Source organism: Lutibacter aestuarii (assembly GCF_042676885.1).
GTDB lineage: Bacteria > Bacteroidota > Bacteroidia > Flavobacteriales > Flavobacteriaceae > Lutibacter > Lutibacter aestuarii.
The window spans coordinates 1-57,671 of the sequence record NZ_JBHTIC010000007.1; the positions used below are offsets into that span (position 1 = coordinate 1).

General features: G+C 30.0%; 47 protein-coding genes and 1 tRNA gene (1 of these 48 running past the window's edge). 12 read left to right on the top strand and 36 right to left on the bottom strand.

Annotation, left to right across the window (positions count from 1 at the left end; genetic code table 11):
* Positions 1–57 precede the first annotated feature (57 nt).
* Positions 58–131, bottom strand: a tRNA-Asn gene (locus tag ACFQZW_RS07160).
* Positions 132–464: 333 nt separating this feature from the next.
* Between ACFQZW_RS07160 and ACFQZW_RS07165 the strand changes: the two genes are divergently transcribed.
* The 4 genes from ACFQZW_RS07165 to ACFQZW_RS07180 all read left to right on the top strand — a co-directional run bounded on the left by ACFQZW_RS07165 (position 465) and on the right by ACFQZW_RS07180 (position 6,227).
* A complete protein-coding gene (locus ACFQZW_RS07165) occupies positions 465–3,197 on the top strand; it encodes a 2-oxoglutarate dehydrogenase E1 component (protein ID WP_298287899.1) in 2,733 nt (910 codons plus the stop codon).
* 58 nt (positions 3,198–3,255) lie between these two features.
* A complete protein-coding gene (gene odhB, locus ACFQZW_RS07170) occupies positions 3,256–4,467 on the top strand; it encodes a 2-oxoglutarate dehydrogenase complex dihydrolipoyllysine-residue succinyltransferase (protein ID WP_386782052.1) in 1,212 nt (403 codons plus the stop codon).
* A gap of 131 nt (positions 4,468–4,598) precedes the next feature.
* A complete protein-coding gene (locus ACFQZW_RS07175) occupies positions 4,599–5,330 on the top strand; it encodes a transporter (protein WP_386782053.1) in 732 nt (243 codons plus the stop codon).
* Between the two features lie 159 nt (positions 5,331–5,489).
* Positions 5,490–6,227 (top strand): transporter, encoded by a 738-nt coding sequence (locus ACFQZW_RS07180; RefSeq protein WP_386782054.1) that lies wholly within the window; start codon positions 5,490–5,492, stop codon positions 6,225–6,227.
* Here ACFQZW_RS07180 and ACFQZW_RS07185 read toward each other — a convergent pair whose 3' ends face one another.
* From ACFQZW_RS07185 to nrfD, 12 genes are all read right to left on the bottom strand, one after another.
* Positions 6,228–6,680 (bottom strand): retropepsin-like aspartic protease, encoded by a 453-nt coding sequence (locus tag ACFQZW_RS07185; protein WP_298265840.1) that lies wholly within the window; start codon positions 6,678–6,680, stop codon positions 6,228–6,230.
* A gap of 7 nt (positions 6,681–6,687) precedes the next feature.
* Positions 6,688–9,372: a CHAT domain-containing protein gene (locus ACFQZW_RS07190; RefSeq protein WP_372801817.1), complete on the bottom strand. Its 2,685-nt coding sequence runs from the start codon at positions 9,370–9,372 to the stop codon at positions 6,688–6,690.
* 9 nt (positions 9,373–9,381) lie between these two features.
* Entirely contained in the window at positions 9,382–11,370 is a 1,989-nt protein-coding gene (locus ACFQZW_RS07195; RefSeq protein ID WP_386782058.1) for a PKD domain-containing protein, read from the bottom strand.
* Positions 11,371–11,500: 130 nt separating this feature from the next.
* A complete protein-coding gene (locus ACFQZW_RS07200; RefSeq protein WP_298265834.1) occupies positions 11,501–12,220 on the bottom strand; it encodes an energy transducer TonB in 720 nt (239 codons plus the stop codon).
* 331 nt (positions 12,221–12,551) lie between these two features.
* Positions 12,552–12,932, bottom strand: coding sequence for a glycine cleavage system protein GcvH (gene gcvH / locus ACFQZW_RS07205; protein WP_298265832.1), 381 nt, complete (start codon positions 12,930–12,932; stop codon positions 12,552–12,554).
* A gap of 30 nt (positions 12,933–12,962) precedes the next feature.
* A complete protein-coding gene (gene sov / locus ACFQZW_RS07210) occupies positions 12,963–20,006 on the bottom strand; it encodes a T9SS outer membrane translocon Sov/SprA (RefSeq protein WP_386782061.1) in 7,044 nt (2,347 codons plus the stop codon).
* Positions 20,007–20,009: 3 nt separating this feature from the next.
* A complete protein-coding gene (gene ruvA / locus ACFQZW_RS07215; protein WP_386782063.1) occupies positions 20,010–20,591 on the bottom strand; it encodes a Holliday junction branch migration protein RuvA in 582 nt (193 codons plus the stop codon).
* A 39-nt stretch (positions 20,592–20,630) separates the two neighbouring features.
* Positions 20,631–22,907 carry an NADP-dependent malic enzyme gene (locus ACFQZW_RS07220; RefSeq protein ID WP_298265826.1) on the bottom strand — a complete coding sequence of 759 codons (2,277 nt, stop codon included), beginning with the start codon at positions 22,905–22,907 and terminating at the stop codon, positions 20,631–20,633.
* Positions 22,908–23,036: 129 nt separating this feature from the next.
* On the bottom strand, positions 23,037–23,969 hold the full coding sequence (queG, locus tag ACFQZW_RS07225; RefSeq protein ID WP_386782066.1) for a tRNA epoxyqueuosine(34) reductase QueG: 933 nt from the start codon (positions 23,967–23,969) through the stop codon (positions 23,037–23,039).
* Positions 23,970–24,003: 34 nt separating this feature from the next.
* Positions 24,004–24,975 carry a YitT family protein gene (locus ACFQZW_RS07230; RefSeq protein WP_298265822.1) on the bottom strand — a complete coding sequence of 324 codons (972 nt, stop codon included), beginning with the start codon at positions 24,973–24,975 and terminating at the stop codon, positions 24,004–24,006.
* A 135-nt stretch (positions 24,976–25,110) separates the two neighbouring features.
* Positions 25,111–28,002: a molybdopterin-dependent oxidoreductase gene (locus ACFQZW_RS07235; protein WP_298265821.1), complete on the bottom strand. Its 2,892-nt coding sequence runs from the start codon at positions 28,000–28,002 to the stop codon at positions 25,111–25,113.
* A gap of 19 nt (positions 28,003–28,021) precedes the next feature.
* Positions 28,022–29,638, bottom strand: coding sequence for an NrfD/PsrC family molybdoenzyme membrane anchor subunit (nrfD, locus tag ACFQZW_RS07240; RefSeq protein WP_386782068.1), 1,617 nt, complete (start codon positions 29,636–29,638; stop codon positions 28,022–28,024).
* A gap of 156 nt (positions 29,639–29,794) precedes the next feature.
* On the opposite strand from nrfD, the gene ACFQZW_RS07245 reads away from it, so the two are divergent.
* Together ACFQZW_RS07245 and ACFQZW_RS07250 are read left to right on the top strand one after the other, a co-directional pair.
* Entirely contained in the window at positions 29,795–30,037 is a 243-nt protein-coding gene (locus tag ACFQZW_RS07245) for a MoaD/ThiS family protein (RefSeq protein WP_372801547.1), read from the top strand.
* Between the two features lie 21 nt (positions 30,038–30,058).
* Positions 30,059–30,481 (top strand): molybdenum cofactor biosynthesis protein MoaE, encoded by a 423-nt coding sequence (locus ACFQZW_RS07250; RefSeq protein ID WP_386782071.1) that lies wholly within the window; start codon positions 30,059–30,061, stop codon positions 30,479–30,481.
* A gap of 4 nt (positions 30,482–30,485) precedes the next feature.
* On the opposite strand, the gene ACFQZW_RS07255 is transcribed toward ACFQZW_RS07250, so the two are convergent.
* The 15 genes from ACFQZW_RS07255 to rplU all read right to left on the bottom strand — a co-directional run bounded on the left by ACFQZW_RS07255 (position 30,486) and on the right by rplU (position 42,616).
* Positions 30,486–32,255, bottom strand: coding sequence for a MutS-related protein (locus ACFQZW_RS07255; protein WP_386782073.1), 1,770 nt, complete (start codon positions 32,253–32,255; stop codon positions 30,486–30,488).
* A complete protein-coding gene (locus ACFQZW_RS07260; RefSeq protein WP_386782075.1) occupies positions 32,256–33,335 on the bottom strand; it encodes a HesA/MoeB/ThiF family protein in 1,080 nt (359 codons plus the stop codon). It lies immediately after the preceding gene.
* The gene (locus tag ACFQZW_RS07265) at positions 33,335–34,171 is read right to left on the bottom strand and encodes a DUF1835 domain-containing protein (protein ID WP_298287868.1); all 837 of its coding nucleotides are present in this window, start codon (positions 34,169–34,171) and stop codon (positions 33,335–33,337) included. The genes ACFQZW_RS07260 and ACFQZW_RS07265 overlap by 1 nt, the downstream gene beginning before the upstream one ends.
* Positions 34,164–35,276 (bottom strand): NTP transferase domain-containing protein, encoded by a 1,113-nt coding sequence (locus tag ACFQZW_RS07270; protein ID WP_386782078.1) that lies wholly within the window; start codon positions 35,274–35,276, stop codon positions 34,164–34,166. Before ACFQZW_RS07270 ends, ACFQZW_RS07265 begins: the two co-directional genes overlap by 8 nt.
* Complete coding sequence (gene moaC, locus ACFQZW_RS07275; protein WP_298265805.1) at positions 35,269–35,748, bottom strand: cyclic pyranopterin monophosphate synthase MoaC; 480 nt, start codon at positions 35,746–35,748, stop codon at positions 35,269–35,271. The genes ACFQZW_RS07270 and moaC overlap by 8 nt, the downstream gene beginning before the upstream one ends.
* Positions 35,749–35,784: 36 nt before the next feature.
* Positions 35,785–36,981 carry a molybdopterin molybdotransferase MoeA gene (locus ACFQZW_RS07280; RefSeq protein WP_298287864.1) on the bottom strand — a complete coding sequence of 399 codons (1,197 nt, stop codon included), beginning with the start codon at positions 36,979–36,981 and terminating at the stop codon, positions 35,785–35,787.
* 4 nt (positions 36,982–36,985) lie between these two features.
* The gene (gene trpF / locus ACFQZW_RS07285; RefSeq protein WP_372802281.1) at positions 36,986–37,156 is read right to left on the bottom strand and encodes a phosphoribosylanthranilate isomerase; all 171 of its coding nucleotides are present in this window, start codon (positions 37,154–37,156) and stop codon (positions 36,986–36,988) included.
* 40 nt (positions 37,157–37,196) lie between these two features.
* Positions 37,197–38,183: a GTP 3',8-cyclase MoaA gene (gene moaA, locus ACFQZW_RS07290; RefSeq protein ID WP_298265799.1), complete on the bottom strand. Its 987-nt coding sequence runs from the start codon at positions 38,181–38,183 to the stop codon at positions 37,197–37,199.
* Positions 38,183–38,815 (bottom strand): Crp/Fnr family transcriptional regulator, encoded by a 633-nt coding sequence (locus ACFQZW_RS07295; RefSeq protein WP_298265797.1) that lies wholly within the window; start codon positions 38,813–38,815, stop codon positions 38,183–38,185. Before ACFQZW_RS07295 ends, moaA begins: the two co-directional genes overlap by 1 nt.
* A 12-nt stretch (positions 38,816–38,827) precedes the next feature.
* A complete protein-coding gene (locus ACFQZW_RS07300; RefSeq protein ID WP_298265795.1) occupies positions 38,828–39,241 on the bottom strand; it encodes a DUF6691 family protein in 414 nt (137 codons plus the stop codon).
* A 3-nt stretch (positions 39,242–39,244) separates the two neighbouring features.
* Entirely contained in the window at positions 39,245–39,802 is a 558-nt protein-coding gene (locus tag ACFQZW_RS07305) for a YeeE/YedE family protein (protein WP_298265793.1), read from the bottom strand.
* A 72-nt stretch (positions 39,803–39,874) separates the two neighbouring features.
* A complete protein-coding gene (locus tag ACFQZW_RS07310) occupies positions 39,875–40,510 on the bottom strand; it encodes a Crp/Fnr family transcriptional regulator (protein WP_298265791.1) in 636 nt (211 codons plus the stop codon).
* Positions 40,507–41,739 carry a 3-deoxy-D-manno-octulosonic acid transferase gene (locus ACFQZW_RS07315; RefSeq protein ID WP_298265789.1) on the bottom strand — a complete coding sequence of 411 codons (1,233 nt, stop codon included), beginning with the start codon at positions 41,737–41,739 and terminating at the stop codon, positions 40,507–40,509. Before ACFQZW_RS07315 ends, ACFQZW_RS07310 begins: the two co-directional genes overlap by 4 nt.
* A gap of 85 nt (positions 41,740–41,824) precedes the next feature.
* Complete coding sequence (rpmA, locus tag ACFQZW_RS07320) at positions 41,825–42,085, bottom strand: 50S ribosomal protein L27 (RefSeq protein WP_298265787.1); 261 nt, start codon at positions 42,083–42,085, stop codon at positions 41,825–41,827.
* 27 nt (positions 42,086–42,112) lie between these two features.
* A complete protein-coding gene (gene rplU / locus ACFQZW_RS07325; RefSeq protein WP_298265785.1) occupies positions 42,113–42,616 on the bottom strand; it encodes a 50S ribosomal protein L21 in 504 nt (167 codons plus the stop codon).
* A 329-nt stretch (positions 42,617–42,945) separates the two neighbouring features.
* Between rplU and ACFQZW_RS07330 the strand changes: the two genes are divergently transcribed.
* Both ACFQZW_RS07330 and ACFQZW_RS07335 read left to right on the top strand, forming a co-directional pair.
* The gene (locus tag ACFQZW_RS07330) at positions 42,946–44,268 is read left to right on the top strand and encodes a M16 family metallopeptidase (RefSeq protein ID WP_386782086.1); all 1,323 of its coding nucleotides are present in this window, start codon (positions 42,946–42,948) and stop codon (positions 44,266–44,268) included.
* 15 nt (positions 44,269–44,283) lie between these two features.
* Positions 44,284–46,338 carry a M16 family metallopeptidase gene (locus ACFQZW_RS07335; RefSeq protein ID WP_386782088.1) on the top strand — a complete coding sequence of 685 codons (2,055 nt, stop codon included), beginning with the start codon at positions 44,284–44,286 and terminating at the stop codon, positions 46,336–46,338.
* 57 nt (positions 46,339–46,395) lie between these two features.
* On the opposite strand, the gene ACFQZW_RS07340 is transcribed toward ACFQZW_RS07335, so the two are convergent.
* Complete coding sequence (locus ACFQZW_RS07340; protein ID WP_298265778.1) at positions 46,396–47,268, bottom strand: DMT family transporter; 873 nt, start codon at positions 47,266–47,268, stop codon at positions 46,396–46,398.
* A gap of 91 nt (positions 47,269–47,359) precedes the next feature.
* Here ACFQZW_RS07340 and ACFQZW_RS07345 point away from each other — a divergent pair, with 91 nt between their 5' ends.
* Together ACFQZW_RS07345 and ACFQZW_RS07350 are read left to right on the top strand one after the other, a co-directional pair.
* Positions 47,360–47,734 (top strand): cation transporter, encoded by a 375-nt coding sequence (locus tag ACFQZW_RS07345; RefSeq protein WP_298265776.1) that lies wholly within the window; start codon positions 47,360–47,362, stop codon positions 47,732–47,734.
* A gap of 62 nt (positions 47,735–47,796) precedes the next feature.
* Positions 47,797–48,075 (top strand): hypothetical protein, encoded by a 279-nt coding sequence (locus ACFQZW_RS07350; RefSeq protein ID WP_386782092.1) that lies wholly within the window; start codon positions 47,797–47,799, stop codon positions 48,073–48,075.
* A 49-nt stretch (positions 48,076–48,124) separates the two neighbouring features.
* On the opposite strand, the gene ACFQZW_RS07355 is transcribed toward ACFQZW_RS07350, so the two are convergent.
* The 5 genes from ACFQZW_RS07355 to mutY are packed head-to-tail and all read right to left on the bottom strand — an operon-like array spanning position 48,125 to position 52,600.
* Positions 48,125–49,180, bottom strand: a complete 1,056-nt coding sequence (locus tag ACFQZW_RS07355) for a COX15/CtaA family protein (protein ID WP_298265772.1) — start codon at positions 49,178–49,180, stop codon at positions 48,125–48,127.
* A complete protein-coding gene (gldD, locus tag ACFQZW_RS07360; protein ID WP_298287834.1) occupies positions 49,170–49,736 on the bottom strand; it encodes a gliding motility lipoprotein GldD in 567 nt (188 codons plus the stop codon). The genes ACFQZW_RS07355 and gldD overlap by 11 nt, the downstream gene beginning before the upstream one ends.
* A gap of 3 nt (positions 49,737–49,739) precedes the next feature.
* Positions 49,740–51,056, bottom strand: a complete 1,317-nt coding sequence (gldE, locus tag ACFQZW_RS07365) for a gliding motility-associated protein GldE (RefSeq protein WP_298265768.1) — start codon at positions 51,054–51,056, stop codon at positions 49,740–49,742.
* 21 nt (positions 51,057–51,077) lie between these two features.
* Entirely contained in the window at positions 51,078–51,521 is a 444-nt protein-coding gene (locus ACFQZW_RS07370; protein ID WP_298265766.1) for a single-stranded DNA-binding protein, read from the bottom strand.
* Positions 51,522–51,559: 38 nt separating this feature from the next.
* Positions 51,560–52,600 (bottom strand): A/G-specific adenine glycosylase, encoded by a 1,041-nt coding sequence (mutY, locus tag ACFQZW_RS07375; protein ID WP_372801211.1) that lies wholly within the window; start codon positions 52,598–52,600, stop codon positions 51,560–51,562.
* Between the two features lie 132 nt (positions 52,601–52,732).
* On the opposite strand from mutY, the gene ACFQZW_RS07380 reads away from it, so the two are divergent.
* Both ACFQZW_RS07380 and ACFQZW_RS07385 read left to right on the top strand, forming a co-directional pair.
* Entirely contained in the window at positions 52,733–53,023 is a 291-nt protein-coding gene (locus ACFQZW_RS07380) for an HU family DNA-binding protein (RefSeq protein ID WP_298265762.1), read from the top strand.
* 272 nt (positions 53,024–53,295) lie between these two features.
* Entirely contained in the window at positions 53,296–54,846 is a 1,551-nt protein-coding gene (locus ACFQZW_RS07385) for a ribonuclease E/G (RefSeq protein WP_298265760.1), read from the top strand.
* Positions 54,847–54,900: 54 nt separating this feature from the next.
* On the opposite strand, the gene ACFQZW_RS07390 is transcribed toward ACFQZW_RS07385, so the two are convergent.
* Both ACFQZW_RS07390 and uvrC read right to left on the bottom strand, forming a co-directional pair.
* The gene (locus ACFQZW_RS07390; RefSeq protein WP_386782098.1) at positions 54,901–57,120 is read right to left on the bottom strand and encodes a patatin-like phospholipase family protein; all 2,220 of its coding nucleotides are present in this window, start codon (positions 57,118–57,120) and stop codon (positions 54,901–54,903) included.
* Positions 57,117–57,671 carry the 3' portion of an excinuclease ABC subunit UvrC gene (gene uvrC / locus ACFQZW_RS07395; protein WP_386782100.1) on the bottom strand. The gene runs 1,239 nt beyond the window's last position, so only the last 555 of its 1,794 coding nucleotides appear in the window; the start codon falls outside the window, past its right edge; the stop codon is at positions 57,117–57,119. Before uvrC ends, ACFQZW_RS07390 begins: the two co-directional genes overlap by 4 nt.

Consider the following 57,671-nt stretch of genomic DNA (forward strand, 5'->3'; position numbering starts at 1 on the left):
CATAAATATGTTTAAACCATAAAAAAAGACCTACATTTTGTAGGTCTTTCTGTGTTGCTCCTCCTCTTGGGCTCGAACCAAGGACCCTCTGATTAACAGTCAGATGCTCTAACCAACTGAGCTAAGGAGGAATTTATTCTCTTTTGCGAGTGCAAATATACAAGCTTTTCTTCTTTTTGCAAGAAATTTTAAAAAAAATTACACTTTTTTTTAAGCTATTTTTTTACACCAATATAACTCCTTGAAAATAACTTATTTATTAAACACCACAAAGCATTAAAATTTTTACAAAGTTCTCATATAAACACTTAAAAAATGCTTACTTAAAACTACTTTAACAACAACTTTAGTTAAAATTTACAAATAATATAATTATTGCAAAATTAGCTTAATTAAAATGGTTGTTTTGGTAAAAGTTGTATTTTTGTTGCATTATAATAAAACATTGACTACTAACTAACAATATGGATAAATTTTCATTTTTAAATGCTGTTCATTCAGGGCATATTGCTGATGTATATGACCAGTATTTGATTAATCCTGATTCGGTTGAACCCAGCTGGCGAAGTTTTTTTCAAGGATACGACTTTGCCAACGAAAAATATACATTAAAAGACACTGAAAAAGAATTTGAAGTTCCTGAAAATGTATTAAAAGAATTTAAAGTAATAGACCTTATTAATGGCTATAGAACCCGAGGCCACCTATTCACCAAAACAAATCCTGTTCGTGAAAGAAGGAAATACACTCCTACACTAGCTATTGAAAACTTCGGTTTATCTGAAAAAGATTTGGATACTGTTTTTGATGCTGGGAATATTGTAGGTTCAGGTAAAAACACGCTTAAAGAAATTATTAAGCATTTAGAAACTATTTATTGTGATTCAATTGGAGTTGAATATATGTACATTCGAAATCCTAAAGAAATTAAATGGTTTCAAAAACAATTAAACCCAAATTCTAATCATCCTAATTATTCAGCAGAAGCAAAAAAATACATTCTTCAAAAATTAAATCAGGCCGTTACTTTCGAAAACTTTCTACAAACTAAATATGTTGGCCAAAAACGATTTTCTTTAGAAGGTGGTGAAGCCTTAATACCGGCTATTGGTGCAATTATTAGAAATGCTGCTGAAATCTACGATGTAGATGAATTTGTGCTTGGAATGGCTCATAGAGGGCGTTTAAATACTTTGACAAATATTTTCAGAAAACCTATTCGTGAATTATTTAGTGAATTTGAAGGGAAAGATTTTGAAGATGAAACTATTGATGGCGATGTAAAATACCATTTAGGATTAACCACCACTAAAACACTTAAAAATAATAAGGAACTTAAAATGAATTTAGTTCCTAACCCATCACATTTAGAAACTGTAGGCCCTTTAGTTGAAGGAATTTCTAGAGCAAAAATTGACAAAACCTACAACGGAAATAACTCCAAACTACTTCCTCTTATTGTTCATGGAGATGCCGCCATTTCAGGACAAGGATTGGTGTATGAAGTTACTCAAATGAGCCAATTAAATGGTTATACTACAGGAGGTACAATTCATATTGTTGTAAACAATCAAATTGGTTTTACCACTAATTATTTAGACGGTCGTTCAAGCACCTATTGTACAGATGTTGCAAAAGTAACACTATCACCCGTACTACATGTAAATGCTGATGATGTAGAAGCTGTTGTGCATGCTATAGAAATTGCATTAGCATTTAGAATGCAATTTAAACGTGATATTTTTATTGATTTATTAGGGTATAGAAAATATGGACATAACGAAGGTGACGAACCTCGTTTTACACAACCAAACTTATACAAAGCCATTTCTAAACATAGCAACCCTAGAGATATTTATGCCAAAAAATTAATCGCTGAAGGAGTTATAGATGCTAATTATTTAAACGAATCTATTGCCGAATTTAAAGATTTATTAGAAAAAGAATACCAACTTTCTAAAAAAGCTGAAACTTCTAAAGTACGAGAGTTTATGGAAGATACTTGGCAAGAATTTGCCAGAAAAGGTATTGAAGCCATGCTGATTTCAGAAAATACTTCGTATTCTAAAACAAAACTAAAAGAAATTGCTAAAGTTGTTTCAACGGTTCCAAATGGAGTTAAGTTTTTAAGAAAAGCAGAACGAATTTTACGCGATCGTAATAAAATGGTTTTTGAAACCGATCAAATTGATTGGGGAATGGGAGAAACCTTAGCTTACGGAAGTTTACTGCAAGAAGGTTTTGATGTTCGTATTTCTGGTCAAGATGTTGAACGTGGCACCTTTAGTCATCGACATGCTATTTTAAGAGATGAAATTTCAGAAGAACGCATCAATCTTTTAAACACCATTGATGATAAACAAGGACAAATGTATATCTACAATTCATTACTTTCAGAATACGGTGTTCTTGGTTTTGATTATGGGTATGCAATGGCAAACCCAAACACTTTAACTATTTGGGAAGCTCAATTTGGAGATTTTAGTAATGGTGCTCAAATTATATTTGATCAATATTTATCTGCTGCAGAAGATAAATGGAAACTTCAAAATGGAATTGTAGTTTTACTACCTCATGGGTATGAAGGTCAAGGCTCTGAACATTCATCGGCAAGAATGGAGCGTTTTTTACAATTATGCGCCATCGATAATATGATTGTTGCAGATTGTACAACTCCAGCCAATTTTTATCATTTGCTACGCCGTCAAATGAAACGTACGTACAGAAAACCTTTAATTGTTTTTACACCCAAAAGTTTATTACGTCATCCATTAGCGGTTTCTACTTTAGATGAATTTGCTAATGGTTCATTTCAAGAAGTTATTGACGATACCATAAATCCAGAAAGCGTAACAAAGTTAGTTTTTTGTACAGGAAAATTTTATTATGATTTGTTAGCTGAAAGAACTAATTTAGATAGAAAAGATATAGCCTTGGTTAGAATTGAGCAATTATTCCCATTGCACTTAGAAAAATTACAGCAAATAATTGACCAGTACCCTAATGTTAAAAACTACGTTTGGGCTCAAGAAGAACCAGAAAATATGGGAGCTTGGAGTTATATGTTACAACGTTTTAGATTGGTTCATTTAGAAGTTGCATCACAGCCTTTTTATGCAGTACCAGCTGCAGGCTCATCAGCAAGATTTAAAAGAAGACACCAACGTATTATTGACAAAGTATTTGAAACTAACTAATAAAATAATTTAAATTCTTTTCTTTTTGAAAAGATAAAAAAATCAAAATTACAGAAAGATGATTTTAGAAATGAAAGTTCCCTCTCCAGGAGAATCTATAACAGAAGTAGAAATTGCAACTTGGCTAGTTGAAGATGGAGATTATGTTGAAAAAGACCAACCAATTGCAGAAGTAGATTCTGATAAAGCAACACTCGAATTACCAGCTGAAGAAAGTGGAGTTATTACTTTAAAAGCTGAAGAAGGCGATGCCGTTGCAGTTGGCGCCATTGTGTGTTTAATTGATATGGATGCTAAAAAACCCGAAGGTAAATCAGAAGCTACTACCGAAGCATCAACACCTATACAAACTTCTAAAACAGAAGAAAAACCTACTGAACATCAACAAACTTATGCTAGTGGAAGCGCATCTCCTGCTGCCAAAAAAATATTGGCTGAAAAAGGGATTTCTGCTTCTGAAATAACTGGAACTGGAAAAGATGGTAGAATTACCAAGGATGATGCTGTAAAAGCAACTCCAAGCATGGGAACTCCAGCAGGAGGAACACGTGGTAGTGAACGTAAAAAATTATCAATGCTTCGTAGAAAAGTTGCAGAACGCCTAGTTTCAGTTAAAAATGATACTGCCATGCTTACTACTTTTAATGAAGTAGACATGAAACCTATTTTTGATTTACGTAAAGAATTTAAAGACGATTTTAAAGCAAAACACGGTGTAAGTTTAGGTTTTATGAGTTTCTTTACCCTTGCTGTTGTAAGAGCTTTAAAAATGTATCCTGATGTAAATTCTATGATTGATGGAGATTACAAAATAACTCATGATTTTCAAGATATTTCTATTGCCGTTTCAGGTCCTAAAGGGTTGATGGTTCCTGTGATAAGAAATGCTGAAAATTTAAGTTTTAGAGGCGTAGAAAGCGAAGTAAAACGTTTAGCTATTAGAGCTAGAGATGGACAAATTACTGTTGATGAAATGACAGGCGGAACTTTTACAATTACTAATGGTGGGGTTTTTGGTTCTATGTTATCAACCCCAATTATTAACCCTCCTCAAAGTGGTATTTTAGGAATGCACAATATTGTTGAAAGACCCGTTGCTGTAGATGGAGAAGTAGTTATAAGACCAATTATGTACGTTGCCCTATCTTACGACCATAGAATTATTGACGGTAGAGAATCTGTAGGTTTTTTAGTTGCTGTTAAAGAAGCCCTAGAAAACCCTATTGAAATTTTAATGGAGAACAATCCTAAAAAAGCTTTAGAGCTTTAAACCAATAATAAAAAACTTTTTTAAAGCCTAAGGAAAATTCCTTAGGCTTTTTTTATGAAGTGTGATAAAAATCATTTTTATTTAGACTTAATAAAAATAAATTTGTCTTGATTTTTTAACGTCCACTAAAAATGTATAAATTTATACTAAGCTTCATTATAAGTGTTTTATTTATAAATAGTTTAATTGCTCAAACAGTAGAACCCTCTTCCTCAATAGCAAAAAATTTATTGCAAATTGAATTAGAATCTCTATATACCATACAAAAAGAAAAATCTATTAAATTGGAATCAATAAGCATTCCAAGCGCATTATTTAGATTTGGTATTACGCGTCAATTAGAACTGCAATTAAATACTCCAATTATTAAAGAAAGGTTATGGGAAAATGACCACTTAATACACTCTTTAAATAAGTTTGATGATATTCAGGTTGGTTTTTCAATAAACTTATGGCAAGAAAAAAATTGGATTCCAGAAGCATCTTTAATGATTAGAGCAATACTTCCTACTGATTCAAAATTTGAAATACATAAAGTTGGCAAATTGTGCTCATTTAATTTAAGTAACACACTAACAAATAAACTTACTTTCAATTCTAATATTGGCTATGCTGAAAATACTGACAACTCAAAATCAGGTTTTTATATCGCAAATTTTACTTTTGAAGCCAGTTCTAAAATACATTTTTTTATCGAAAACTTTGGCGATTTTAATCATCAAAAATTAATTTCTCACAACTTAAATTTAGGAGGTGGATACAACTTTAATCAAAATTTTGTGGTAGATATATCTATCGCCAATGGAATTAACCATCATATGTTTTATGTTGGCGGAATTATTACATATGCTTTTGAGCTTTAATATTATTTTCAATATGATTTTACTATTTTTATAATATTTTTATTATATATATAATAATTTAAAAGCTGTGTATGATTTATTTTTTACATTATTGATAATTGTCATTCTTTTTAAAATTAGTTAAAATTAGCTTTGTCCTACAGTTATAATTACAATTTAATGAGAACATTTTCTTTTAATTTACTAATTATTACATCCTTATTTTTCCTGAAAACTAATGCGCAAACAATAATATATTCTAATATTGTTAATAAGGATATTTTTCAAGTTGAATTAGCTTCATTTCAAACTATTCAAAAAAATGAGTTAGAAAAATCAACATCATGGTCGTTGCCTAGCGCATTGTTTAGATATGGGTTTAATGAACGTGTTGAACTACAAATGGTTACTCCTTTCAACAGTGAATCTTCTTATTATAATAATGAATTAATTTCCTCCAATTTCCATATCAAAAAAATTCAATTAGGGACTGTGGTAAATATATTGGAAAGAAATAAAATTATTCCTGAAACTTCTTTCACATATAGGTCAATAATTCCTTTTAACGAAAATGATATCATTAAAAGAATGGCTCACTTGTTTTCAATAAACATGTCTAATAAGCTTTCTGAAAAAATTATTCTAAATTATAATTTTAGGTATTTTATTGGTTCAGATAAATCTAAGTCAACTCAATATGTTTCTAACCTTGGTTATAACTTAACTAACAAATTTCAACTATTTATAGAAAATAATGGTGTGATTGCCGAAAAAGAGTTAACTTCTAACTTAGTTGTGGGAGGTCTAAGTTATATTTTGTCAAATAACTTATTTATTAATATGCATTATGGTAAATGCCTAAAAAGAGACACACTTATGGTAGGCGGAATTCTTACTTGGAGATTTAAAACTGCTTAACTAGTATTTATAAACTAGCTTTTTTAAATATAAACTTTTTGTTTCATAATCAATTATAGCACTGCCTTTTTCTAAAATGTCGGCGCCAATTATACCATCTACGGCATCAGCATTATGTTCAGTTAAGGCTGTATTTACATGCGATAAATCAATCAATACTAAATTAAAACTATTGTAATTCCATTCTTTCAATTCAAGTTTATTTTTGGAAGATGTTTTAGTTTCCATACCTATAGCACCAGCACCAGCTGCTTTCGTTTCTGAATCTTGTAATTCCAAATGAAACTTATCAGCCAAATCTATTGAAACACATGAGTTTGAAGCACCTGTATCTAAGATAAACTTACCTTTTACTTTGTTTATTTTAGCTTTCAGTTCAAAATGATTTGTGTTAATCTTTTTAAGTTTAACCTTTGTGTACCCTTGTCTTAAAAGAAGATTCTTTAATTTCATTCATTGTTTATTTGGAGTCAAATCTACTCTTTTTTAAAAGAAAATATCCAATTGCAAATATAATTCCAATAAGTACTAACCATTCTATATAAAAAGTTTTCTTATCATCAACTATTGAATCTCCAAAATACACAAAACTTGCCCAATAATAAGGAGACTTTTTTAACGAAGATATTTCATCATTTTTTAAATATTCTAATTTAGCATTGTGTAAAGATGCTGATTTATTTTCTGATTTTTTATACTTTTTGTAAAAATCAGTCATTAATATTTCTGTTGCTTTATCGTTCACTTTCCATAAAGAAACTATCAAGCTTTTAACACCTGCATAAGAAAATGCCCGAGCCATACTTATAGCTCCTTCACCTCTTCGAAGTGTTCCCACTCCAGTTTCACAAGCACTTAAAACTAAGAGGTTTGTTTGTAAATTATATCCATAAATTTCTGGTAAATACAAGGTTTCATCATAAAATTCAATTGAAGGTGGCGAATAATTATCGCCAGCTAATGCATGAGTAGATAAATGAACTATTGGATACAAATGACTATTTTGAAGAAAATTATTTTTTGTAGCGTTAGATTTTATAAAAAAATCACCATTTATAACATTTTTAATATTACTTGCTTCTTTTAAGGTAAAATCAAGTTCCGTTAACCCTCTATAATTATGTTCAAAAATGGGGAAAAATCCGAGTATTTTATCATTTGTAAACTTATCAGCTGTCTTTAAATTTTGCAGTGCGATTTTTGCAGAATATGAATAATTTATTGTGGTTGATTTAATTAAATATGGTAGTGAACCAAAATTTACATCCTCAGTTTCTTTAGTCAGTAGCGCATCAAATGGAATAAATGAAAGCAGCCCATCAGGAATTAAAATAACATTTTTATATGGTTCAGCCTTAAAAAATTTACGAAACAATTGGTATCCCAATAATTTATACTGCTGAATATTATTTTGAAGTTTTACACCTCTGCTATCTTCAAAAAAACTTAAAAAGTGATTGATTTCATTTATTAGTTTTTCACTTTTTGGTATCGTATGTAGTTTTATAGGTTCATTTTTTGAAATACTAAATACGTAAATATTATTTGTACCATCGAAAAACTCTATAATTAGTTCATTGTTTTTAATCAATTTTTCTTTAAGTTCTATCAATAGTGTTTCATCATTATTTTGAGTACTTAAGTTTGGGTATTTTATACGTATTTGCTCTTTAATTAATTGTAATTCGTTAAACGCCTCATCTCTTTTTAATGTTAATTTTGAAAGCTCATTGATGTTTGCATTTTCTCCTTTCAGTTCCTCTAAAGCAATACTTTTATTTAATTGTGCTTTTTCAAATAAGGTGTTTTTTTCTTTAATGAATATGCTATCATTTTTTAGCAACGTTTTTTCCATAGCCAATTCTTTGGCCTCCAACAACACAGCAGATTTTGTTTTTTCAGCAAATTCAAATGCCTTTTCAATCCATTTTACTTCATTAGTTTCAATATATAATTTATTACACAGCTCTATACACTTTTCACTTCTATCCCTATTCTCTTGTTGCTGCAATAGTTTCGAGTTTTGTGTTAAATAAGTTGCTCTGAGCTCATTTTCAATTAAAAAAGCCAATTCATAGTTTTTAATAGCACTTTCATAATCTCCAATTTCACTAAAAATAATTGATCTCGCATCAAATGCTTCTTTTAATGTGTTTTCAGGATAAAAGAAACTTGTATTAGGGTTTTTAGGAGAGTATTTAGGCAACAAAATGCTTATGGATTGTTGATACCAAAACAGTGACTGATCATAATTATTTTGCCTTTTATAAACCTCAGCAATTTGGAGCATTACTTTTGCTACTTCTCTATCATTTTTCCCAAAAATAGTTTTAGCATTCTTAAATCCTTTCTCAAAATGATGCAAAGCTTTATCTAATTTATTTTTTTCAAAAAAATAGCGTCCTAAAGTGGTTTCATTTTTAACTGTTATTTTTAAATCGTTCTCAACATTTAATTTACTCGACAAACTCACATATTTTTCAGCATTTTTTAAGTCATTTATCAGTAAATAATTGATGGCTATATTTGAATAAATGAAAGATTTACTTTGTTTGGAGTTTGTTAGTTCTAATGCTAAATCTAAATATTTATTAGCCTTAAAAATCTCTCCTTTAGTTCTTAATACTATAGATAAGTTTGAATATCCTGAAACTAGATGCTTTTTATTTTTGTTTTTTTGAGCTTGTTCTATATATATTTTTAAAATATCTTCAGCCCTATCGGCATCACCTAATCTAGTATAATTATTTGCTAAAGGTTTTAAACAATATTCAACAATATCGTAATTTGGAATTTTATTTTTTTTATAACAGTTATAGGCTTTTTCGTAGTGTATTACCGATTCATTAATAAATCCCATCTTTTTTAGGTAATACGCATAATTAACATAATAATACAATAAAGCTGTGGCTTCAATTGTAGTTTTTGGATTTCTCCATAAACTATTTTCAACAGTTTTTAGAATGTTTAAATTTTCTGTGGTTGGTTTCTTCACAAATTCATCTAAATGTGCATAAATGTATTCGGAAAAATTATTCTGTTGTTTTAAGGAGTCTTTTAAAATCTTAAAGTAATCTGTTGAAGTTTGAGCAACCGTAAGAAATGAAATCAATATTAAGCTTAAAAACATCCATTTTTTTAACATAATTTGCGTTTATATTTTCCAAATTGCATAAAAATGAAGCTGTTTTTTAGGTTCTTGAAAGTTATAGATATAACGAAATCCTAAACTAGGTCCAATCCTAGAAGCTCCTACCGTAATATCTCCAAATATGCCATAATTAATATTTGTAAATGAATTGTTAGTTTTATCAATTGTTGTTTTATTTAAAGCCTCAATAGGATCCCCAATTCGTTTATTATAAAAAGTATAATAATTAGACTTTGTTGTGCTTGTAACTTCGTTATTTATATCAAAAGAAATTTGTGTACCAACACCTAAACCTATTATTCCGTTTAAATTATATCTAAAAGAAATAGGTACAATATCAACGTTTAACAATGCTATTTCAATGGCTTTTTCATCTATTCTAATTGCACTATCTATTATAGTTCCATCAGGTAAATCAACAATCCCTAGCTCCTGATTTGAATTAGTAACATCAGAAAACTTCATTGAATTAACCATCAATTCGGCTTGCAAATACTTTTTATATGATTTGTAGGGTGAAATAGTAGCTCCTAAAAAATAAGATTCAGAATTGTTTAAATCTGGGAAACTATTATAACCTGCTTTAACTCCAATTGAAATTCCAGGAGAAAACCTTGAAGTAGATGCATTGGTAATAATTGGTTCATTTTTATCAAAAATAATGGCCGTTCTACTTTTAGATTTTTGTTTGTGAAAATTCTTTCCAAATTTCATTGAATACTTCACAAACCCTTTTGTTGAATCTTTATCATGCACTCCTTTTTGAGCTGTTCCAGGCAAGTAAATGTTTTTAAATTGAAATGAAATTTTATCTTTAGAAATAATTGTATCCAAACAACTGTATTGCACCTCTTCTTCTGGACAAATAGGGCACTTTGGGTACATATCAATAACTTTTAATGAGGATTTATCTAACATTTCAGGAACATCTACATTTAACTTTATTAAACGAGCTGGTCCTTCTCCATCATTTTGAAAACGAACTTTATATTTTAATCTCTTAAACCTAACCAATCTATAATTTAAACGTGTATCATAAACTGCCATTTTATTTGGATCGTGTGAAGTTACAATCTCCATTTCTTTAGTTAGTACTTTATGTGAGTCATTTCCTCTTTCAGGAATGTAGATACTTCTAATTGTAATAACAGCACTTGTATCTTTTAACATTTCAGGGGTAGTTTTAAAGGTAAAAAACATATTGCGTTCTTCGTTTGACTCTAGATTGTCAAAATCATACACTTTAAAATCTTGATAATATGCTTTAGCTTCTTCTAAAGTTAAGGGTAAATTTTGCTTTAAAGTATCTACAACCATTAATTTTTCATCAATAAATGTTGTGATTCCTGTAGTTTGGATTAGCTCTTTTTTTGAAGTATAATTTGAAGCAATATTTTCTTCAGAAACTTCTTGTTCATTATGATGCAATCTAACATCAACTAAATCAAAGTTTTTATCCTTATATTTTTTCTCATTAAAAAAAAGATAAATTTTCCCATTTGTTGGAAACGGGTTTTCATTACCATAACTAAGTATCATTTGCATTTCCTCTTCAGGAATTGGGTCTCGGTTAGTTTGCAATCTAAAACCTCCATAAGCACTTATCAAATGATGACTTTCATTTTGAATAATTTCTGAAGCAGTGTTATTAAATGTTATTTCTTTTGGACGTGTTGTTGGTGGTTTTCCATCATCATAATTATTAGTTACTGAAAGTTTTACTTTATAAGTTCCTTTCGTTTTATATGTATGATTTGGGTTTTCTTGAAAACTATAATCACCGTCCCCAAACTCCCAATAATACGTGTAAAAAGCTTTAGGTGCTCCGGCTATTTGATTAAGTTCTGGTGTTTCTGGATTGAACGACACCTTATTTCCATTAACAGAATAAATAATTTCAGCTGATCTAGTAATTGTATCCTTAACTATTATAGATTGGGAGGTAATTTGATCAACTACTAAAAAAAAACAAAGAATTAAAACATTTTTCATATCAACAGCTTTTAAACAAATATAAAAAAAGAATTTTAATACGTTTTGTTTACTTTTTGCAATAATTCAGAATAAAAAAAGCCATCTTTTAAAGATGGCTTTTAATTTATAACTTTAGTTATTATAGCAACTATTCAACTTTAAATGCAATTGGTAAACTGTATTTAACACCTACCGGACGTCCTCTCTGTTTACCAGGAATCATTTTTGGTAAAGATTTTACTACTCTAATAGCTTCATCTCTTAATCTATTATGAGGTGCACGCGCCATTACATCAGTAATATTACCATTTTTATCAATTTTAAACATCACAAAAATCTTTTTAACTCCTGGAGCCAAACCTAAATCGGATGCTAAATCAGAGTTAAACTTTCTATTTACGTGTTTTGTGATTTTATCCTGTAAACAAGCCTTTAATTCTGCTTTAGAACCCTTACAACCTGGATAAATAGGCACATCTTCAATAATTGCAAAAGGCACATCTTCCATTACTTCTTCTTCCTCCTCAACCTCAATAATTTCTTCTACTTCAATAGCTTCATCTTCATCTGTTTCTGTAGATTCAATTACAGTTTCTTCTACTTCTACTTCATCTTCAACAACTTCGATTTTATCTGGTGTTGGTGGCGGAGGAGTTTTTGGCTCTGGTGGTTTAACTTGCTCTATCTCTATTGTTTGTTCTTCATCATCCATGTTTAAAACCACTGGTCCTAAATCACCAATAACTCTATCATATGTCTTTTTTTCAATAGCTAAGTACACTATCAAAAGTGCTAAAACTAAACCTAACTGCATAAATATCTTGGTATAGTTTTCTAGATTTGCTTTTGGATTCTTTTTAATCTGCATCTGTGAAAATTTTTATAGTTCGCTAATTTAATAATTTTAAAACAACTTATGCAAGTAATTTTTTTTTATTACATTATTTTTTTTGTAAAACACTGTTAAAATTACCAACACAGCTATAGCGCTTACTAGAATGAAAAAAATAATACTCAATTTCATTCATTATCTAGTAGTTTTTCTCATTAAAAACTTCAATAACTATGCCATAATAAGTAGTTGAGAACTATTACCTAACACAAATAGCCCAATGTATTTTTAGTTAACTTATACATTGGACTATTAAATTTTCTAAGTAAAAAAGACCTTAGATGATAACTGTTTTTAAAAAGTAAAATTACCCTCCTATCAACTCTTTGTATGCTTCCGGTGATAATAATTCATCAATTTGTGAAGCATCTGAAATAGCTACCTTTATCATCCATCCATCTCCATAAGGATCTGCATTAACTTTTTCTGGTTCATCTTCTAATGTTTCGTTAAATTCTGTAACTTCTCCCGATAATGGCATAAACAAATCAGATACTGTTTTAACGGCCTCAACTGAGCCAAAAACTTCATCTTTATCAATAGTTTCATCAACAGTATCTACGTCTACGTAAACAATGTCTCCTAACTCACTTTGCGCAAAGTGTGTTATACCAATTATTGCTGTGTCACCTTCAATTTTAACCCACTCGTGATCTTTAGTGTATTTTAAATCTGCTGGAATATTCATTTTTTTGTTTATTATAATTATTTATTTTTATTAATTTCCTAAAACATATCTAACACTTAACCCAGCGCTAACTGATTGCCTAGGAAAAGTTGTTGAAATTGCGTAACGTGATGAACTTTGATCAAAATAAAAAGAAGCCGTTAAATTTTGATTGATTGCATAATCTGCAAAAAATTTCACCGACAATAGTTTTTGCCCTCCTGTTACTTGGTTATTATCTTCATCAATTGCTCTAATCACTGTTTCATTATCTCTTAAAGAAATATCTGCCCTCAAATCTAAATCTCCTTTTAGTTTGGTTAATTTACCTCCAAATCTAAATTTCATTGCTAAATCTTTAACTCTATATCCTAAACCTACAATATATTCCATTCCTTTAATTTGAGTTATTGTATTGTTATTAAAGTTCAAAGTTAAGGCTCTATCTTTATTTATTCGACCGGTGAAAGATACGGAATTTTTCATTTTCATGTCTACTTTTACCAAAGGAGAAAATTCTTCTGTTAAATTTACATTGGTAAAAAGGGTTTTATTATAATAATTTCCAGCAATATCTGTCTCGGCATAAGGGTTAGACGCATTGTATTCTAAATTATTACTAAAATTGGTAATAGAGTATAACGAATTATAACTATGTGATACTGAAAAGCTTCTAAAATGTTTTTTAAACCACTTCATTCTCATAAAACCTTTATAAGTTAACTGCCAACCTGGAATTGGAACATCTCTAAATGCAGTTAAATTTACACTATTTGCATCTTTTCCTGAATAAGCAGCCATAAACGCTGGTAAAGAAACTTGTTGACTAGTTACTCCAAAACCTGAAATAGGCTGCCCTGTTTTAGTTGCAAGACGCTGTGCAATTATTGCTCTATTTGCCTTAAATTCTTCAAAATTTTCATCACTATTTTTAAAAGCAGTTTTTAGCATATTATGGCTAACGCTAAAGTTTCCATATTTTGAGATGGGAGAATTAGAGCTTAAGACATTGTTAACTACGTCAATTTGTTGAGCTGTTTGTTTTGTGTATGTTTTATTTCCTCTTAACTCAATATCTAAATCTCTAAAAGGCTCTAAATCAATGATTAAATCCAGCTTATTATAATGCGTTTGCGAGTACGTTTTGTTATAATATGGATCATCTTCATTTCTAGATAACAACCAACCATTTTCAATTGCTTTTTGTCTGATATCTATTTGACTACCAAAAACAAATCCTAAGGTTGGGGCTAAACTTCCACTAAAATTATCTCGTCCTAAAAAGCCAATTTCTGGAACATATCCAGGTAAGTAAGTACCATTGTTTTCAGAATAATTAATTTTAGCTGTTTTAACAGACGTTAATAAATTATAAAAGGTTTTACCTACTTCGGCACCAAATGATGTATTCTTTTTCTTATTTGACTTTGGTAATGCAATTGGTGCATTATTAGTAGTAGTGTTCTTTTTGTCTTCCTTTTTATTTAATAGTTTATCTACTCCAATTGTTTTATAAAGTTTTGTAAAATCTACATCAAACCCCAAGGCATGGGTGTTAGCATTTTGAATGACATTACCCACTTTTTCAATATATGATTGCGAAGAAGCTTGCCAATCAAAATCAGCTGTATAAGCATAATTTGCATTAATAAAATCTAAGTAAGGAATTTTATTAATAGGAATTTTATAGGTTCCGTTCAATGTTTGATGGTAATGATCTGGTCTTCCCATTGTAAAGAAGTTATCAAACAATTTCACTTCATCTGAAGCATTAAAATCATCGTAAATATAGTTGTTGGAAGCTCTAAAATTAAATTGAAGCGATTTGGTTAAATTATAACCAATATTATAATCCCAATCAAACATAAAATGACGCTGTTTTAATGTTGGTAATTGTGGTAAACCTTCTATTAAACTTCTTGATAATTGTTCATTATATCTTCTAATAATATTTGAATTTATTGAAATGGTTGAAGGCAATAAATTCACATTAAAATCTTTAATTAATTTTAAAAAGCGACTATTTAAGACACCTAAATTTTTAAATGGTTCAATTTCTAATGGCTGAAAACTATAATTGTAATTTGCTGAAGCACGTACATTTTGATCTACAAATTTTTCAACATTATAATCGCGGTGATAGGTTTCATTATACGCATAAGAAAGTGATAAATTTTCTACATTGTAAAAACGTTGCTTTTTTTCAGACTCTGGATTAAATTCTTTACGTACATTAATTAAACTTATACTTCTTCTTTTGGTATAATCTTGTGCTTTATCACTATTAAGATTTACCTCTTTTGCTTCATCAAATAATACATCTTGGTATTGTGGATCGTATTTAGGATCTCTAACCTCTTCAGAAATACTATAATTTAAAGGTAATTTTACACCCCAACTTTTTGGAAGCAGCTTACCAACATTTACATTGGTCACTAAATCGTATAATTTTGTATCTTCTTGACTTCTTTCATTAACACGCTGCTCTATACCTCCAAAGCCTTGGGTTTCCATTCTTCCAGTTACTGCAACATCAGCAAAATCAGCAAAGTTGGCATCGGCACTAACAATAGCCGCCCAACCTCCTTCATTATCAAATTCAGAAACGCGCATTTCGTTAAACCAAACTTCTGCACTTTGATTGGTATTACTAACGTTTTTAACACCCAACATAATTGTTTTTATATTGGCTAAATTTGGATTTCCTTTTACACGAATATCATATCCTTCTAAACCTTCTATTGGTGAAGGTGTATTTATTGCAGGGTATAGCTCATTAGGAGCAACACCAGCATCAAATCTTAATAATTTAAGTTTCCCTAAATATTCTAAAAATACATCTAAGTTATTTTCTTCAGGCCAAATTTCAATTGGTGTACTTACACCATAGTCTGAAATTTTTAATAATTTTTCTAATTGATAATAATTATCGTTTAAATCACTTCCAATTCTAATAATGGCTTTAATTTCATCATCTTGAACCTGTGTTTTGGTTTGAACGCCTTCTGCGTGTAAAAACAATTTTAATTTCTTGTACATTCTTAAATCAACCCTAACATTTTTAAAAATAGCACGAGTTTCATCAGGTTCTAAATCTGATACTTTAATTGATAATGATTGCTCATTTTGTTTTTGCAAAGTGGTGTTTCCTCTTAAAACTTCTCTTTTAATTCCTGGAGGTAACACATAAGGTATTGGAGTTCTGTCTTCATTTTCTTGAATATTAACAACTCCTACTTCAAAATTTTGTAATTGTTGGTTGGTTAAATCTTGTGGTGGTATATTGGTATCTTCTAAAGTTTTTGTAAAACGTCTCCAATCTCCTCTTACTAATTGTAATTCTCCAAAACGCAATACTATTGGCATTTTAAATTTGGTTAAAAACATCCTCATAAAACGAATTGAGTTGAAACCCGTAATATCATTCACTACCTCATCTGGTGAACTCACCTGAATTCTAAATTGCAACCATCTAAATTCTTTTTCACTTCCATCCTCTAAAGTAACTTTCACTCTTTTTTCATCTACAATGTTATTTTGACCAACTACTAAATCATTTTTATTTAATGAAACTTTATATTGGTAATAACTCTCAACAGAGTTCATTGTTTGGTCTTTATTAATGTCTTCGGTATCAGGAAATGTAGTTGCTGATGTTGGATAATTTTCTGGAGATAAATTATTGGTTGGAGAGTTTCCTTGTGTGTTGTTAAATTGTTTATATCTATTGATTATTGAGGCATCAATATTATCATATTCTGAACTTCTAAAATAGCGGTAATTATCGTTTGCTGGATCTGATCCAAAACTAGTTCCAAATAATTGAATTTCTTCTTCATCATTTAAACCATCTAAACCAACATCTTGATTTAATCTTTCATTGTCACTATCGCTAAAAGCGTATAATAATGATTGGTTGGTTGGTATTTTTCCCCAAATAGTTTGATCTGTATTATTAGTGCTTAACGGATTTTCTGGCAATCCATTTTCATACATTTTTCTTCCATCTTTCAATACATCTTCAGAGATATTACCTAAATTAAAATACAATTCTCCTACCTGATTTGAAATATTGTTTGGATTAATTCCTACTGGTAATCCTTCTTCTTGAGTAATTGAATAATGGTCGTAAGGATCCATTAACCAAAACTGAATATATTCAACATTAGATTGTTCAAAATTAGTAGTTGTTAGCGCTCTTGTAATACCTGCCCATCTATCTTCTGGATTTGTAAATTTTCCATCAGCCCCAACATTATTAGTGTCAAAATTATAACTTCCTCGTTCATTAGGAAAATAAGCTAAATCCAACGTTCTAACAATTGTAGATTGCGTTAAGTCTAAATCTTGTTCAGGAAATAATTCTTCATATCTAATTCTTCGAACTTCGGCTCTGGATAGCTCCGTATTATCAATTCCTCCAGGTTTTAAAGAAGATCCTCCATAAAATAAAGGATCAATAATATACCATGCTAATTTGGCTCTTTTATAGCCATAACTTAAATCTGAAGCATTTCCTCCTAAGTCAAATTGTGTTTGGTATTGAGGGGTACTTGCTAAATGCCATTGTTGGATAGATTTAATTTCTAAAGGTATTTGAGAACCTTCAAAATCATCAACATAAGAAGTGGCTTCTCCTTCTAATTCGATTCTTTTAGGTGATCCTGGTTTTAAATAAGCAAAGTCTCCTCTAATTGAAAAATTAGAAGCAACATCTGTATCTACATTTGGTAGTTTATTTACCCATTTAGTGAATTTTGGCACTTCGGTTCCATAACTCGCATTTACACCAAAAATTGTATTGTTTATAGGTTCTTGCCCAAATAATGCCTTTTGGGTGATTGGTTTTTCATTTAAATTTAAAAAAGTAGCCCCTGCAATAAATTTATCAGAAAATTTATGTTCAATATCCACACCAAAAAAACGTTTGTTTTGAAGGTTGAATGCTGAATTATTTTCAACAGAAACTTGAATAGGTGCGTTTGAAGCTTCTAAACTTGGGTTTATAATTTGAACTCTAGCCATCTGATAATCAACTACATAATCAACACCCTCTACCAGTTCTCTACCGCCACTAGTAACTCTAACTGAACCTTGTGGAACATTTAAGGCTGGTAACCTAATTCCTTCTGCGCTTTCAGATTTTAAATATCCTTTAAGCAAATATTTATCTTTTTGTTGAAAGTTGTTTTTAGCTTCAGATTGTGTTATTTCATACAATTCGTTAAAAATGAATGCAGCATCGGCAACATCTGTTAATTTTGTTTCTAAATCCCTACCGAAAGGTTCAACTGTTGGAAAAATAATTAATCCTTTTTCTGAATTAATAGTAGCTCCTTCTACATAATCAAAATACCCATCTCCTTCAGGAACATAAAACTGACTTTGGTCTAACCTATCAACATCTAATAAATTTAATAAGGTTTTATCTGCTATACCTGTAGTTTGAGCGTTTTGTAAAATATTAATTGGCACTCCTGTTTGATCATCTTCATATAATAGCTCTAACCTAAATCCTTCAGGTTGCATTCTATACGTTTGAAGCGAATAAACATTTTTCATCATCAAATTCCACATAGGAATTTCTGTGCTTATAATTTCACTTCGCAGTAGCTTTACAACAATATTTTCAGGTGCTACTATTCCATCACTTGTAAACTCACCAACTTTATAGACGTTAGCATCTCCACTAATTGTGTATTCAAAAGAAACCGCTAACACATCTGAGTCGGTTAGCCTTCTATTTAATGAAATAAATCCTAATTGAGGATGTAAGGTAAATTCATCTGGTCTTAATTTTATTGCATTTTCTAGCACCGAATAATCACGCCCTTGTTGCATAGAAAATGGAGCTAAACCATTGCCAACTGTAGAAATATTACGGACTGGATTTGTAGTAGTTAATATGGCAGAAATGTTATTTGCATCATTTGAAGGCAAGGTTACTCCTGGAGTTGGTGTTACGTTGGCAGGGCCAATATTATCTGGATCCCCTTCACCAATATCAGCTAAAGCTACAATGTTTCTAATATCAACAGTAGTGGCATTTCTGTTTGTTACCCAAACTTCAATTTTAGTAATATTGATAGGACTATTTATTAATGGGTAATCTTTTAAAGCTGTATTGTAATTATCTCTAAAATATTGTGATAAAAAGAAATGTCTATTTTCATCATAATCGGTTGCTTGCAACTCAAACTCTTGAATGGTAGAGCCTCCTTGAGCTGCTACAGATTTCGTTTGTGATTTTTGTTCAGCAAAAACACCTGTAATTGTTGTTTTTCCAAATTGTAACTGGGTTTTTACACCAAATAAACTTTGCGCACCAACAATTAATGAATTTTTTAAAGGCATACTTACATTACCTACTTCTATTTTTTGAAGGATATCATCTTCTGTTGGTGTATATTCTAATTTTATTTGATTTTGAAAATTAAAAGTAGACTGGGTATCATATTGTGCAGCAACTTTTAAACGTGTCCCAATTTTTGCTAAAATACTCGCGCTTATTTCTTGATTAAAATCGAACGTAAAACTACTTCTATTACGCTCTGAAAGTTGAGGATTGTCTACCTTTTGATACAAGGCACCCATTTTTATTAAAACAGAACCTTGAGGATTCACTTCAATGGTATTGCCACCAAAAACTGATTGAAAAAAATCTGATTTTATATAATACGTTGGCAATAAGTTTTTTTGCGCCTCTTCACTTCCAATTTTTTTGCTATTTGTAGCACTTATTTTCTCTTTATAATATTGTAACATATCCTTTTTCAGTTTATACTTTTTGTACTCTTCTTGAGACATATAAACTGGACGTTTCATATAATAATCACCTACTTTTTCAATAATTATATATTTCTTTAATTCTGCATCATATATAATTTCAGATTTTGCAGGATCGTTTAAAAATAAACTTCCCTCTTGATTATTTTTAAAAGGGTATTTTAGTTTAATTGAGTCTTTTTCTTTAGCAACCTTTAACGAGTCTTTTGATTGTGTAACTGGAACAGTTTGTGCATTTACTGCCACTTGAAAAAGCAACAATAAAAAAAACAAAATATATGGTTTGAATATTAATTGTAGTTTCTTCAAATCTTATAAATTTTTGAGTGCTTTTTTAATTAGAACTTCAACACTCATAGTTTGGTCTTCTATTAAAATTTTATCGATAACTTTCTCTGCTTGTTTTTTAGCAAATCCCAATACCTCTAAAGCTGATAACGCTTCATTTTTATTGGTATTGTTTTGAGTAACAGAAACTTCGTCAACAATATATGTTTTAGAGATTTTATCTTTTAAATCAACCAACAAACGTTGAGCAGTTTTAGCTCCAATTCCTTTAACAGATTGAATAACTCCTACATTTCCAGAAGCAATAGCTTGTTGAATTTCATCAGTAGTCATTGAGGATAACATTGTACGTGCTATACTTGGACCTACACCTGATACAGAAATAAGTAACCTAAAAATTTCTCGCTCTATTTTTGAAATAAAACCATACAATGTATGGGAATCTTCTTTTATAGCTAAATGCGTGTATAAAAAAGCAGATTCGTTATCGGGTAGCAGTGAAAAAGTATTTAATGAAATATTTAACCAATAACCAACCCCACTAGCTTCAATCACAGCATATGTGGGATTTTTTTCAATTAATTTACCTCTTATATGGGTTATCATATGTATCTTTTTCTTTTAACAATCAAATGTAATAAAATATTATTTATGTTTTTGTTTTTCCTGCGCATGCACAATTGCTACGCAAGCAATATTAACTATTTCATCTACACTGGCTCCTAATTGAATGATATGCACAGGTTTCTTTAACCCCATAATTATTGGCCCAATAGAATCAATTTTATTAAACTCTTTCATTAATTTATAACCAATATTTGCGGATTCTAAATTAGGAAATATTAAGCCATTTACTTTTTTACCATTTAATTTTGAAAATGGAAATTTTTCCTTTAACAACTTAGGGTTTAAAGCAAAATCAGCTTGTAATTCTCCATCAATAACTACATCAGGATATTTTTCATGCATAAGTTCAACTGCTTTTGAAATTTTATCAGCAATTTTAGTGTCGGATGAGCCAAAATTAGAATACGACAACATAGCAATGGTAGGTTCAAAACCAAACATTTTCATTCCTACACTTGTCATGTAAGCTATATTAGCCAATTCTTCTGAAGAAGGGTCAATGTTGATTGCTGTATCAGAGAAAAAAATAGGTCCACGTGAAGTAAGCATAATATTGGTGGCTGCAATTTTACTAACTCCCTTTTGTTTTCCAATCAATTCAAGCATAGGTTTTACAACAGTTGGGTAACTTCTAGAATATCCTGTAACTAAAGCATCCGCTTCACCTTCATTAACCATCATTGCGGCGAAATAGTTACGTTCACGCATCCATTTTTGAGCATCTAATAGTGTGATTCCATTACGTTGGCGTTTTTCCCAATATACTTGGGCATATTTATTTCTTCGTTCTTTTTCTTCATTAGACTTAGGGTCAATTATTGGAAGCTCTGCATCAAAATTAATTTCTTCCATTAATTCCTGAATAATTTCTTTGTTTCCTAATAAAATTGGTTTCCCAATACCTTCATCAAAAATAATTTGAGCAGCCTTTAAAACATCTAAATGATCAGCTTCTGCAAAAACAATTGATTTTGGATCTGATTTTGCTTTGGTCATAATCATTCTCATCAACTTACTTCCTGTACCTAATCGTTCTGCTAAGGTTTCTTTATAAGTTTCCCAATCGATAATTGGTTCTTTGGCTACTCCTGATTCTATGGCGGCTTTGGCTACAGCAGGAGGTACTTCTGTAATTAATCTATGATCAAAAGGTTTAGGGATGATATATTCTCTACCAAATTGAATATTTGTTTCTCCGTAAGTAATATTTACTTGTTCTGGAACAGATTCTTTAGCAAGATTTGCCAAAGCATGTACTGCTGCCATTTTCATTTCTTCATTTATTTTTGAAGCTCTTACATCTAAAGCTCCTCTAAAAATAAAAGGGAACCCTAAAACATTATTTACTTGATTAGGATGATCTGATCGCCCTGTTGCCATAATCACATCTTTTCTAGTTTTAACTGCTAAATTATAGGCAATTTCTGGAGTTGGATTAGCCATCGCAAAAACGATTGGATCTTTTGCCATTGACTTTAACATTTTAGGAGTTACCACATCTCCAATAGAAAGACCAATAAATACATCTGCATTGACCATGGCATCTTCAAGTGTATTTAAATTTTTGGCAGTTGCAAATTCCTGCTTTTGTGGAGATAAATTTTCAGCACCTGCTTTGATAACCCCTTTACTATCGCACATGACTACATTTTCTTTTTTAGCACCTAATGCCAAATACAATCTTGTACAAGAAATTGCAGCTGCACCTGCTCCATTCACAACTATTTGTACTTTTGAAATGTCTTTTCCTGTAATTTCAATAGCATTTTTTAATGCCGCAGCTGATATAATTGCAGTTCCATGCTGATCGTCATGCATTACAGGAATGTCTAACTCTTCTTTTAATCTTCTTTCAATTTCAAAAGCTTCTGGAGCTTTGATATCTTCTAAATTAATTCCTCCAAAAGTTGGTGCTATATTTTTAACTGTTTCAATAAATTTGTCAACATCTTTGGTGTTTACTTCAATATCAAACACATCAATATCTGCAAAAATTTTAAATAACAACCCTTTTCCTTCCATCACAGGTTTGGATGCTTCGGGTCCAATATCTCCTAATCCTAAAACAGCTGTACCATTAGATATTACAGCCACTAAATTTCCTTTTGCAGTATATTTATAAACGTTATTTACATCTTTTTCAATTTCTAAACAAGGTTCTGCAACACCTGGCGAATACGCTAAAGACAAATCTCTTTGTGTTGCATATTTTTTGGTTGGAACCACTTGAATTTTACCTGGAGTTGGTTTTGCGTGATATAATAAAGCCTCTCTCCTTGTTCTTGATTTACTCATAAAAATTGTTTCTTAAATGAACTTACAAAGATACAGTTTTATATAATTGTATTTTGCTATAAAAATTTGAAATACTTTGATTTGTTATTAAAATAGCTTTAAAAAGATGACTAACTTTAAAAATTAACCTTATTTATAATCGTTTAAAAAACGAATATTTCTAGTTAAGCCAGAAAATTTGGTGCGTTTTACTGCTGATTTTTTAAACACATTTTTAAATACCAGTTCGGTAAGCTCTTCCCAATCATTTTTTGTGAATGCTAATAAATCTGGATGTGGATTAAATTTTTCTTCGGTATGTGGTTTTGAAAACCTGTTCCAAGGACAAACATCTTGACAAATATCGCAACCAAACATCCAATCTTCAAATTTTCCTTTCATTGAGGTTGGAATTTCATCTTTTAATTCAATGGTAAAATAAGAAATGCATTTACTACCATCAACTGTATTATTAGGTAAAATTGCATCGGTTGGACAAGCATCAATACATTTGGTACAAGTTCCGCAATGGTCAGTCACAAAAGGCGTGTCGTATGCCAATTCTATATCTAAAATTAGTTCTGCTAAAAAGAAAAAAGAACCTTTGTTTTTTTGAATTAACAACGAGTGTTTTCCTCTCCAACCCAATCCTGCTTTTTGAGCCCAAGCTCTTTCCAAAACAGGCGCTGAATCTACAAATACCCTTCCATGAATTTCTCCAATTGTAGCTTCTATAAAAAAAGTAAGCTCTTTCAGTTTGGATTTTAAAACGTGATGATAATCTTCACCATAAGCATATTTTGCTATTTTAAAAGCTGAATTATTTTGGTTTGTTTCTGGAAAATAATTAAATGTTAAACTAATCACACTTTTCGCATCTTCTACTAGCAAACGAGGATCTAAACGCTTATCAAAATAATTTTCCATATACTGCATTTTTCCATGGTAACCATTTTTTAACCATTGTTCTAAATTAGATGCTTCTTCATTTAAAAATTTAGCCTTAGCAATACCGCAACTTTCAAAACCTAAACGTTTTGCTTCTTGTTTTATTAGGTTAGAATATGTTTGTAGCTTGTTCACCTCACAAAAATAGCATAGTTATTTAAATCAATGTTTATTTTGCAAGTGGCCTTTTCTTTATCATACCTCCTTTAGTATCTTTAATACTATTCATAATAATAAAGGCAGAGGAATCTATTTCATCAATTTCAGTTTTAAGTCTTGCAATTTCTAATCGAGTAATAACGGTATAAATAATATCAATTTCTTTTAAGGCTGTTCCTTTTTTTCCAAAACCACCTTTCCCAGCATAAATGGTTACACCTCTACCTAGTTTTTCAGTAATCATTAATCTTATTTTTTCACTTTCATCAGAGATAATTGTAATACCTGTATATTCTTCAACTCCCTCAATAACAAAATCTACCGTTTTGGCTGCTGCCATATACGTTAACATTGCATATAAAGCAACTTCTATTGACAAAATATACGCTCCAAAAGCAAAAATCAATATATTGAAAACCAAAATAATATCACCAATAGTTAACCCTGTTTTTTTACTTAAATAAATTGCTAACACTTCGGTACCATCAATAACTGCACCTCCTCTAATTGCCATACCAATTCCTGCTCCTAAAAAGAAACCTCCAAAAACAGCAATTAATAATTTATCTGAAGTAATTAAAGGGTAAGGAATAAAATGCACAATTAATGCCAAGCCTACTATTGCAATAATACTTTTGAAGGCAAATTGTTTTCCTACTTGAGAATATCCTAATATAATAAAAGGAAAGTTAACTACTAAAATTAAAATAGATAATGAAAACCCAGTAACTTCAGATATTAATAATGAAATACCCATAGCTCCACCATCAATAAATGAATTAGGAAGTAAAAAACCTTTTAATCCAAAGCCAGCTGAAATAATTCCAATGATAATAAAAAATGAATCACTCAATAAATGTGAAAAACGAATTTTAAAACGGTTTACTTCTTTAGACAATTGTAATTCATTCGTTTGTGAATGCTTTTTTTTAAAATTGCGTTTAAATCTTTCAATAATAATTTGTTGAAAAATATTCTTCATATAAAATTATAGATTATAATTAGTTTACTTATGATACTATTTAATTTATTTTGGGTGAAAAATAAGCATTAATTTTTTAACTGAAGCAAACTAATATTTCCTATAAAAAAAGTCTCGCTGTTAGCGAGACTTTTTTTATTTTTCTTTTTTATCTATATAATAGGTTGAATCGTCTGGCCTAAAAGCACGATTAAACCATAAAGGTCTACGCTCTCCATTAGGGCCTGGAGCAGGACGTGTCATTGCTAACCACTCTTTATAAATCTCATGTGACTTATTAGTATCCACAAAAATATCTCCATAGTTTTCACCTTGCTTTGGTTTTTCAATACGTACTCGCTGATGCCAACAATGCATTCCACTTATTGGATCAGGATGAACGGCATGTGTGATGTTTTGATGCACTCCTCCATCTTTCCAAAAAATCCTTTTAGAGTCTTTATCTTCCGATTCAAAAGGTTTAATTCCTGAAATTGTATTCATCTTCCAGCCGCCTTTACCATCACCTTCAATATTTACGGTATTAGTAGCCCAACGATTTCCAATTTTATCTTGTGGTCTACGCCAACGCCCTATATGATGTGAACAAGCAACAACACCTGGTTTCATACTTTGTGTTACCCAAACTTTATCAATAAAATAACCAATATCGGTATTCATTTTTACTAAATCTCCAGTTTTAAATCCCCATTTTGAAGCATCATCAGGATGCATCCATATTGGATTTCTATTAGAGATTTCTACCAACCATTTGGCGTTGCCAGAACGTGAATGAATTAAGGTAGGCAACCTAAATGTTGGAACCAGTACATATTCACCTTTAGACTTGTCTAAATGATCATTATGAATATGGCTTTTTATGTAAGTTGGTGTGGCATATTCTGGCCATTTCCAATCGACCATTGTTTGTGAGTAAAATTCATTTTTACGTGATGGTGTTGGAAAGCCAACCACTGCTTTGCCATTTACCATAACTCCAATAGCTTTTCCGTTTTTGGTAATTACGTTTGTTTCTTTATCTATTTTTGTTCCTTTTAATTCTTCTTTGGTAAGAGGTGTTTCGTTTTTCTTATAAGATTCTCCTTTTTCAATTTCAAAAGCACCGTATTTTTGCATGTATTGTAGCGCTGTTAAACCTTCAGCTTTTGCTTTTTCAGGTAAGCCTTTTACACGCTCAAAAATATATTGATAATATTCATCGATAGTAATTTTTTCTCCTGGTCGGTAAGGTGATTCAAAATGTTTTCTAATCCCCATACTTCCATCAGGATCAATTCTCCAACTTAACTCAATCCAAAATTCATCCTCTTCCCAAACCTCTCCAGGATTTGCTTGGTAGGTAAATTCAACAGGTTTTCCATTTCTTCTTGCGGCTTCTCTTAAAACTGGTTGACGAAAAGCTACCCAAGTACCACCATGTGTTGCATAACTATTGATATCATGACGTTCAGATGCTAATCCCATTGGCAATACAAAATCTGCATAAAAAGCCGTTTCATTCCAAGTTGGCGTTAATGCGGTATGCAAGCCAAATTTTGTTTCATCACTAAACATTTCCATCCAAGTAAATCCATCAGGATACGTCCAAATAGGGTTAAAAACTCTCGAAAAATAAACATCCATTTTACCTCTACCCTCTTTTAACATATGAGGTAATAACTGACTCATTTCAAAAAAGGCTAATGGGTATTCTTTTGGGAAATGCAATTCGTTCCAAAATTTTTGAGGTTTTGGTTTGTTTGGTTGTGTTGGACCAAATTTATTCCACGAATTTGGCGATGTTCCTCCTTTTGCACCTACAGCTCCTGTTAAAACCGACAGAAAATGTAAACATCGAGCAACTGCCCAACCTCCTAAGTTTGAAGCCCCTGCGGCTCTCCAATTATGAGATGCAAAACGTTCACCAGCTTCACCAATTTTTTGAGCAATTTCAACAATCATTTCAGCTTTTACACCAGATTCTTTCTCGGCAAACTCAGGAGTAAACTCTTTGTACTCATCAATCATTGCGGCAATATAATTTTCAAAAGTCACCTCCGTATCGGAATGCCTTGCTTTTAAATATTCTTGCCAGTTTGTCCAATTTTCTAAATAGTTTCTATTGTATAAATTGTTTTGTAAAATATATAAAGCCATTGCCAATAAAACAGCAGCCTCGGTTCCTGGATAGGAAGGTAGCCAATAGTCTGACATTGATGCTGTATTAGATAAACGAGGGTCCATTGTTGCTAACTTTGCTCCTTTCATTTTACCTTCAATAATACGTTGCGCATGCGGATTGAAATAATGACCAGATTCTAAATGTGCCGAGACTAATAAAATAAATTTTGCTTCTGCGTGATCTGGCGAAGGTCTGTCATATCCATACCATAAATTATAACCAAAACGTGCCCCAGAAGAACAAATATTGGTGTGCGAGTTATGTCCATCAATTCCCCAACCTTGTAAAATCCAATTCATGAATTTTTCATGTCCTGGTCTTCCTACATGATATGCAATTTCATTTTGGCGATTTTCTTTTAGTGCCTTTCTTATTCTTTTTGCAATTGTATCTAACGCCTCATCCCAAGTAACACGTTCCCATTCTCCATCTCCTCTTTTTCCTTTTCTTTTTAAAGGAAATAAAATTCGATCTGGATCTGTAATTTGATTGATGGTTGCTGGCCCTTTTGCACAGTTTCTACCTCTACTTCCTGGATGGTAAGGATTTCCTTCAAATTTTTTAACCTCTTGAGTTTCTTTATCAATAAAAGCTGTTAAACCACAAGCACTTTCACAATTAAAACAGGTAGTTGGTACAATTTGATAGGTTTTCTTTTCTTTTTTAGGCCAAGTTTTTGGATTGTATTCTACCCAATTATCCCATTTTTCTGGTGGAGGAAAATTCTCGTACATTTGAGCCACTTCTTCATCTGTAAAATGGCGCATATCTTGGTCAAACTCCTGGTAGCCTTTTTTATGAAGATTTGGAATAATTCCTAATTTTTCTGCTATGTTTTCTATAAATGATGGTTTTTTATATCCCATGACTTTCTGTTTTTTTAAATTAAGCTAATGGAATTCTTTGTGGTGCTTCCACCCAAATTTTCTCTGTAATAATAATTCCAATTAATACACATATCGCTGAAAATACATTTAATATTTCACTTCCTCCAAAAAGTAATGTACCTAAAGGAATAATATTTCCAATTATAACTGTACCTAACCAAAACAGCCTACTATAGCGCCCTTTAGTTATCATTTTTACTGCCTTTTTTGCTGAAGTTGTTGGGTGGGTAATTGTTAATTCCGTAATTAGGGTAAATAGGTTAACTACCAATGCAATTATCATGGTGTTTTTTAAAATGCTCATCCAATTTTCTTGTCCAAATACTAGAGATGCAATTACAAAAATAGCTGTACCAGCCATAACACTATGCACTAACATATGTAGTGGTAAGGTGGGGCTTTGCCAAAAGTCGCGTCCTTTTGCCTGCGCAAATAAAAATGCTGTATAAATAGCTAATAATATGGCAAAAATAACGGTTACCCATAACAATATGGTTTCACCTGCTTGTATTTCAAAAAATGTTAGTACTCCCCAAATGGTCACTAACAATCCGAAAACTGTGATTGTATAACCTCCTTTTACCAACCAAGAGTTCCATTGTGGGCGTAAAAGAACGTTTAAAAATCGATCAGGTCGATCTAAATCCATTATTAAAAACAGCCCCGTTAATGCTAAAAACACCAATGAAATTCCAGCTGACCAAAGTTTCGATGTTGCCGAAACTTCATAACCTAAAATAATCGCTAAAAATGGAATTAAGAAAACTCCAGCTGCAATTGCCTTTGTAAACACATATGCTGAAACTTCCCAACCCCAAAGCACTCCTTTATCAGGAGTATCATAAACTCTACGGGCTTTTCCTGTTAAAACATCAATATAGTTGGGGTTTTCTGTTTCTTTTCTTTGATATGCGGCTTGAATATCATTGTCTATACTCATTTGCAATAAGTCTACATCATCATTTGTGTACATCATTTTTTCAGCTGCTTTAGCAAAATGACCTACTCCACGTGCCTGAGAACTCCATAAACCTGGACCCGATTTAGCCGTAGCTTCAGGAACTAGTGAAGCATCATCTCCATCTATATAAAACAAATTTGGATTGGTGCCTTTTTCTGGTTTCCGAACTTTTACTGCCTGACGTGCTAACAATTGTGAAATTTCTGTTGTTGGATTGTGCATATCTCCAGCAATAATTGCATGCTCAGGACACACTGTAACACAAGCTGGCTCTCTACCAACATCTACTCTGTGAGCACAGTAATTACATTTTGCTGCTGTATTGTTATCAGGGTCTATGTACAAAGCATCATACGGACAAGCTTGCATACATGACTTACATCCTATACAACGGTTGTTGTCAAAATCAACAATACCATCTTCTCTTGTATACAAGGCTTCTACAGGGCAAATTTCTACACAAGGAGCATCTGTACAATGGTTGCAACGCATCACAGAAAAAATTCTACGGGTATCAGGAAATTCTCCTTTTTCTACTTGTTTAACATAAGTTCTGTTAACGCCAACAGCTACATCATGTTCTGACTTACAAGCTGTTGTACAAGCATGACAACCAATACATTTTCGATTGTCAATTATAAATCCATACTTCATTTTATAACAAATAATTTTGGTCTGTAACAAATTTAAGTATTGGCAATATTAGTTTAGTGATATGTATCACATAGGCTATTATTTAGAATTGTTTTAAATAAAGAATTGTTATATTAAATTGAAAAGATTTACTTTTGCATACAAGCTTAAAAGCAAATGAAAATACAAGTTTTATTTTTTGGGATTACTACTGACCTTACAGATAAAAATTCTACATTTTTTGAACTAGATTCAAATACTACTGTATGGGATTTAAAACAACAATTAATTGCAAAATTTTCTAAACTACAACACCTCCATGAATTTGCAATTGCAGTAAATGAAGAATACGCAACAGATGATTTAAACTTAATTGATGGTGATGTTGTTGCAATTATTCCACCTGTAAGTGGTGGATAATATTATAAAAATAATATTTAAATGGAAAATACATCAATCCAAATAACCACAAAAACTTTAAACCTACAAGATTGCTACAACTTTGTACAAGATGCCTCTTGTGGTGGAATTGCTTTATTTGTGGGTACCGTTAGAAATACTACCAAAAATAAGGAGGTTACTTTATTAGATTTTAGTGGCTACGAACCAATGGCAGTAAAGGAGATGCAAAAAATTGCAAACCAAGCGTTGGAAAAATTTTCAATTCATAAAATAGCAATCCATCACGCAGTTGGTGAACTTAAAATTGGAGATATTCCAGTAATAATTGCGGTTTCTTCTGCACATAGAAAAGCCGCTTTTGAAGCTTGTGAATTCGCTATTAATACCTTAAAAGAAACGGTTCCTATCTGGAAAAAAGAACATTTTGCAGATGGAGAAGTTTGGGTGAATGCGCATCCATAATAGTTTAAATAATTTCCATTTTCTTTAATAAAAAGGAGGCGTTCATATTTTTACAGATACCTTCTTTTAATTTATAATCAAAATTTAATTCGTTATTAATTATTTCAGCATCAAAATAAAAGTTTTCAACTTCTGCTAATTCCTTTTCAATTTCGCATAAACTTAAATCGTGCGTAGCAATAATTCCTGTTGAATTAGATGCTACTAATTTTTGAACAAATTTCTTTGACCCAATTGCTTTATCGGTACTATTGGTTCCTTTTAAAATTTCATCTAAAATGATAAAGTAATTGTCTTTCCCAATTTCATCAACAATAAATTTTAAACGTTTTAATTCTGAAAAGAAATACGATTCATCATCAGCCAAAGAGTCTGAGGTTCGCATACTTGTAATTAATTTTATAGGAGTATATTCAAATGCTTTAGCACAAACTGGCAATCCAACATTTGCCATTACTATAGCTAAAGAAACGGTTCTTAAAAAAGTACTTTTCCCGGCCATATTTGCTCCAGTTATTATAAAAAATTGTTGATTTTTAATAGTAAAATCGCTATCAACTCTTTGGATCTCATTTAGTAATGTATGACCTAAATCGGTGGCTTTTATAACTTCTTTATTATTTTTAATTTCTGGAAAAACGTAGTTTGGATGATTAAATGTAAAGTTTGCTAACGAATTTTGAGCATCAAAAAAGGCTATCACTTCAAACCATTGTTCAACTTTGCTTTTATAAGTTTTAATCCATTTTTCAATTTTAGAAGCTTGGTGTAAATCTTTAAGAAAAAAACCATTTCCAAGAACTGCAATAATTACATTATTTCGTTGATCTAAAGCATCTAATAATTTAGAATACTCTTTAAAAATTGTGGAAGCTTTTTTAAATTCAGTTTGGATTTTAAGCTGTTCATTTTTTAATATTTCAGATTTAAAGGAAGTATTTTCTATTTCATTTAATAACTTATAATATTGCTTAAACGTATCTTTGGCATTGCTTGTATTTTTGTATAATCCATTGACTTTTTTCACATAAAATCCAGAAATTCCCAAACCTATAAAAAGCCAAAACAACAGTATTACTTCTGGAATCAACTGTAATATTAACAGTGTTACTAAAGCTAACGAAATGGTTGAAAAAATTAAAGGTAAATATGACAAAAACTTTGGAAAAACGGATGTATAGTTATGAATCCATTGTACAATTTCTTTCGCTGGATGTTCAACTTTAACCAAACTAGCAATAGCCGTAAAACGCTGTCTCCAAATTGATTTTTGACTTAATTCTTTAATTCCTAATTGTTTTTCTTCGATATTTAATATTGAATTTGAAGTAAGTTCTAAAAACAACTTATTTTTCCCTTCTATGGTAACTGTTCTATTGCAATACTGAAAAAATGAACCTCTGCCAAATAAATCAATATCATAACTGTAAAAATGTTTAGGATTGATATACTCACTACCATCATTTAAGTTTAAATAATCTCTATTTAAAACGTTTAATTCAGTTTTGTTTATAGATATTAAAGCTTTATTTAATTTATAGCTATATTGTAAATTACCGTGTTTTACAACTAAAAAAATAAATACGACAACACCAATCCCAATGGTTAACAACATTAAACTTGTATTTCCAAAGAAAAAATAAACGCCTAAAATACTTCCTAAAAAAGTAAACAAACGCAATAAACTGGAAACCGAAAGTTTCTTTTTTAATTGGATAGATTCTTGCTCAAAAATATTTTTTTGAACCTTATAAAATTGGTGTGGATGTTGCATTTAATAGTTGTCAATTCCATCAGCTAAACTAAATACTGTTAGTTCTGGAAATTTTTCTTTTAATTTTAAAGTTACGTCATAGCTAGTAATTCCTTTTTTACAAACTATAATGTATTTCTTTTTATAATTTGGCTTAAAATCGACTACATTAAAAGTTTTATAAGGAATTTTTTGATGCACTTTAAATGGAATTGGAGCATCTAAATGATTTAAAACACTAATCACTTCAACTGTGTTATCGCTTATCACGTTTTTAAATTCTGAAGCTGAAATCAGCAATGTTTTATCTTGAGTTTCACAATATGCTTCTAAATAATCCGATTTGTTAAAAATCTGCTCTACATCAATAGTCTCATTTTTACGCAATTTCATTTTAAATTGCGAATTTTCAAGGGCATTATAAATCAATAACTGATTGGTTAATAATTTACCTGTTTTTGTAATTAACTTAATCACTTCATTTACTTGTAACAATGCTATAATCCCAACTATTGGATTTAAAGTTCCTGCCTCTTCACAATTAGGAATATTAGTAGCAATTGTTGGAAAGGCATCTCGTAAGTTACAGCTGTAAAATCCTTCGGTATTTTGCCAATTAAATGTAGAAACGTAACCATCAAATTTATACAAAGAACCGTAAACTAATGGCTTTTTTAACAATACACAAGCATCATTTATCAGGTATTTAATTGGCAAACTATCCGTACCATCAACAACAACATCAAATGATGTCATTAGCTCTAGTATGGTACTTTTAGCCACCGCTATAGTTGAAAATGAAACATTAGTATAAGGAGCTCTTTTTTTTACTTCTTGAGCTAAAATTTTAGCTTTTGGTTTGCCAATATTTTCGACATCAAAAAAAACTTGACGGTGTAAATTTGAAACAGAAACTGTGTCGAAATCAACTAAATGAAGATTTCCAATACCACTTGTAGCCAAATAAATAGCAATAGGATTTCCTAAACCGCCACAACCAATAACCAGTACTTTGGCATTTTGCAACAATTTTTGTCCTTTGCAACCAAACTCAGCTAAGGTAGTTTGACGTTTAAAAAACTCTTCTTTTGTAATGTGCATTAGGTATTTAAAACTTTTTTCCCAAAGTTATTTAAATAATATTTAGAATCTTTAATTTCAATATAATTCTTCAATTTTTTAAGATATTGAACATATTGTAAATCCCCAAAACCATATACGGTTTCTTTTAATTGCCAAATTAATAGGCTATGAACAATTTGGTTTTTGGTTAATATTTCGGAGTTTATTAATTCTAAAATTTTAGTTTCAATTTGATTCAATCCTTTTTTATTAGGAAAACGTTTTAAATGCTGATTGATTGCCAATTGAAAGTAGTTGAATTTGTTACTTTGATTGAAGTTAAAATTATTTAGTTTTTCAAGATCATTTTCAACATAAACTTTCCAACATTCATTAGCATAATTTAAATTGCTTCGTGATATTTTAATTTTTGAATTGTAAAGCACTGAATATTCGAGTTCTGAAAAATCACTTAATGATTGTAATTGGTCTTTTCCTTTAACTTTTCCGGTACAAATCAAATAATAAAAAATATCTTTTCTATAACTTTTTATCAAATATGAACATAATGCCATTAGATTAACCTGACAAAACAAATCGAATTCAAACCATAAAACAACTTCATTATACTCCAATAAATCTTCTAATTTTATTAGTTCTTTAATTGTTTTATCAAAGTATTCTAATTTGGAAACCCCTAATTCTGTTTCAAAATAAGCATATCTCTTTTTCCAAAATTTATCACCTCCTACTTCAAAATCTAAAGGACCTTCACATAAAACTTCACGCCAAACTACAATATCGCCTTGTAGTGTAGATTGTTTTAAAATATTGGCAGTACTGTCTCCATTTACAATATGCAGTATTTTACTCATTTATCTCTTTTTGTGCTGCTTTAAATTCTTCAGGGGTATTAATATTTCTAATTAATTCATCGTCAATTTCAATAATTTCCACTTCTGAATTTATCAAAACTTTACGTGGACAAGAATATCCTTGCGCTAAATAATTTAACATTAAAGGATAACTTTTAGGTTCCCAAATGGTTATCAAAGGCTCTGGAAATTCTTTATTTTTTCCTTTAATAGTTGTAGCAGCTTTTGACGGATTTCTATTTTTTAACAACAGTTGAATAACAGAATTTGTTACAAAAGGTAAATCGGTAGCCAATACCAACCAAGCTACATTTGGATTTTTTTGAAAAGCTGAGCAAATTGCTCCAAAAGGGCCTAAACCTATAAATTTATCCGTAATTTTATTTTCTATAGCTACTTCTTGTTCTTCTCTAACTGATAAAAAAGTTTTTAGATGGTTTTGTTCTAATAATTCTATGGCTACTTCTCGTTGATTTTTTCCATAAAATTGAAGGGTTCCTTTATCAGTTCCCATTCTCAAACTTTTACCTCCAGCCAATACCAATCCTTGTATTGGTGCTATTTTTTCTTGGATTAAATTTTCTATGTGCTTCGATATTTTTTCAACTTCACTAATATGATAACACAATAGATTTTTTATTTGCGGATATTTTTCTTCTAAAAAATCAAAGTAGTTGGACTCCTCCTCTAACTTAATTATAAATTGAATATTATTTAATTGATTGAGTCTTTTTAAAACTGAAGCTTCTTTTTGTTGATCTAAAATTAAAATTTGTTTTGCTCCTTGATAATGATTTCCATTAATAAACACAAAATCGTATTGAGAAAACTGAATCCGTTGATTGAATTTATTTACTTCAGAATTTATTAAAATTTCAGCAGTTCCTCTATGATGAAATGTAAACATTTCCAAGGTATTCTTTTCAATATCTTTACTATGAGAAGCATCAAAATATGCTAATTTGTAATCTGATAATTTTTGTGAAACTTGTGCTACTAAATTTGAAATGAAAGCACATTTTGTTCCTAAAATTGCAATTTCATTGGGTGCAAAATTATCGTTATTTCTTAATTCTAGCTTTGTATGTTTTTGATGTTTAGTCATTTTTTATATCGCTTTTACCTCCTGATTTTTCCAGTAATTTAACTTCTTTAATAACCATTTTTTGTGAAATAGCTTTACACATATCATAAACTGTTAAGGCTGAAATATTGGCTCCAGTTAATGCTTCCATTTCCACACCTGTTTTACCTTCAATGGCTACAGTACATAAAATTTCAATATGTTCTTTATCAATAATTTCAATGCCTATATCAACTCCTTGAATTAATAACGGGTGACACATTGGGATTAAATCTGAAGTTTTTTTAACCGCTTGAATACCAGCAATAATTGCTGTTTGAAAAACTGGCCCTTTTTTGGTAATCAACTCATCATTTTGAAAATGGGATATAATTTCTTCACCCAAAAACATTGTTGCTTTTGCTGTAGCTTTACGTTTGGTAATTTTTTTATCACCCACGTTTACCATTTTAGGTTGATTTTTTTCTCCTATATGTGTGAATTTGTTTTTCATTGTATTCAAATTTTAAGACCTGCTTAAAACATTTTTTTATCTATAAGTCAGTAAAGGAAAAACTTCTCCTTTGATAAAATTACTGCGATTGTGCGGCAATTCCAAAAACGCATCGGAATCAATTAAATTCGCTAAATCTCCTGAGCCTTTTCCAGCAATTGGAGTTGCCAATAATTTTCCGTTTTCTTGATTCAATTTTACCTGTAAAAAATAAGTTAAATTGGGCTTAAAATAAAAGTCTTCATTTAAAATTGCTTCATGTTTGCTTTCAAAATTTAGCCCTATTGATTTGTTATACCAAGGATAAAAATACTTTAAACAACTTACAAATGTTGATACAGGATTTCCAGGGAAAGCAAAAACAGTTTTAGCTCCTTTTTTTCCAAACCAAAATGGTTTTCCTGGTCGTTGTTTCACTTTATGAAATAATTTTTCTACGCCTAAATTATCCAATACTTCAGGAATAAAATCAAACTTTCCTTTTGAAACTGCACCACTAAAAAGCAATACATCGTTATCTTTTAAAAAAGATTGAATGTTAGTTTGAAGTGTATCTTTATCATCTAAAATATGTGAAGTTTCTGCTTTTATATTGAGCTTTTCTAACAATGCAACTAAGGTATAAACATTACTCCTTCTTATTTGATGTTCCGCTGGAGTTTCAGTTACCTCTACCAATTCATTCCCAGTTGAAACAATCATTACTCTAGGTTGTTTTCCAACTTTTACTTTAGATTTTCCAACCGTTGCTAAAACACCAATTTCTGCAGCCGAAATTATAGTGTTTTTTGAAATTAACACATCATTTTTCTTTCTATCCAAACCTTTTAAATGAACATTTTGATATTTTTTTACCGTATCTAAATTTATGGTTGCAAAACCATTTTCAATGGTTATCAATTCATATTGAATTACAACATCTGTATTATTAGGAAGCATCGCTCCTGTCATTGCTTCAATACAGTGATGTTCATTTTTTAAAGTTAATTGCTTACTACCCGCGGCTTGAATACCTTCTATTTTAAATTTTCTAATTCCTTCATTAAATGCTTTTGAAGAAAATGCCACTCCATCCATACTTACTCTATTAAAGGGTGGAAAATCTCTATCAGCAACAATATTTTCTTTTAAAACTCTTCCAGCAGAATGCATAAACTCAATTTCCTCAATTCCAAATTCTTCAGAATTATTTAAAATTATAGTTAGGGCATCTTTTACTGTTGTTAATTCCATCTTTTTATTGTTTTATCGCATTAAAAAAGGCTGTCAATTTAATTTCATCTAATTTTCCATTGGTTCTAACACCACTACACAAGTCAAGTCCATAAGATTGAACTTTTTGTATTGTTTTTGTTGCGTTGTATGGGTTTATTCCTCCAACTAAAAAAACATAAATTGGTTTCCTCAATACTGCTTATACAACAAATTTTTACCTGTGTTTTCTTCATTTAACCTCCTATTGTGGACATGCTCTCTGACACATCATTTCCTCTAGAAGCCTCAGCTACAAAACCATTTTCTGGTTTATGATGTACGGTAGTAATAAACAAAGCCTTTAATTCATCATCACTTGCGCCTTGCCTTATATAATCTCTAACATTAAAAACTCCGTTATCAAATAAACAGTTTTTAAACATTCCAGTAGCAGTAATCCTTATCCTATTACAATCATTACAAATAGTACGTGTAAATGCTGGAATGATTCCAAAAGTACCTTTATAATTTGGGATTTTGTAATTTCGTGATGTTGAAGATTTTTTTGATAAAACAGGCTCAATCTCTTTATAGGCTCCTTTTATATGATTTATAATTGCATTAAAATCCCAAACTTCATTGATAGTTCTTTGTCCCTTTCCATTAAATGGCATTTCTTCAATAAATCGAACGGCTATATCTTTATTTTTAGATAATTCTACAAAATCAATAATTTCGTCTGTATTAAATCCAGATTGAACCACAATATTGAGTTTTAGTTTTAAGTTGCTTTTTTCTAGTTTTAACAATGTGTCATACACATTATCAAACACATCCCTTCGAGTTATTTTAGCAAACTTTTCTTTTTGTAAACTATCAATACTAAGATTGATGGAATTTATTTTTAATGCTTCTAATTTTTCAATATGATTTGAAATAAGTGCACCGTTTGTGGTAATATTAACTTCTTTTAATTTATCATTAAAAGATAACGAATCTAAAAAATTTACAAAATCTTTTCTAACAAAAGGTTCTCCTCCTGTTAAACGAACTTTATCAACACCTAGTTCAGAAAGTACTCTAATAATTCGATACATCTCTTTGTAGGAAAGCAGTTCTTTTCTATCAACAATATCTATTCCTTTAGCAGGCATACAGTATTGGCATCGCAAATTACATCTATCTGTAACAGCCAATCTTAAATAAGATATTTTTCTACCAAATTTATCTATTAACTCCATTAATTGAGTATTATTCTATTTCTACCTAAGGTCACTACTTCTTCTTTTTCTAGTTTTTCTAAAATTCTAGAAACTGCTTCTCTTGAGACTTTTAAATCACGTGCAATATCAAAATGCTTTTTTTCAACCACATTATCATTATTCACTAAACTAGTAGTTTCTAAATACTTTACAATTCTATATTCCAGTTTTTCAAATGCAATATCATTAATTTTTTCGATTAAAAAGGAGGTTTGTTCTCTATTTAACTTAAAATAAAATGACCGCCAAGAACTGTACTTTACAAACCACGAATTTACTACTTCTGATGGAATTGCTATGTAAGTTACATTACTTTCTGTTTCAATTCTTATTTCACTTTTTTTGCGTTCTACAGCAAATGTTAAAGCAATAGCACTTGTTTGCTTTGAAGATAGGTAATGTAAAAAAATTCCGTTCCCTTTTCCATCTCTTCTTTTTACTTTTGCAACTCCTGTAACAATAAGTGGAATAAGCTCTACATGACGCCTTACTTCTAAAATAATTTTATCTGGTTCTGCATTTTTTAAAATTCCATACGTTGAAATTTCTTGTAAAAGATTATTTTCAAAAGTACTAGAAAAATAGGTTGAAACAATTTCTTGTATTTTCACTTTATTGACGTTTTAATGAGGAATTTTATCTTTAACCATACCGTAGCAAAATGTTCCTAAAATAGATCCTAAAATAACAACAAGTATTGAAACTACACCTTTACCTATTAACACAAACATGGGACCAGGACAGGCACCTGCTAAAGCCCAACCTAATCCAAATAAAATACCTCCTAATAAATTTCTATATACTCCTCTTTTTTTAGGAGCTACATGAATTTCTTGCCCTTCAAATGTTTTAATCATGTTTTTTCTAAATAAAAACATACTAACCATTCCTAAAACCACAGCGGAACCAATTATTCCATACATATGAAACGATTGAAATTTAAACATTTCATAAATTCTATACCATGAAATTATTTCTGCTTTGGTCATTACTATTCCAAAAAGGATCCCTACTATAAAAAACTTAAGAAATTTCATAATTTAAAATATTAAAGGTAAAATTAACCATGTCATTATTAAACCACCAATAAAAAATCCAATCACTGAAATTAGAGAAGGAATTTCTAAATTGCTTAAACCTACAATAGCATGACCTGAGGTACATCCTCCTGCCCAACGTGCTCCAAATCCAACCATAAACCCTGCTACTATTAAAATAAAAAAACCTTTTAAAGAAAGCATAGTCTCAATACTAAAAATTTCATCGGGTAAATATGTTGCTCCAGCATTTTGAATTCCTATTTCAGATAAATCTTGAATGGTTTGCGGATTTAACTCAACAATCTGAGTAGGAGAAAACCAATGCGTTGCAATAAAACCTCCTGCTATAGCTCCTGCTATAAAAATTAAATTCCAAGTGTTTTGTTTCCAGTCAATTTTAAAATAATCTGTAAATCTTCCTGCGCCTGCAATAGAACAAAGTGTCTCTAAATTTGAAGACACTCCAAATCTTTTCCCAAAATAAAAAAGTAAAAATGTGATAGCTGCAATTATTGGACCTGCAACAAACCAGGGCCAAGGCTGTGATATAAATTCCATAATTTATTTAATTAGTTAGTGTTATAAAAGTATTTTATAAATTATGTTACTATGTAACATTAGTTACATAAATTAAAATTCTAAAATTTCAATTTTATTCCTTAGCAACTTAATTTTCCCTTCATTCTCAAGTTGTTTTAACAATCTTGAAACCACAACCCGAGAAGTGTGTAAATCGTACGCAATGTCTTGATGCGTAGTATTTAAAGATGTTTCTCTAAGTATTTGAGCTTTATCTGTTAAATATTTATATAAACGTTCATCCATTCTCATAAACGCTAGTGTATCGATAGTCTCCATCATTTCACTTAATCGAACATTATAGCTATCAATCACAAAATTTCTCCACGATTTGTACTTTACTAACCATTCATCTAATTTTTCTTTTGGAAGAAAAATAATTTCAGATTCTTTTTCTGCAATAGCTCTAATACCACATTTTCCATTTGAAATTGCACTCGCAAAAGAACTTGCACAAGTGTCTCCACGTTCTAAAAAATACAATAAAATTTCCTCCCCTTTTTTATCTTCTCTAACAATTTTAATAGCTCCTTCTAATAATAATGGGACACCTTTCATTTGATCACCTAAATCAACTAATAATTCATTTTCGCGAAGTTTTTTATACACGCCAATTTGCTCAATCTCATCTAATAACTCTTTTTCAAAAACAAATGAATAATAGCTCTCTAGTTTTTCTCTAATCATTGTAAGTAATTTAAAATTTTAGCCGTAGCCCCTGTTTTATTTTTAACATAATTAAGCGCATTTTTACCCGCTTGTTCTCTTTTAGTTTTTTGCTGAAAAAACTCGTTTAAAAGTACGGATAATTTTTGAGAATTATCTACTACAAAACATGCCTCATTTTTAATCAAATCTTTCGCTTCATTAAACTTGAAATAATTAGGCCCAATTACAATTGGAATCCCAAATGTTGCGGGCTCTAACACATTGTGAACACCTGATTTGGTAAACCCTCCACCAACATAAGCAACATTAGCATAGCTATATATTTTAGTTAGTATTCCAATAGTATCAACAATAAAAACCTGAAACTCTGCTATGTTTTGATGCTCTTTTTCAGAAAACATTACTACTTTTTTATGAATTGAAGCTTTTAATTCTTTAATTGCATCAGAATTAATATTGTGAGGTGCTATAATGAATTTTTCATTTTTGGAAGCTTTGGTATTGATATAGTTAACTAATAAATCTTCATCATCTTTCCAAGTACTTCCTGCAACAACTGTATAACTATTGTTAACAAATTCTTGTATAAATTGAAGGTGATTATTTTGTTGGGTAATTTCAAAAACGCGATCAAAACGAGTATCACCACTAACAGTTATATTATTAAAATTGATGCTTTTTAGCAATTGATTGGAGGTTTCATCTTGTACAAAAAAATGAGTAAATGCATTAAGGGCTTTTTTCAAATACCCTCCATACCATTTAAAAAAGAGTTGATTTTTTCTAAAAATACCAGATATCAAAAAAGTTTTAATCTTTCTCTTTTTAAGTTCATTTAAATAATTTGGCCAAAATTCATACTTTACAAAAAGCACCAATACTGGATTTAACATATCTAAAAATTTCTGAACATTTTTTTTGGAGTCCAATGGCAAATAACAAACAACATCAACCAACTCATAATTTTTACGAACTTCATAGCCTGAAGGCGAAAAAAATGTAAGTACAATTTTTTTTGATGGATGCAATTCTTTTAGTTTTTCAAGTATTGGACGTCCTTGTTCAAATTCGCCCAACGAGGCACAATGCATCCAAATAACTTTATCTTTTTCTGAAATTCCTTCTTTTATTTTTTTCCATGTTTCTTTTCTTCCATTAATAAAAAGAGCTATTTTTTGGTTAAATAGCGCTATTATTTTTAGAATAAAACTTACAATAAGTACAATAATATTATATAAAAAAGTCATAAACATACAAAGATATAAAATAAGCATAAAAAAACTCCCAAACTTATAAGTTTGGGAGTTTTAAATTTTTTATAAATCTTATTTATTAAGCCTCAATTGGATCAATAGAAACGTAAGATTTATTGTCTTTTCTTTTTTGGAATTGTACCACACCATCAACTTTTGCGTGTAATGTGTGATCTTTTCCCATATAAACGTTATCACCAGGATGGTGTTGAGTTCCTCTTTGGCGTACAATAATATTTCCTGCAATAGCTGCTTGCCCCCCAAATATTTTTACTCCTAATCGTTTCGATTCTGATTCTCTACCGTTCTTCGAACTACCTACTCCTTTTTTATGTGCCATGATGTTATGGTTTTAAAATTGTGATTCTTATTTAGTTAATGCCTCAATTAATTCAGCTTTCTTTAAAGAAGTATAACCTGTTAAACCTCTTTCTTTAGCTAAATCTTTTAATTCAGCAACCGTCATTGAATTTAAATCTACAGTAGTATCTGCTTTTGGAGCTTCAACTTTTTCAGCTTTTGGAGCTGCTTTTTTAGTAGTAGCTTTTTTTGTTGCACCACTAGCTGCAATACTTTCAATTTGAATTTCAGTTAAAGATTGGCGGTGACCATTCTTTTTTCTAAATCCTTTTCTACGTTTTTTCTTGAAAACGATTACTTTATCACCTTTTAAGTGACCTAAAATTTTAGCCTTTACTTCGGCTCCTTCTATAGCTGGGGCGCCAACTGTTACTGCTCCTTCATTATCTAAAAGAAGAACTTTGTCAAAAGAAACTTTCGCTCCTTCTTCTTCTTGTAAACGGTGCACGTATACTTTTTGGTCTTTTGCTACTTTAAACTGCTGCCCTGCTATTTCTACAATTGCGTACATAAGTTTTGTTTTTATTCGCTTTTTATTAATTAAACGCCTTTTTCAATTAAGGCGGGTGCAAATATATAGCTTTTTTCTTATTCAACAAAACTATTTTGTCCTATAAATACAACTCATTTATAGCAACTTATATAAGCTTTTATAATTTCATAATAGTATGTTAATATTAAAGACAAACTACAAAAACTTAAAAAATGTTTTTAACTTTGGTTCGTTATATTTTTGCTATGAATTTAACTTATTTCAAATATTTCATTTTAAATTGTAACAAGCACACCAAAGATGCGTCAAACACGCATTGATTAATTTAACCAAAATTATTAATAGCAATGAAAAAAATTTATTATTTAAGCACTTTAGCGCTACTTTTAAGTGTAAGTACTTTTGCTCAAAAAGTGGTATTTGAAGAATACGACTTAAGCAACGGCTTACATGTTATTTTACACCAAGATAACTCCGCCCCAGTAGTTACTACTTCAGTAATGTATCATGTAGGAGCAAAAGATGAAGTAAAAGGCAGAACAGGGTTTGCACATTTTTTTGAACATTTATTATTTGAAGGAACTAAAAACATTCCTAAAGGAGAATTTTTTAAAATCGTTTCTGCAAATGGGGGTAGTAACAATGCAAATACTACCCAAGACAGAACGTATTATTATGAAACTTTCCCATCAAACAATTTAGAATTAGGTTTGTGGTTAGAGTCTGAAAGAATGCTTCACCCTGTAATCAACCAAGATGGTGTTGACACTCAAAATGAAGTAATTAAAGAAGAAAAAAGAGCAAGAATAGACAATGCTCCTTATGGTAAAATAATTTATAGAACTGGCATCAATCAACATATTTTTGAAAAACATCCCTATAAAAACTCTGTTATTGGTAGTATGGAAGATTTAGATGCTGCCCAATTAAATGAGTTTATTGCTTTTCATAAAAAGTTTTACGCACCAAATAATGCCGTTTTAGTAGTGGCTGGAGATTTTGAAACTGAACCAACAAAAAAAATGATTGAAGATTATTTTGGTGATATTCCAACTGGTGATAAAGTTGAAAGAATAAATATTGTAGAACAACCTGTAAAAGCCAAAAAAGTAACTGAGTACGATTCTAACATACAAATACCAATTAAATTATTTATTTTCAGAACACCTTCTAACAAAGATAAAGACGCTTATGTTTTAGATATGGTTTCTTCAATTTTAACTAGTGGAAAAAGTTCTAGAATGTATAAAAAATTAGTTGAAAACAAAAAAGCATTACAAGTTTTAGCTTTTAATGATTCTCAAGAAGATTATGGAACATACATTATGGGAGCATTGCCTTTAGGAGAAACTTCATTAGATGAAATTGCAAAAGAAATGGATGAAGAAATAACAAAACTTCAAACCGAATTAATTTCAGAAAAAGAATACCAAAAACTTCAAAACACTTTTGAAAACAGATTTGTAAACTCTAACTCTGGCGTTGAAAATATTGCCAATACCTTAGCTAGAAATTATATGCTTAAAGGCAATACCAATTTAATTAACGACGAGATTAATATTTTCAGATCTATTACTAGAGAAGATATTAAACGTGTTGCCAATAAATATTTGAACAAAAATCAACGCGTTGAAATGGATTACCTTAAAAAAGAAAGTGAACAACAATAAAAGATGAAAAAACAAATGAAAACAAAAATAACAACTCTAATTGCTTTGTTTCTTCTTTCTTTAGGAGTAACAGCACAAATTGATAGAACAAAACAACCTAAGGCTGGACCAGCTCCAAAAATTAACTTAGGAAAACCACAAACTTTTGAACTAAAAAATGGGTTAAAAGTATTAGTGGTTGAAAATCATAAATTACCAAAAGTAACTGCAAGTTTAATTTTAGACAATGGACCAATTTTTGAAGATGATAAAGCTGGTTTAACAAGCATTACAGGAGGAATGATGGGGAACGGAACTACAAACATTCCAAAAGATGCTTTTGTTGAAGAAGTAGATTTTTTAGGAGCTTCATTAAATGTAGGAAGTCAAAGTGCAAATTTCAATACTTTATCTAAATATTTTCCTCGTATTTTAGAACTAATGGCAGATGCTATTCAAAATCCGTTATTTACACAAGAAGAATTTGAAAAACAACAAGCACAATTAATTGAAGGCATAAAATCTGGCGAAAATAGTGTTGGTGAAATTGCAAGTAGAGTAGAAAATGCCTTGGTTTATGGAAAAAACCACCCATATGGAGAGTTTGCTACAGAAGAAACTGCAAAAAACATCACTATTGATGAAGTTAAAAATTTTTACAAAACGTATTTTAAACCATCTAATGGATACCTAGTAATTATTGGTGATGTAGATTTTAAAGAAGTTAAAAAATTAGTGAAGAAAAATTTTGGAAAATGGGAAAAAGGAGAAATTCCAGCATACACAATTCCTGAGGTTAAAAATGTTCTTAGCACTGAAATAAACTTTGTAAATATGCCTAATGCAGTACAATCGAGTATTGCTGTAGTTAACACCATAGATTTAAAAATGAGTAACCCAGATTACTTTCCGCTTTTATTAGCTAACAAAATTTTTGGTGGAGGTGGTGAAGGTCGTCTTTTCTTAAATTTACGAGAAGACAAAGGTTACACTTATGGTGCTTATTCAAACATCGGAAGTAACGAAAGAACTGCTTCTAAATTTAAATCTTCTGCAACTGTTAGAAACATGGTAACAGATAGCTCAGTAGTTGAATTTATTTCAGAAATTAAAAAATTTAGAACTACAAAGGTAACTGATGAAGAACTTAAAAATGCAAAAGCTGCATATATTGGTAATTTTGTAATGGCATTAGAAAGAACTTCTACTGTAGCTAATTACGCTTTAAATATTGCTACAAAAAATTTATCAGACGATTTTTATGAAACCTACTTACAAAAAATCAATGCTGTAACTACCGATGATATTCAACGTGTTGCTCAAAAATATTTTAGTGCTGATAATGCAAGAATTGTTATTGTAGGAAAAGCTTTAGATGTATTACCAAATTTGGAAAAACTACCTTACAAAATTAATTATTTTGACAAAGAAGCTAATTCAACTGAAAAACCAGAAATGAAAAAAGCAATTCCAGCGGGGGTTACCAAAGAAACAGTAATTAATGCTTATTTTAAAGCTATTGGTGGAGTAGATAAAATAAAAGCATTGGAAAGTACTTTAGTAAGTTATGAAGCATCTGCTATGGGGAGCACTATTATCACAACCGAAAAAAGAACTGCAACGCATTATGCAAATGAAACTAGCATGGGAGGAAATGTAATGGCTAAAGTTGTAATGACAAAGGATGGTGTTTTTATGAATAAACAGCCTTTACCTGCAAATATGGCTTCAGAAATGACCAATACTTTAGGAACGTTTTTAGAAATGGGACTACTTGCAAATGAAAATTCTAAATTAACAGGTATTGAACCAGTTGACGGAAAAGACGCTTATGTTATTTCTACAAAAGGTGAAATTGTGTCTACTGCAATATATTTTGATATAGTATCTGGTTTAAAAGTAAAAGAAGTACAAACTGTAAGTATGGGAGGAAGAACTCAAAACCAAGAAGCTACTTTTAGTAATTATAAAGAATTTGATGGTGTTAAATTTCCTGCAACAAAAAAAGGAAGCTTAGGCCCTCAAACAGTTGAATTTAACTTAATTGATGCTAAAGTAAACGAAGGTGTTACCGAAAGTGATTTTCAATAATTAATTGACTATACCTAGTATAAATGTTAAAAACGCCTCAAAATTTGAGGTGTTTTTTTATTTAGATTTATTCACCAAATACACTCCTAACAAAATTATAAATGCAGAGAAAAATTGAATTGCTGATATTTTCTCTCCGTCCAAAATTCCCCAAGTTATAGCAACTATTGGAATTAAATACGTAACCGAAGATGAAAAAATTGGAGTTGATATTTGAATTAATTTATTAAACATAATCTTTGCCAAACCAGTTCCAATAACAGCTAATATTGTTATGTAAGAAACCGCTGTTATACTTTTACTACTTATTTCAAAAGTGGTAAAAAAATTGGTAAACCATAAAACAATTAATGTGGGAATTACTAATAAAAAGAAATTTGCAACAGTAATGCTAATGGCATCTAATTCATACAAATACTTTTTCAAAATATTAACATTAAAAGCATATCCCACAGATGAAATTAATACAAATCCAGCATAAAAATAATCTTGATTAGGGTTAATTTCTGCTCCCTTTAAAATTAACAACACAGTTCCAATTAAACCAATTAAAACCCCAATTAATTGCCTTTTTCTAAAGCTAAAACCAAACACTATTGCTCCTAATATTAATGTAAATAAAGGAGTTAAACTATTTAAAATTGAAGCTATAGAACTATCTATTTTTTGAATTGCATAAGCAAATAAAAATGCAGGAAAAAAGGTTCCTAAAAAACCATTTAAAGTTAGGTAATACCAATGTCTTTTTTGAATTTTAAAAATTTTTCGATGCCAAATTAGTAATAGAAAAAAAGCCGTTATTAATATTCTTAATGCACCTACTTGAATTGGAGTTAAACCAATTAAAGCTTTTTTCATTAATATAAATGAGCTTCCCCAAATTATGGAAAGTATTAATAAATAAACCCAACGTAAGTCTTTATTTTTCATCGCTGTTAATAAAATGCAAAATTCGGATAAAAATTCGGAATTAAAATTATTAGTGTTTATTTTTGTTCAAATATTTAAAATATAACATTTTATGAAAAAATTAATAGTTATTCTATTTGTTGTTTTTACTTTTTCTTGTAATGAAACCAAAAAAGAAACTACAACTAATGAAGTTAATATTGAAAAACCTGAAGTTGCTGCTAATTATAAAAGTATAGTAGTAGATATTGAAGGAATGACCTGTGAAATTGGCTGTGCTAAAACCATTGAATCTAAATTATCGAAATTTGAAGGTGTTACGTATTCTAAAGTTAATTTTGAAACTAAAAAAGGGCAATTTACTTTTGATGCTAATAAAACTGACAAGGAAGCAATTGTTGCTAAAATAACTGGAATTGCAGGAGGTGATTTATATTCTGTAACAAAAACACAAGAATTAAACGAAGTTTTAAAAAATACTAAATAAATTCTTTCACATTTAAAAATATTTTGTCGTTACTTTGCAAGAATATTAAAAATCAATCTAAAATGAAACAAATTAAATTTTTATTAGCAATTGTATTAGTAAGCATTATTGCTATTTCTTGTAAAGAAACTGAGAAAAAAGAAGTTAAAGAAGCTGTTGAAACTGAAGTGGAAGCTGCAAAAAACTCTATGGAAGAAGTTAAAGAAGAAGTTGAAGTTACAGTTGATAGCTTAAAAACTACAGTTAAAGAAACTATTGAAGAAGTTAAAGAAGGTGCAGAAGAAGTTAAAAAAGATGTAGAAGAAGGTGTTGAAGCTGTTAAAAAAACAGTAAAACAATAATTCTTTTCTTTAAAATATTTAAAACTCCGATACTAGTATCGGAGTTTTTTTATGCTTGTTTATTTCTTAAAGAATAGTTTAAAAATAATAAGCTCATAAAAAATAACAGTCCTACTAACTGATGACTTGTGCCTAAAAACAAAGGAATTTTTCCTGCTACATTTAATACGGTTAAAATACCCAATACTATTTGTAAAACTACAAGTAACATAGAAAAGTTAAGCCATTTTCTTTTGTTAATTTCAATTTTTGATTTTAATGAGATAAACATATAAACGGTTAATCCTAAAAGTAGATACGCTAACATTCTATGAGTAAATTGGACAAATGCTGGCGCAAACAAATAGGCATCATAATTAATCATATTTCCCCAAGTCCAATGTTCTGCATCTTTTAAAACTGAAGGAATAAATTCACCATTCATATCAGGCCAACTTGGATAATAAAGACCTGCTTTCATACCTGACATTAGTCCTGCAAATATCATTTGAACAAACGTTACAGCAATAACTATAGTGACTATTTTTGAGGAAGATTCTTTATTTTCACTTTCAAACAAATAAACATCTGCAACGGTTCTAACCATTGCAGTTATAACTAATAAAGCTAAAATAAAATGGATAGTTAGTTTATAGGCATTAACCCAAGGTCTGTCAACCAAACCGCTTTTTACCATAATCCAACCTGCAGAGGCTGTTATTATAGTTAATAAAACAACTAATCCCAATCGTTTAATTAAATACGAGTCAATTTGTTTTTTTAATACAAAAATTATAAATGGAATTAAAAAAATAAAGCCTAAAGCTCTCACCCATAGCCTATGAAAAAATTCCCAGAAATAAATAAATTTAAATTCTTGAAGCGTAAATGTAGAATTTATTTTATGAAATTGTGGCGTTTGTTTATAGAGGTTAAATTCATAAAGCCATTGTTCAGCATTTAAAGGGGGTATTACACCCGTAATAATATCCCAACGAGTTATTGAAAGCCCTGACCCAGTTAAACGCGTAATTCCTCCAATTACAACTTGACCAATTAACATTAGTAGGCCTACTAATAACCAAAATCTTATGGTTTTTGTGTATTTGTATTTTTTAGTTGTCATTTTTCCACTCTATAGTTTCAATTAAATGTATAATGTCCTTTTCAATATACTTTATAGCTGGTACAATTGAATCGTAATTTGGTTTGGCATAAAAGTAAAGTGAGCCCGCTAATACATGCTTTACACTATCTGTTGCCATAAACTGAAGGTTTGAAGCTACATTACCTTCTACATTGTAAAGTTTTGCAAATACTTTCTTTTTATAATTTTCATAAGGTAAAGCGCTAGGAATTGCATCTGCTTTAATTGTATGCTCGTAAGTTAACTTTTCTACTTCTTTTAATATTTCATTTAAATTATTATTAACAGATCTATAAGTTATATGTATTGTTGCTTTTAATTTTGGATATTCAATTTTAGCCCAACAATTATTTTGAAAGTTGATATTTGCATTTATGAAATATTCAAAATTATACAAACAGTTAGATGCCGTTTTAACATATGTAGAAGAAGGGTATTTTAAAGTTAGATAGGGCTTTTTTTTTGGTAAAGGTTCACTACCACAAGCAACAATAAGCAAAGTTATAACCCCTAATATACCTACTTTTTTTAACATAAATTATGCTTTCCTCTTAATTGTAACTTTAACTTGTTTAATTCTTTTTTTATCTTTAGATACTATGGTAAACGAAAAGTTATTGAAAGTTATTACTTCACTTTTTTTAGGGAATTTTCCATGAACTTCTAAAATAAATCCTGCTATTGTTTCAGATTCACCTTTACTTTTATCAAATGTATCCGTATTTTCAATTTCAAGAATTTTATAAAAATCCTTTAAATTCGTTTTTCCATCAAATAAATAATTATTAGTATCTAATTTTGAATACAAAATATCGTCATCATCAAACTCATCGTTAATATCTCCAACAATTTCTTCAATAACATCTTCTAAAGTTACAATTCCGCTTGTTCCTCCGTATTCATCAACTACAATTGCTAAATGGTTTTTCATTTCCTGAAATTCACTTAACAAATCGTCTAATTTTTTATTTTCTGGAACAAAATAAGGTTCTCTAATAATTTTTTGCCAATTAAAATCTGTTTTATTCAAGTGTGGTAGTAAATCTTTGGCATACAATACACCTATAATCTCATCTACATTTTCATCGTAAACTGGATTTCGAGAAAAGCCTTTTTCTACAATTTTAGCAATAACTTCTTGATACGACTCTTTTAAAGAAAGTGCAAAAATATCGATACGAGGAGTCATTATTTGTCCAGTTTCTGTATTTCCAAAACTAACTATACCCTTTAAAATTTTTTGTTCTTCTTTTGTTGTTGCCTCATTTGAGGTTAGTTCAAGTGCTTGAGATAATTTTTCAACAGATAAACTCGATTGTTTTTTTCCTAGTTTTTTTTCAATTGTATTTGTTAAACTCATTAAAGGAACACTGGCAAATGAAAGTAAAATATTTAATATTTTAATAGGTAACGACATAAACCCTGCTAGTTTTATAGAGTTTCTGCTAGCATATACTTTTGGTAAAACCTCGCCAAATAGCAATATTAAAAATGTAACTAAAACAACTTCTATTAAAAACTTTAATAAAAGTGGCTCTAGTTGAGCAAATACAATTTCTCCAATGTATGCGAATATCAAAACAATTAGAATATTAATAAAATTATTAGCTATTAATATGGTGGCTAAAAGTTTTTTTGGATTTTGTAAGAGTTCAACTACTCTTTGTTCTTTTCTAATAGGTGATTCTGCCGCTTTATTCAATTCAGGTATTGATAATGAGAAAAAAGCAACTTCTGCTCCAGAAATTAGAGCTGAAAAGGACAGTAATAAAAATAGTACAATTATGCTTAAATGAAACCAATAATTAACAGTTTCAGTTAATAAAATAAATAAAATCGTGGGTTCAGGATCCAATTAATTTCAATTTAGTTAAACTTAAAATGGTAAATCATCATCTTCAACTGTTGTTGTTGAAGTATCATTTTTTTCAGGTAAAACCTGTTTTGAAGCAGTATTTTGTTGTGTTGGACTACTTAATTCATTTTTAGTTGTTAAAAATGTCATATCCACCACATGAATTTCTGTAGTATATCTTTTAGTTCCATCTTCACCTTCCCATTGACGCGTTTTAATACGACCTTCGCAATATACTTTATCTCCTTTACTTAAGTACTTTTCACAAATTTCGGCCAATTTATTTCTCACTACAATATTATGCCACTCTGTAGTAGTAACTTTTTCTCCTGTTTGTTTATTTGTATAGGTTTCATTTGTAGCTAAAGGAAAACGACCAATAGCATTACCACCTTCAAAATAATGCATCTTTACTTCATCACCAAGATGTCCAATTAGTATTACTTTGTTTATAGTTCCTGCCATGTTATTGGTTTTTATTTTAAGTCAAAAGTACTAAAAATTTAGTTGTTATTAAACTGGTTTAAAAAATTATCTATCAGTTTTGGAACTGGAAGCTTTTCTACCTCATTCCAATCTAAAACAGCCATTTTTAAACTTGTTGTTTTAACTATCCAAAACTTAGCATAAATATGTTGATGTGACAATTTATGAACAATAGGCTCATTATTAAAAAGCTTAACAGACACTTTGGTTGTTGTGAAAATTTCTGAAAATTTTTGGTGTGCTATAAATTGTTGCTCATTAATTATTTTAGAAGTTTCTATTAAAGGAAATTGATACATATTTAACCAAATTCCCTCTTCTCTCTTTTCAAGAAAGGTTTTATTATTTATTGTTTGAATAACAATATAATTGAAGTACTTTTTTTTAATCTTTATTTTTTTCTCTTTTACAGGTAAGTTTTTAATTAATTTTTTTTCAAAAGCCGCACAACTTTCATTTAAAGGACAAGATGAGCAAAATGGATTTTGAGGCTTACACAAACGAGCTCCAAATTCCATAACAGCTTGATTATGGGTTCCTGGATCGTTAACCGAAATTAGCTCCTGTGCTACACTTTTAAATTCTTTAATTCCTTTTGTTGAATTAATTGGTGTGTCTATCCCAAAATACCTAGCAAGTACACGATAAACATTTCCATCAACCACAGCAGTTGTTTCATTAAAACATATAGAGGCAATAGCAGACGCTGTATAATCGCCTACACCTTTAAGTTTTATTAATTCGTTATACGTTGAAGGGAAAACCCCATTAAGAGTATAATATACATACTTCGCAGAAACATGTAAATTTCTAGCTCTAGAATAATAACCTAATCCTTGCCATAATTTTAACACTTGCTCTTCACTAGCTAAAGCCAAATCTTTTACCGTTGGAAAATGTTCAAGAAACTTATAATAATAGGCCATTCCTTGATCAACTCGAGTTTGTTGTAGAATAATTTCAGACAACCAAATTGCGTAAGGATTTTTAGTTGAACGCCACGGCAAATCTCTTTTATTATATAAATACCACTGTATTAGCTTATTAGAAAACGTCATTCTTTTTATTTGAAAACACAATATTACATGATTTAATCGATTAAATTTTAATGAATTAACTTTTTGATTTTGATTAATATATCCTATATTTGCCGTCTTAATTTTATAATAACATATTTAACTATAATAAAAATGACGAAAGCAGAAATCGTATCGAATATTTCGGATAAATCTGGAATAGAAAAAGCAGATGTTTTAGCAACTGTTGAAGCGTTTATGGAAGAGGTAAAAGATTCTTTAGAAAAAGGAGATAATGTTTATTTAAGAGGTTTTGGAAGTTTTATCATTAAAACTAGAGCTGAAAAAACTGGAAGAAACATTTCAAAAAATACAACAATTAAAATACCAGCTCACAACATACCTGCATTTAAACCAGCAAAAGTTTTTGTTGAAGGTGTAAAAAGTAAGGTAATTGTTGAGTAAGGTAACAAACAATTTATTAACATAAATAACATTTTATTATGCCAAGTGGTAAAAAAAGAAAAAGAGCTAAAATCTCTACGCACAAACGTAAAAAAAGAGCTAGAGCTAATAGACATAAAAAGAAAAAGTAAGCTGAGCTTACTTTTTCTTTAAATTTTAAAAGTTCATTGAAATAAATATTTGCTTATACGCAAATATTGTTGGGTATTTTCCTGTACAAACTTATTATAAATAGTTCAAATTTAAATATTTGAACATAAAACCAATACAGAGTGAAAACAGAATTAATTATAAGATCAACCTCCTCTGATATTGATTTTGCCTTATTAAAAGATGGTAGATTAACTGCCTTAAATAATGAAACAACGGGTAACAAATTCTCCGTTGGAGATATTTTTTTAGCAAAAATTGGAAAAGTACTATCTGGATTAAACGCCTCATTTGTTAATGTAGGTTACGAAAAAGATGGTTTTTTACATTATCATGATTTAGGAGCACAATTAAAATCTTTAAATAAATTTATAAAAGGTGTTAGCACAGGTAAAATTAAAGATTACACTTTAAAAAACTTTCAACTAGAAAAAGACATTGATAAAAATGGAAGTATAGTTGATACCTTAAAATCAGGTCAAAATTTATTAGTACAAATTGTAAAAGAGCCTATTTCTACCAAAGGACCTCGTATGAGTTCTGAAATTTCAATTGCTGGTAGATATTTAGTTTTAGTTCCTTTTTCTGATCGTGTTTCCGTATCACAAAAAATAATGGATCCTGAAGAAAAAGAACGATTAAAAAGACTAATTAAAAGCATTAAACCTAAAGGTTTTGGAGTTATTGTAAGAACTGTTGCTGAAAACAAAAAAGTGGCAGATTTAGATAAAGATTTACAAAATTCTTTAGAAAGATGGGTAGTTATGTGTAAAAAAATACGAAGCGTAAAAACACAACAAACACCCGTAAAAGTACTAAGTGAATTAAACAGAGCATCCTCAATTCTACGAGATCTGTTTAACGATTCTTTTACAAGTATTGTTACCAATGACGAAACCCTTTTTTTAGAAATTAAAGAATACTTACAAGAAATAGCTCCTAACAAAGAGGCTATTGTAAGTTTATATAACTCAAAGCTTCCAATTTTTGAAAAGTATGGAATTGAACGTCAAATAAAAACATCATTTGGCAAAACAGTTTCTATGAGTAAAGGAGCTTATTTAGTAATTGAACATACTGAAGCATTACACGTAATAGATGTAAACAGCGGAAACCGTTCAAACAAGGCTACTTCTCAAGCAGATACAGCTTTGGAAGTTAATTTAATTGCAGCATCAGAAATTGCTCGCCAATTACAATTAAGAGATATGGGAGGAATTATAGTTGTTGATTTTATTGATATGCATACAGCTGAACATAGACAAAAACTCTATGATCATTTAAAAGCTGAAATGGCATTTGATAGAACAAAACACAAAATATTACCACCAAGTAAATTTGGACTAGTTCAAATAACAAGACAAAGAGTACGACCAGAATTGGTTATAAAAACACAAGAATCCAATCCAAGTGGTAAAGGTGAAGTAGAAGCTCCAATTGTTTTGTTAGATAAAATTGAAATTGGGCTTGATAAAATTATTTCTTCAAAAAAGCATCAAAAGATACTATTAAATGTACATCCTTTTATTGCTGCATATCTAAAACAAGGAATACCATCTATACAACAAAGATGGTTTATGAAATATAAAAAGTGGATCAAAATTTTACCTAGAGATGCTTACCAATATTTAAAATACAATTTCACTAATAATAATGGTGAAATTATTGAATAAGGCATTCACAATATCAAAAAAGTCCTGCTATAAACGCAGGACTTTTTTTACAAGTTAAAACCAAAACCCAACATTAAAATACCAATATTTTTCATTATGGTCTGGTGACCAAGCATAATTTATTTCTACAGGGCCTATAAAAGTATCCAAACCATAACCTACCATATATCCAGATTTTGTATTCTCAAAAATTCTTCCTTCATTAAAAATATCTTTTTCAACTCTGGCATAATTTGCTGTTGTTGATAAATAATTTTTTGGTAAAAATTCATACCTAAAAGTCATACTTGATTTTAAAAATGAATTTTCATTTAATTGAGCCAAATCGTACCCATAAAAAGGAATGAAATTATTTATATAATTTTCACCATAACCTCCTAAATTATAGTCTAGAGCTCTATTCCCATTGCTTCCAATTGTGATACCTGCTTCAGATTGAAAATGGGCAGTTAATTTATTAAAAAATGTATGTGCCAAACCAATTTTTCCTTTTAATTGAAAAAAGGAGGAAAAATCATTATTATAATCCGAAGAACTTCCATACCATTTAAATTCAGTATTTAAATATGCTCCTTTCTTTTGAAAATAATTTTTGTTATACGTATCTATTTTTAAATAAGAGAATAGGTTAAAATAATTTGATCTGTCAAAATACAATCTCCCTTTATTTTCAGCAAAAATATTATTTTCTAGTGATGTTATTGTTTCAGTAAATGCTTTTATTCTTTTATACTCTCCTCCAATTCCAATAGCAAATTTTCTACTAAATACGGTTTGAAAATATAACTGATTTGTAAAATCTTCATATACTAAATTAATTTTATTAACATTGGCTTCATCAAATTTTACATTTGAATTAAAGCTACTATATCTAGATTTCAGCCCAAAACTGGTATAAAAACCATTGTCTACAAAATAATCGAAATTATAACGCACATTATCTCCCAAAATTAAATCTGCTGAAACAACGTCATTCTTATAAAAAATATGTTTGGCTGTTGAATTAAGAATAATTCCTGTTTTGTATAAATCATCAAAATGTACTCCTAATTTTAAAAAATTTGAGATTCTATTTTCTTTAACTTTAAATTTTACAATACTACCATGGTCACCATCAACAATTCTATATTGAATATTTTCAAAATTTCCTGTTGAAGTTAAATTATTAATACTTTCAATTAATTTTTTATAACTAGTTGTATCTCTTTTTCTTAAATTAAGTTTTCCTAAAATATAAGCTCTTGTATAGTTTTTATTTCCTTCAATTTCAATTTTTTCTATATGTAATTGTTGGATTTGTTTTGTATTTACTTTTTGAGTTTGAGCGCTTAACTGACTTTTACTAATATCTGAAAACTCACTATATTTTTCTCGAGCTGCTCTTTCACCTTCCTCCATAATTTCGTTCACTTTATCAAATGAAACTACATTATACTCTTCCATATTAGGTTTAATAATTAAATCCACTTTTTTATGTTTTGAATTTAAGGTATTGTACATTTGAAAGCCTACAATTTGATTTAAAATTTTGACTGCAGAATCCAGCTCATTTTTAGAGTTTAAACCGCTTTGAATATCTACTCCAATAATAATATCTGCTCCCATATCAATTACTTCATCAACTGGAAAATTGTTTACAATTCCTCCATCTGTCAGTAATTTTCCATCGATTTCTACTGGTGTTAGTAAGGTTGGAAATGAACCACTGGCTCTAACTGCTTCTGGTAAAAATCCAGATTTAAGTATTTCTTGATTTCCAGTTTCTAGGTTAGTAGCTATGCATAAAAAAGGTATTGGTAATTTACTAAAATCATTAATATTATTTACATGTTGTGTTAATTGAGTTAATAAGTTTAAAACATTTTGCCCTCCTGTTAAGGCTCTTGGAATGCCTATTTTTTTATTTATAATAGGTAATGTAAGGGCGTATTTTTCGCCAATCTCTTTTTCATAAAAAGGTTTTGATTTTCGAGGTAAATCATCAGAGAGTATTTTTTCAAAATCAATACTTCTTATGATAGAATCAAGTTGTGTAGCATTGTAACCCGAGGCATATAAGGCTCCAATAATAGCTCCCATGCTTGTTCCTCCAATATAATCTACTCTCACCCCAGCTTCTTCTAGCACTTTTAGGACAGAAACATGGGCAAATCCTTTGGCTCCACCCCCACTTAGTACTAGTCCAACTTTAACATCTTTCTTCTGTTTGGAAATTTCTTGTGAAAAACCAACAGAAACAATTAAAAGAAAAGTTAAAATTATTGTTTTTTTCACTTTGATTGTTTTTGTTTATAATATGTGATTATTTTTTCTGCTTTAGCTTTTCCTATAATGCTTTCCAACTCTTCAAAAGAAGCTAAACTAACTCTTTTTACAGATCTAAAATGTCTTAATAAAGATACAACTGTTTGTTTACCAATGCCAGTAATATTTTCTAATTCATTAGTTATTGCACTTTTGCTTCTTTTATTTCTATGATGGGTAATTCCAAACCTATGGGCTTCATTTCTTAATTGCTGAATTATTTTTAAACTTTCCGACTTTTTATCTAAATACAACGGAATTGGATCTTCCGGATAATAGATTTCTTCTAACCGTTTAGCAATACCAATGATTGCAATTTTATTTCTTAGCCCCAAAATATCTAAACTTTTTAATGCAGAAGACAATTGTCCTTTGCCTCCATCAATTACAATTAATTGTGGCAGTTTTTCACCTTCATCTTGCAAACGTTTGTAACGTCTAAAAACTACTTCTTCCATAGATGCAAAATCGTCTGGACCATCTACTGTTTTAATATTAAAATGTCGATATTCATTTTTACT

Bases quoted from the DNA above. Each gene is read 5' to 3' on its own strand.
- ACFQZW_RS07165 (WP_298287899.1), top strand. From the start codon at position 465: ATGGATAAATTTTCATTTTTAAATGCTGTTCATTCAGGGCATATTGCT.
- odhB (WP_386782052.1), top strand. From the start codon at position 3,256: ATGATTTTAGAAATGAAAGTTCCCTCTCCAGGAGAATCTATAACAGAA.
- ACFQZW_RS07175 (WP_386782053.1), top strand. From the start codon at position 4,599: ATGTATAAATTTATACTAAGCTTCATTATAAGTGTTTTATTTATAAAT.
- ACFQZW_RS07180 (WP_386782054.1), top strand. From the start codon at position 5,490: ATGAGAACATTTTCTTTTAATTTACTAATTATTACATCCTTATTTTTC.
- ACFQZW_RS07185 (WP_298265840.1), bottom strand. From the start codon at position 6,680: ATGAAATTAAAGAATCTTCTTTTAAGACAAGGGTACACAAAGGTTAAA.
- ACFQZW_RS07190 (WP_372801817.1), bottom strand. From the start codon at position 9,372: ATGTTAAAAAAATGGATGTTTTTAAGCTTAATATTGATTTCATTTCTT.
- ACFQZW_RS07195 (WP_386782058.1), bottom strand. From the start codon at position 11,370: ATGAAAAATGTTTTAATTCTTTGTTTTTTTTTAGTAGTTGATCAAATT.
- ACFQZW_RS07200 (WP_298265834.1), bottom strand. From the start codon at position 12,220: ATGCAGATTAAAAAGAATCCAAAAGCAAATCTAGAAAACTATACCAAG.
- gcvH (WP_298265832.1), bottom strand. From the start codon at position 12,932: ATGAATATTCCAGCAGATTTAAAATACACTAAAGATCACGAGTGGGTT.
- ruvA (WP_386782063.1), bottom strand. From the start codon at position 20,591: ATGATAACCCATATAAGAGGTAAATTAATTGAAAAAAATCCCACATAT.
- ACFQZW_RS07220 (WP_298265826.1), bottom strand. From the start codon at position 22,907: ATGAGTAAATCAAGAACAAGGAGAGAGGCTTTATTATATCACGCAAAA.
- ACFQZW_RS07230 (WP_298265822.1), bottom strand. From the start codon at position 24,975: ATGAAGAATATTTTTCAACAAATTATTATTGAAAGATTTAAACGCAAT.
- ACFQZW_RS07235 (WP_298265821.1), bottom strand. From the start codon at position 28,002: ATGGGATATAAAAAACCATCATTTATAGAAAACATAGCAGAAAAATTA.
- nrfD (WP_386782068.1), bottom strand. From the start codon at position 29,638: ATGAAGTATGGATTTATAATTGACAATCGAAAATGTATTGGTTGTCAT.
- ACFQZW_RS07245 (WP_372801547.1), top strand. From the start codon at position 29,795: ATGAAAATACAAGTTTTATTTTTTGGGATTACTACTGACCTTACAGAT.
- ACFQZW_RS07250 (WP_386782071.1), top strand. From the start codon at position 30,059: ATGGAAAATACATCAATCCAAATAACCACAAAAACTTTAAACCTACAA.
- ACFQZW_RS07255 (WP_386782073.1), bottom strand. From the start codon at position 32,255: ATGCAACATCCACACCAATTTTATAAGGTTCAAAAAAATATTTTTGAG.
- ACFQZW_RS07260 (WP_386782075.1), bottom strand. From the start codon at position 33,335: ATGCACATTACAAAAGAAGAGTTTTTTAAACGTCAAACTACCTTAGCT.
- ACFQZW_RS07265 (WP_298287868.1), bottom strand. From the start codon at position 34,171: ATGAGTAAAATACTGCATATTGTAAATGGAGACAGTACTGCCAATATT.
- ACFQZW_RS07270 (WP_386782078.1), bottom strand. From the start codon at position 35,276: ATGACTAAACATCAAAAACATACAAAGCTAGAATTAAGAAATAACGAT.
- moaC (WP_298265805.1), bottom strand. From the start codon at position 35,748: ATGAAAAACAAATTCACACATATAGGAGAAAAAAATCAACCTAAAATG.
- ACFQZW_RS07280 (WP_298287864.1), bottom strand. From the start codon at position 36,981: ATGGAATTAACAACAGTAAAAGATGCCCTAACTATAATTTTAAATAAT.
- moaA (WP_298265799.1), bottom strand. From the start codon at position 38,183: ATGGAGTTAATAGATAAATTTGGTAGAAAAATATCTTATTTAAGATTG.
- ACFQZW_RS07300 (WP_298265795.1), bottom strand. From the start codon at position 39,241: ATGAAATTTCTTAAGTTTTTTATAGTAGGGATCCTTTTTGGAATAGTA.
- ACFQZW_RS07305 (WP_298265793.1), bottom strand. From the start codon at position 39,802: ATGGAATTTATATCACAGCCTTGGCCCTGGTTTGTTGCAGGTCCAATA.
- ACFQZW_RS07310 (WP_298265791.1), bottom strand. From the start codon at position 40,510: ATGATTAGAGAAAAACTAGAGAGCTATTATTCATTTGTTTTTGAAAAA.
- ACFQZW_RS07315 (WP_298265789.1), bottom strand. From the start codon at position 41,739: ATGACTTTTTTATATAATATTATTGTACTTATTGTAAGTTTTATTCTA.
- rpmA (WP_298265787.1), bottom strand. From the start codon at position 42,085: ATGGCACATAAAAAAGGAGTAGGTAGTTCGAAGAACGGTAGAGAATCA.
- rplU (WP_298265785.1), bottom strand. From the start codon at position 42,616: ATGTACGCAATTGTAGAAATAGCAGGGCAGCAGTTTAAAGTAGCAAAA.
- ACFQZW_RS07330 (WP_386782086.1), top strand. From the start codon at position 42,946: ATGAAAAAAATTTATTATTTAAGCACTTTAGCGCTACTTTTAAGTGTA.
- ACFQZW_RS07335 (WP_386782088.1), top strand. From the start codon at position 44,284: ATGAAAACAAAAATAACAACTCTAATTGCTTTGTTTCTTCTTTCTTTA.
- ACFQZW_RS07340 (WP_298265778.1), bottom strand. From the start codon at position 47,268: ATGAAAAATAAAGACTTACGTTGGGTTTATTTATTAATACTTTCCATA.
- ACFQZW_RS07345 (WP_298265776.1), top strand. From the start codon at position 47,360: ATGAAAAAATTAATAGTTATTCTATTTGTTGTTTTTACTTTTTCTTGT.
- ACFQZW_RS07350 (WP_386782092.1), top strand. From the start codon at position 47,797: ATGAAACAAATTAAATTTTTATTAGCAATTGTATTAGTAAGCATTATT.
- ACFQZW_RS07355 (WP_298265772.1), bottom strand. From the start codon at position 49,180: ATGACAACTAAAAAATACAAATACACAAAAACCATAAGATTTTGGTTA.
- gldD (WP_298287834.1), bottom strand. From the start codon at position 49,736: ATGTTAAAAAAAGTAGGTATATTAGGGGTTATAACTTTGCTTATTGTT.
- ACFQZW_RS07370 (WP_298265766.1), bottom strand. From the start codon at position 51,521: ATGGCAGGAACTATAAACAAAGTAATACTAATTGGACATCTTGGTGAT.
- mutY (WP_372801211.1), bottom strand. From the start codon at position 52,600: ATGACGTTTTCTAATAAGCTAATACAGTGGTATTTATATAATAAAAGA.
- ACFQZW_RS07380 (WP_298265762.1), top strand. From the start codon at position 52,733: ATGACGAAAGCAGAAATCGTATCGAATATTTCGGATAAATCTGGAATA.